Source organism: Saccharibacillus sacchari DSM 19268 (assembly GCF_000585395.1).
Taxonomy (GTDB): domain Bacteria; phylum Bacillota; class Bacilli; order Paenibacillales; family Paenibacillaceae; genus Saccharibacillus; species Saccharibacillus sacchari.
In genome coordinates, this window is record NZ_KK073875.1 from 5,304,959 (window position 1) to 5,362,629 (window position 57,671).

56 protein-coding genes and 3 pseudogenes (2 of these 59 running past the window's edge) are annotated in these 57,671 nt (G+C 50.2%); 23 read left to right on the forward strand and 36 right to left on the reverse strand.

Annotated features, from left to right (window positions below):
• Positions 1-612, reverse strand: the 5' portion of a protein-coding gene (locus tag SACSAC_RS22975; protein ID WP_037290744.1) for a hypothetical protein. 84 nt of this gene lie to the left of the window's left edge; only the first 612 of its 696 coding nucleotides appear in the window; it begins with the start codon at positions 610-612; its stop codon lies beyond the left edge, outside the window.
• Between the two features lie 229 nt (positions 613-841).
• Between SACSAC_RS22975 and SACSAC_RS22980 the strand changes: the two genes are divergently transcribed.
• From SACSAC_RS22980 to mtnN, 6 genes are all read left to right on the forward strand, one after another.
• Positions 842-1,909, forward strand: coding sequence for a methionine ABC transporter ATP-binding protein (locus SACSAC_RS22980; protein WP_037290746.1), 1,068 nt, complete (start codon positions 842-844; stop codon positions 1,907-1,909).
• On the forward strand, positions 1,906-2,586 hold the full coding sequence (locus SACSAC_RS22985; RefSeq protein WP_037290748.1) for a methionine ABC transporter permease: 681 nt from the start codon (positions 1,906-1,908) through the stop codon (positions 2,584-2,586). The genes SACSAC_RS22980 and SACSAC_RS22985 overlap by 4 nt, the downstream gene beginning before the upstream one ends.
• 101 nt (positions 2,587-2,687) lie before the next feature.
• Positions 2,688-3,149, forward strand: coding sequence for an S-ribosylhomocysteine lyase (locus SACSAC_RS22990; RefSeq protein WP_037290750.1), 462 nt, complete (start codon positions 2,688-2,690; stop codon positions 3,147-3,149).
• 3 nt (positions 3,150-3,152) lie between these two features.
• Positions 3,153-3,923, forward strand: coding sequence for an SDR family NAD(P)-dependent oxidoreductase (locus SACSAC_RS22995; protein ID WP_037290754.1), 771 nt, complete (start codon positions 3,153-3,155; stop codon positions 3,921-3,923).
• A gap of 88 nt (positions 3,924-4,011) precedes the next feature.
• The gene (locus tag SACSAC_RS23000; protein ID WP_037290757.1) at positions 4,012-4,881 is read left to right on the forward strand and encodes a MetQ/NlpA family ABC transporter substrate-binding protein; all 870 of its coding nucleotides are present in this window, start codon (positions 4,012-4,014) and stop codon (positions 4,879-4,881) included.
• Between the two features lie 46 nt (positions 4,882-4,927).
• Positions 4,928-5,641, forward strand: a complete 714-nt coding sequence (gene mtnN, locus SACSAC_RS23005; RefSeq protein ID WP_037290759.1) for a 5'-methylthioadenosine/S-adenosylhomocysteine nucleosidase — start codon at positions 4,928-4,930, stop codon at positions 5,639-5,641.
• Positions 5,642-5,853: 212 nt separating this feature from the next.
• Here mtnN and SACSAC_RS23010 read toward each other — a convergent pair whose 3' ends face one another.
• Positions 5,854-6,636, reverse strand: coding sequence for a hypothetical protein (locus tag SACSAC_RS23010; RefSeq protein WP_037290762.1), 783 nt, complete (start codon positions 6,634-6,636; stop codon positions 5,854-5,856).
• Between the two features lie 229 nt (positions 6,637-6,865).
• Positions 6,866-7,408: a HipA domain-containing protein gene (locus tag SACSAC_RS23015; RefSeq protein WP_051507345.1), complete on the reverse strand. Its 543-nt coding sequence runs from the start codon at positions 7,406-7,408 to the stop codon at positions 6,866-6,868.
• Positions 7,409-7,649: 241 nt separating this feature from the next.
• Between SACSAC_RS23015 and SACSAC_RS23020 the strand changes: the two genes are divergently transcribed.
• A complete protein-coding gene (locus SACSAC_RS23020) occupies positions 7,650-9,767 on the forward strand; it encodes a methyl-accepting chemotaxis protein (protein WP_169833798.1) in 2,118 nt (705 codons plus the stop codon).
• Between the two features lie 195 nt (positions 9,768-9,962).
• Positions 9,963-10,829: a carbonic anhydrase gene (locus SACSAC_RS23025; RefSeq protein WP_037290763.1), complete on the forward strand. Its 867-nt coding sequence runs from the start codon at positions 9,963-9,965 to the stop codon at positions 10,827-10,829.
• Positions 10,830-10,841: 12 nt separating this feature from the next.
• On the opposite strand, the gene SACSAC_RS23030 is transcribed toward SACSAC_RS23025, so the two are convergent.
• The 11 genes and pseudogenes from SACSAC_RS23030 to fdrA all read right to left on the reverse strand — a co-directional run.
• Positions 10,842-11,384, reverse strand: a complete 543-nt coding sequence (locus tag SACSAC_RS23030; protein WP_037290764.1) for a DUF1697 domain-containing protein — start codon at positions 11,382-11,384, stop codon at positions 10,842-10,844.
• Between the two features lie 222 nt (positions 11,385-11,606).
• Positions 11,607-12,539: a ribose ABC transporter substrate-binding protein RbsB gene (rbsB, locus tag SACSAC_RS23035; RefSeq protein WP_037290765.1), complete on the reverse strand. Its 933-nt coding sequence runs from the start codon at positions 12,537-12,539 to the stop codon at positions 11,607-11,609.
• A 21-nt stretch (positions 12,540-12,560) separates the two neighbouring features.
• Positions 12,561-13,532 (reverse strand): ribose ABC transporter permease RbsC, encoded by a 972-nt coding sequence (gene rbsC / locus SACSAC_RS23040; RefSeq protein WP_037290766.1) that lies wholly within the window; start codon positions 13,530-13,532, stop codon positions 12,561-12,563.
• A 1-nt stretch (position 13,533) separates the two neighbouring features.
• Positions 13,534-15,015, reverse strand: a complete 1,482-nt coding sequence (locus SACSAC_RS23045) for a sugar ABC transporter ATP-binding protein (RefSeq protein ID WP_037290767.1) — start codon at positions 15,013-15,015, stop codon at positions 13,534-13,536.
• A gap of 11 nt (positions 15,016-15,026) precedes the next feature.
• A complete protein-coding gene (rbsD, locus tag SACSAC_RS23050; protein WP_037290768.1) occupies positions 15,027-15,434 on the reverse strand; it encodes a D-ribose pyranase in 408 nt (135 codons plus the stop codon).
• Entirely contained in the window at positions 15,431-16,327 is an 897-nt protein-coding gene (rbsK, locus tag SACSAC_RS23055; protein WP_037293601.1) for a ribokinase, read from the reverse strand. Before rbsK ends, rbsD begins: the two co-directional genes overlap by 4 nt.
• Before the next feature lie 112 nt (positions 16,328-16,439).
• Positions 16,440-17,423: a LacI family DNA-binding transcriptional regulator gene (locus SACSAC_RS23060; protein WP_037290769.1), complete on the reverse strand. Its 984-nt coding sequence runs from the start codon at positions 17,421-17,423 to the stop codon at positions 16,440-16,442.
• A gap of 190 nt (positions 17,424-17,613) precedes the next feature.
• Positions 17,614-18,573, reverse strand: coding sequence for a carbamate kinase (arcC, locus tag SACSAC_RS23065; RefSeq protein ID WP_037290770.1), 960 nt, complete (start codon positions 18,571-18,573; stop codon positions 17,614-17,616).
• Positions 18,574-18,651: 78 nt separating this feature from the next.
• Complete coding sequence (locus SACSAC_RS27380; RefSeq protein WP_051507347.1) at positions 18,652-19,605, reverse strand: oxamate carbamoyltransferase subunit AllH family protein; 954 nt, start codon at positions 19,603-19,605, stop codon at positions 18,652-18,654.
• 6 nt (positions 19,606-19,611) lie between these two features.
• The gene (locus SACSAC_RS28505) at positions 19,612-20,871 is read right to left on the reverse strand and encodes a YlbE family protein (RefSeq protein WP_425414839.1); all 1,260 of its coding nucleotides are present in this window, start codon (positions 20,869-20,871) and stop codon (positions 19,612-19,614) included.
• Between the two features lie 30 nt (positions 20,872-20,901).
• Positions 20,902-22,623, reverse strand: a pseudogene (gene fdrA / locus SACSAC_RS28510) (acyl-CoA synthetase FdrA); the annotation flags it as partial.
• Positions 22,624-22,779: 156 nt separating this feature from the next.
• On the opposite strand from fdrA, the gene SACSAC_RS23080 reads away from it, so the two are divergent.
• Together SACSAC_RS23080 and SACSAC_RS23085 are read left to right on the forward strand one after the other, a co-directional pair.
• A complete protein-coding gene (locus SACSAC_RS23080) occupies positions 22,780-23,664 on the forward strand; it encodes an alpha/beta hydrolase (protein ID WP_051507348.1) in 885 nt (294 codons plus the stop codon).
• A 41-nt stretch (positions 23,665-23,705) separates the two neighbouring features.
• Positions 23,706-24,638 (forward strand): AEC family transporter, encoded by a 933-nt coding sequence (locus SACSAC_RS23085; RefSeq protein WP_037290771.1) that lies wholly within the window; start codon positions 23,706-23,708, stop codon positions 24,636-24,638.
• A 434-nt stretch (positions 24,639-25,072) separates the two neighbouring features.
• On the opposite strand, the gene allB is transcribed toward SACSAC_RS23085, so the two are convergent.
• From allB to allC, 3 genes are all read right to left on the reverse strand, one after another.
• Positions 25,073-26,440: an allantoinase AllB gene (gene allB / locus SACSAC_RS23090; RefSeq protein WP_037290773.1), complete on the reverse strand. Its 1,368-nt coding sequence runs from the start codon at positions 26,438-26,440 to the stop codon at positions 25,073-25,075.
• A 21-nt stretch (positions 26,441-26,461) separates the two neighbouring features.
• Entirely contained in the window at positions 26,462-27,910 is a 1,449-nt protein-coding gene (gene allW, locus SACSAC_RS23095) for an allantoin permease (RefSeq protein WP_245608759.1), read from the reverse strand.
• A gap of 217 nt (positions 27,911-28,127) precedes the next feature.
• The gene (gene allC, locus SACSAC_RS23100; protein ID WP_037293609.1) at positions 28,128-29,351 is read right to left on the reverse strand and encodes an allantoate deiminase; all 1,224 of its coding nucleotides are present in this window, start codon (positions 29,349-29,351) and stop codon (positions 28,128-28,130) included.
• Positions 29,352-29,628: 277 nt separating this feature from the next.
• Here allC and SACSAC_RS23105 point away from each other — a divergent pair, with 277 nt between their 5' ends.
• Positions 29,629-31,260 carry a PucR family transcriptional regulator gene (locus tag SACSAC_RS23105; protein WP_037290775.1) on the forward strand — a complete coding sequence of 544 codons (1,632 nt, stop codon included), beginning with the start codon at positions 29,629-29,631 and terminating at the stop codon, positions 31,258-31,260.
• Positions 31,261-31,491: 231 nt separating this feature from the next.
• Here SACSAC_RS23105 and allD read toward each other — a convergent pair whose 3' ends face one another.
• From allD to SACSAC_RS23120, 3 genes and pseudogenes are all read right to left on the reverse strand, one after another.
• Positions 31,492-32,550, reverse strand: a complete 1,059-nt coding sequence (allD, locus tag SACSAC_RS23110; protein ID WP_211251376.1) for an ureidoglycolate dehydrogenase — start codon at positions 32,548-32,550, stop codon at positions 31,492-31,494.
• 46 nt (positions 32,551-32,596) lie between these two features.
• Positions 32,597-33,385, reverse strand: coding sequence for a (S)-ureidoglycine aminohydrolase (gene allE / locus SACSAC_RS23115; protein WP_037290776.1), 789 nt, complete (start codon positions 33,383-33,385; stop codon positions 32,597-32,599).
• Positions 33,386-33,543: 158 nt separating this feature from the next.
• Positions 33,544-34,263: pseudogene (locus SACSAC_RS23120) on the reverse strand (SDR family NAD(P)-dependent oxidoreductase).
• 203 nt (positions 34,264-34,466) lie between these two features.
• On the opposite strand from SACSAC_RS23120, the gene SACSAC_RS23125 reads away from it, so the two are divergent.
• The 3 genes from SACSAC_RS23125 (at position 34,467) to SACSAC_RS23135 (ending at position 36,478) form a co-directional block, all read left to right on the forward strand.
• On the forward strand, positions 34,467-35,051 hold the full coding sequence (locus SACSAC_RS23125) for a TetR/AcrR family transcriptional regulator (protein ID WP_051507349.1): 585 nt from the start codon (positions 34,467-34,469) through the stop codon (positions 35,049-35,051).
• The gene (locus SACSAC_RS23130) at positions 35,048-35,791 is read left to right on the forward strand and encodes a CPBP family intramembrane glutamic endopeptidase (RefSeq protein ID WP_037290778.1); all 744 of its coding nucleotides are present in this window, start codon (positions 35,048-35,050) and stop codon (positions 35,789-35,791) included. The genes SACSAC_RS23125 and SACSAC_RS23130 overlap by 4 nt, the downstream gene beginning before the upstream one ends.
• Before the next feature lie 429 nt (positions 35,792-36,220).
• The gene (locus SACSAC_RS23135; RefSeq protein WP_037290780.1) at positions 36,221-36,478 is read left to right on the forward strand and encodes a hypothetical protein; all 258 of its coding nucleotides are present in this window, start codon (positions 36,221-36,223) and stop codon (positions 36,476-36,478) included.
• Between the two features lie 196 nt (positions 36,479-36,674).
• Here SACSAC_RS23135 and SACSAC_RS23140 read toward each other — a convergent pair whose 3' ends face one another.
• The gene (locus tag SACSAC_RS23140; protein WP_037290782.1) at positions 36,675-37,643 is read right to left on the reverse strand and encodes an SDR family NAD(P)-dependent oxidoreductase; all 969 of its coding nucleotides are present in this window, start codon (positions 37,641-37,643) and stop codon (positions 36,675-36,677) included.
• Positions 37,644-37,860: 217 nt separating this feature from the next.
• Between SACSAC_RS23140 and SACSAC_RS23145 the strand changes: the two genes are divergently transcribed.
• Both SACSAC_RS23145 and SACSAC_RS23150 read left to right on the forward strand, forming a co-directional pair.
• A complete protein-coding gene (locus SACSAC_RS23145) occupies positions 37,861-38,415 on the forward strand; it encodes a hypothetical protein (RefSeq protein WP_051507350.1) in 555 nt (184 codons plus the stop codon).
• A 346-nt stretch (positions 38,416-38,761) separates the two neighbouring features.
• A complete protein-coding gene (locus SACSAC_RS23150) occupies positions 38,762-39,295 on the forward strand; it encodes a hypothetical protein (protein WP_156951071.1) in 534 nt (177 codons plus the stop codon).
• A gap of 33 nt (positions 39,296-39,328) precedes the next feature.
• Here SACSAC_RS23150 and SACSAC_RS23155 read toward each other — a convergent pair whose 3' ends face one another.
• Both SACSAC_RS23155 and SACSAC_RS23160 read right to left on the reverse strand, forming a co-directional pair.
• Positions 39,329-40,162 carry a GNAT family N-acetyltransferase gene (locus SACSAC_RS23155; RefSeq protein ID WP_037290786.1) on the reverse strand — a complete coding sequence of 278 codons (834 nt, stop codon included), beginning with the start codon at positions 40,160-40,162 and terminating at the stop codon, positions 39,329-39,331.
• Between the two features lie 55 nt (positions 40,163-40,217).
• Positions 40,218-40,652, reverse strand: a complete 435-nt coding sequence (locus tag SACSAC_RS23160; RefSeq protein WP_037290787.1) for a DUF488 domain-containing protein — start codon at positions 40,650-40,652, stop codon at positions 40,218-40,220.
• A gap of 99 nt (positions 40,653-40,751) precedes the next feature.
• Here SACSAC_RS23160 and SACSAC_RS23165 point away from each other — a divergent pair, with 99 nt between their 5' ends.
• Positions 40,752-41,675 (forward strand): VanZ family protein, encoded by a 924-nt coding sequence (locus SACSAC_RS23165; protein ID WP_037290788.1) that lies wholly within the window; start codon positions 40,752-40,754, stop codon positions 41,673-41,675.
• A gap of 68 nt (positions 41,676-41,743) precedes the next feature.
• Here SACSAC_RS23165 and SACSAC_RS23170 read toward each other — a convergent pair whose 3' ends face one another.
• The 8 genes from SACSAC_RS23170 to SACSAC_RS28105 form a co-directional block, all read right to left on the reverse strand.
• Positions 41,744-42,178: an OsmC family protein gene (locus SACSAC_RS23170; RefSeq protein ID WP_037290789.1), complete on the reverse strand. Its 435-nt coding sequence runs from the start codon at positions 42,176-42,178 to the stop codon at positions 41,744-41,746.
• 25 nt (positions 42,179-42,203) lie between these two features.
• A complete protein-coding gene (locus SACSAC_RS23175) occupies positions 42,204-42,950 on the reverse strand; it encodes an amino acid ABC transporter ATP-binding protein (RefSeq protein WP_037290790.1) in 747 nt (248 codons plus the stop codon).
• Between the two features lie 16 nt (positions 42,951-42,966).
• The gene (locus tag SACSAC_RS23180; RefSeq protein WP_037290791.1) at positions 42,967-43,611 is read right to left on the reverse strand and encodes an amino acid ABC transporter permease; all 645 of its coding nucleotides are present in this window, start codon (positions 43,609-43,611) and stop codon (positions 42,967-42,969) included.
• Between the two features lie 42 nt (positions 43,612-43,653).
• Positions 43,654-44,475, reverse strand: a complete 822-nt coding sequence (locus SACSAC_RS23185; protein WP_037290792.1) for a substrate-binding periplasmic protein — start codon at positions 44,473-44,475, stop codon at positions 43,654-43,656.
• A gap of 28 nt (positions 44,476-44,503) precedes the next feature.
• Positions 44,504-45,160, reverse strand: a complete 657-nt coding sequence (locus SACSAC_RS23190) for a TetR/AcrR family transcriptional regulator (RefSeq protein ID WP_037290793.1) — start codon at positions 45,158-45,160, stop codon at positions 44,504-44,506.
• 154 nt (positions 45,161-45,314) lie between these two features.
• Positions 45,315-46,586, reverse strand: coding sequence for an MFS transporter (locus tag SACSAC_RS23195; protein WP_051507351.1), 1,272 nt, complete (start codon positions 46,584-46,586; stop codon positions 45,315-45,317).
• Positions 46,587-46,623: 37 nt separating this feature from the next.
• Positions 46,624-47,241: a TetR/AcrR family transcriptional regulator gene (locus SACSAC_RS23200; RefSeq protein ID WP_037290794.1), complete on the reverse strand. Its 618-nt coding sequence runs from the start codon at positions 47,239-47,241 to the stop codon at positions 46,624-46,626.
• Between the two features lie 211 nt (positions 47,242-47,452).
• Positions 47,453-47,884, reverse strand: coding sequence for a hypothetical protein (locus tag SACSAC_RS28105; protein ID WP_156951072.1), 432 nt, complete (start codon positions 47,882-47,884; stop codon positions 47,453-47,455).
• 531 nt (positions 47,885-48,415) lie between these two features.
• Here SACSAC_RS28105 and SACSAC_RS23210 point away from each other — a divergent pair.
• Positions 48,416-48,673, forward strand: a complete 258-nt coding sequence (locus SACSAC_RS23210; protein WP_037290799.1) for a hypothetical protein — start codon at positions 48,416-48,418, stop codon at positions 48,671-48,673.
• A 130-nt stretch (positions 48,674-48,803) separates the two neighbouring features.
• On the opposite strand, the pseudogene SACSAC_RS23215 reads toward SACSAC_RS23210, so the two are convergent.
• Together SACSAC_RS23215 and SACSAC_RS23220 are read right to left on the reverse strand one after the other, a co-directional pair.
• Positions 48,804-49,160: pseudogene (locus tag SACSAC_RS23215) on the reverse strand (sulfurtransferase); the annotation flags it as partial.
• Between the two features lie 79 nt (positions 49,161-49,239).
• Positions 49,240-50,694, reverse strand: coding sequence for a restriction endonuclease (locus tag SACSAC_RS23220; protein WP_037290801.1), 1,455 nt, complete (start codon positions 50,692-50,694; stop codon positions 49,240-49,242).
• A gap of 276 nt (positions 50,695-50,970) precedes the next feature.
• On the opposite strand from SACSAC_RS23220, the gene SACSAC_RS27390 reads away from it, so the two are divergent.
• Together SACSAC_RS27390 and SACSAC_RS23230 are read left to right on the forward strand one after the other, a co-directional pair.
• A complete protein-coding gene (locus SACSAC_RS27390; RefSeq protein WP_051507353.1) occupies positions 50,971-51,456 on the forward strand; it encodes an ankyrin repeat domain-containing protein in 486 nt (161 codons plus the stop codon).
• Between the two features lie 113 nt (positions 51,457-51,569).
• On the forward strand, positions 51,570-52,844 hold the full coding sequence (locus SACSAC_RS23230; RefSeq protein ID WP_051507354.1) for an S-layer homology domain-containing protein: 1,275 nt from the start codon (positions 51,570-51,572) through the stop codon (positions 52,842-52,844).
• Positions 52,845-53,410: 566 nt separating this feature from the next.
• Here SACSAC_RS23230 and SACSAC_RS27395 read toward each other — a convergent pair.
• The gene (locus SACSAC_RS27395; protein ID WP_051507355.1) at positions 53,411-54,433 is read right to left on the reverse strand and encodes an S-layer homology domain-containing protein; all 1,023 of its coding nucleotides are present in this window, start codon (positions 54,431-54,433) and stop codon (positions 53,411-53,413) included.
• A gap of 219 nt (positions 54,434-54,652) precedes the next feature.
• Here SACSAC_RS27395 and SACSAC_RS23240 point away from each other — a divergent pair, with 219 nt between their 5' ends.
• From SACSAC_RS23240 to SACSAC_RS23250, 3 genes are all read left to right on the forward strand, one after another.
• Positions 54,653-55,411, forward strand: a complete 759-nt coding sequence (locus SACSAC_RS23240; protein ID WP_037290804.1) for a Crp/Fnr family transcriptional regulator — start codon at positions 54,653-54,655, stop codon at positions 55,409-55,411.
• Positions 55,412-55,626: 215 nt separating this feature from the next.
• Complete coding sequence (locus tag SACSAC_RS23245; protein ID WP_156951074.1) at positions 55,627-55,860, forward strand: hypothetical protein; 234 nt, start codon at positions 55,627-55,629, stop codon at positions 55,858-55,860.
• A gap of 4 nt (positions 55,861-55,864) precedes the next feature.
• A complete protein-coding gene (locus SACSAC_RS23250; protein ID WP_037290806.1) occupies positions 55,865-56,290 on the forward strand; it encodes a hypothetical protein in 426 nt (141 codons plus the stop codon).
• A gap of 571 nt (positions 56,291-56,861) precedes the next feature.
• On the opposite strand, the gene SACSAC_RS23260 is transcribed toward SACSAC_RS23250, so the two are convergent.
• A complete protein-coding gene (locus tag SACSAC_RS23260; protein ID WP_037290808.1) occupies positions 56,862-57,179 on the reverse strand; it encodes a hypothetical protein in 318 nt (105 codons plus the stop codon).
• Between the two features lie 121 nt (positions 57,180-57,300).
• A protein-coding gene (locus SACSAC_RS23265) for a hypothetical protein (RefSeq protein ID WP_037290809.1) crosses the window boundary here: on the reverse strand, positions 57,301-57,671 show its 3' end. 754 nt of this gene lie beyond the right edge of the window; 371 of the gene's 1,125 nt are visible here — the last part of the coding sequence; the start codon falls outside the window, past its right edge — the gene reads right to left on this strand; the stop codon is at positions 57,301-57,303.

Sequence of the window (57,671 nt, forward strand, 5' to 3'; positions counted from 1 at the left end):
GTCGATCAAAACATGAACGACACGGCGATCCTCGCCGTCGACCGCCACCGCGGCATATCCGCCGATTTCGATATTCCGAACAGGTTCTTTGTAAGTGGATTCGGCATTTTGAATAAACGAAATCCCTTCGCCGGGCTCGACCTCCGACTGGACGACGTAGTATTGTTTGCCGTCGTTAGCAAAGTATGTCGCGGATTGCACGATACCGTGACCGTAATCTTTTATAGCCACATTCGCAGGTTTCGTCCGAGTTCCGTCCGGTTCGATCAACACGTTCGGCAGCCATTTTTTCTCGGCCGGAACTGATGCGGGATCTACGTTATATTGTGGAACGGCCGGATCAGGCTCAAGCAAAGGTTCTTTGATCGACGTCTCCAAATTCGCGGATTCGCGGAAAGCAGGCACGGTTTCGCCGGAATCTTTCGCTTGCAGCACATCTTTCTTTTCCACCTGAATCTTCGGCAACCTCTCACTTGTATCCGCAACTATCGCTTCCTGTAATTCCACACCCTGCTCTTCAACCGGTTGCTCCGCGTACGCCTGATAAGCCAGCCCGCCTCCGCTCAACACTAGCGCCCCTGCAATTCCTGTCGCAATCCATCTTTTCTTCACATTTTCCCCTCCTGAATGTTGATACGCACATCCTATAAACGAGACACATCGCATCCATGTTATGGTCAATTCCCTTTTATAAGAATATGAAAATCCTTTTCTTCTTTATTTGACCACTGGTTTACTTTTTCTAACAAATAAATTCATAAAAACAGTAGTAATTCCGACTAACTAGGTGTACAATATCGGAAATATCTAACCGAAAGCTCACATAAGGAAGTGCTTGATTATGATCTCGTTATCCCGTATAAACGTCACGTTCAACACCGGTTCGCGCACCGTGGTCGCCGCGCGGGACATCGATCTTCGTGTGGACGAAGGGGATGTGTTCGGCATCGTCGGCTACAGCGGCGCGGGCAAGAGTACGCTCGTGCGCGTGATGAACCTGCTTCAACGTCCCAGTTCCGGCGATATCGTCGTCAACGGTCAGAAGCTGCTTGAACTGAAACCGAAAGAACTCCGCAGCGCACGCAAAAAAATCGGAATGATCTTTCAGCATTTTAACCTCATGAAATCCCGTACCGTCTACGACAACGTGCTGTATCCGCTCAAAAGCTCCCGGATGCCGAAAGCCGACAAAGATCGCAAAGTCCGGGAATTGCTTGAATTGGTCGGCCTGTCCGATAAGCTGGCTTCCTACCCTTCCCAACTATCCGGCGGACAGAAGCAGCGCGTCGCCATCGCCAGAGCGCTCGCCAACGAGCCCCGCATCCTATTATGCGACGAAGCGACCAGCGCGCTCGACCCGAAGACGACGCTGTCGATCCTCGATCTGCTGCGCGACCTTAACCGGAAGCTTGGCCTGACAATCGTCATCATCACGCACGAAATGCAGGTGGTGAAAGAGATTTGCAACAAGGTGGCGGTGATGGAGGAAGGGGCGATCGTCGAGCAAGGCGATATCGTGTCGATCTTCAGCGAACCGAAGCAGCCATTGACGCGCGACTTTATTCATACGGCCACGCATTTCGGGCAGACGGTGGAAAAGATTATGTCGCACCCATCCCTCGCGCGCATGGGAGACGACGATCTACTCTGCAAGATCTCTTACGTCGGCAGCCGGACCAGCGAAGCGATCGTCTCCGATATCGCGACCCGCTTCGGCGTCTCGGCCAATATTTTGTTCGGCAACGTGGAGATTCTGCAACAAACGCCCGTCGGCAGCCTGATCGTGGTGTTGTCGGGCGGAAGTTCCGAAGTGGAAAAAGCTCTTGCTTATCTGCGCTCGCTCGACGTCACGGTTGACCGCCTGGATTCGCCGGGCAAAGTGACTTTGGGAGGTGCGCATATTCAATGAATGATTTCTTGAACCAGTATTTGCCCAATGTCATGGAAAATAAGTCGGAGATCTGGGAAAGCACCTACGAGACGCTGTACATGGTGTTCATGACCTCCCTGTTCTCCGCGATCTTCGGGATTGCGCTCGGCGTCATTTTGGTCGCGACCGACAAAGGCGGCATCCTCGCAAACCGTTGGGTGTACAGCATTTTGGAAAAGATCGTGAACTTCTTCCGCTCCGTGCCGTTCATCATCCTCATCGCGCTCGTCGTTCCGGTCACGCGCCTGATCACGGGAACGTCGATCGGGATGAACGCCGCAATCGTGCCGCTGGTAATCGGGATCGTGCCTTTTTACGCGAGACAGATCCAGAATGCCCTGCTCGAAGTCGATCCCGGCATTATCGAGGCCACGCAGGCGATGGGTTCGGGTCCTGTGGAGATCATTTTCCGTGTATACTTAAAAGAGGGCCTGACCGGCATTATCCGAGCTTCTTCGGTCACGGTCATCAACCTGATCGGCCTCACCACCATGGCGGGCGCGATCGGCTCGGGCGGTCTCGGCAGTTTGGCAATCAACAAAGGCTATAACCGTTTCCAACTCGATATCACCTTTGTCGCTACGATCTTGATTTTGCTGCTCGTATTCGTTTGTCAGTTTATCGGAGACTATTTCACGCGCAAATCCACGCACTAATGTCGAAACGTATCGCTTGACGGAAAGCTTGGGATGGTCAGTCGAACCGAACTTCAGGGCGCATCCCAATACCCAATCTAACGAAAAAGGAATGAAGAATAATGGCAAAAGTCGAAAGTTTTGAATTGGATCACACGATCGTAAAGGCTCCTTACGTACGCCCTGCCGGGGTTGAACATGACGAGAAAGGCAGCACGGTGCAAAAATACGACCTGCGCTTCCTTCAACCTAACGAAGACGCGCTGCCGACGGCGGCTGTTCATACGCTTGAGCACTTGCTGGCGACTTATCTGCGCGACGAACTGACCGGGATTATCGATATCTCTCCAATGGGCTGCCGCACGGGATTCTACATGATTCTGTGGAACGAACATTCCCCGGAAGAAGTGGCGACCGCGTTGGAAAAAACATTGCGTCTCGTGCTCGAAACGACGGAAGTTCCTGCCGTATCGGCGCTGGAATGCGGCAACTACCGCGACCACTCGCTGTTCTCCGCACAGGAGTACGCGCGTCAGGTCTTGGAAGCCGGCATCAGCCGCGATCCGTTCAACCGGGTATTTTAAGCCATGATCGCCATCGATCTCACGGGACAAAAAGTTGTCGTGACCGGGGGCGGATCGGGTATCGGTGCCGCGATCGTCGAATTGTTTCTGGAGAGCGGCGCGAGAGTGATCTCCGCCGACCTCCGTTACAACGAAGACTATGCGGAGACAGGCGAGCGTTTTGCGGAAACGCGGCTCGACCTGTCGAACACCGATGACGTGGAGCGCTGGTTCGATACTGTACTGGAACGCGAAGGCGTGCCGGACGTCCTCGTCAACTGCGCCGGGATCTCGACGATGGATTACGTAATCGACAGCCGCACGGAGGATTGGGAAAAGGTATTCGCGATCAACTCGACCGGCTTGTACGTCGCGTCCAAACGGGCGGCACGGGCATTGTCCGAAGCGGGCAAACCGGGCAGCATCATCCAAATTGCGTCCCAAGCGGGCAAAAACGGCTATCGCGCCATGGGCGGTTACTGCGCGTCCAAGCACGCCGTGCTGGGTCTAACCAAAGTCATGGCGGTTGAGCTGGCTTCGCAAAACATCCGCGTCAACGCCGTATGTCCGGGCATCGTGGAAACGGCCATGAAGCATCGCGAGCGGATCGAAGGCGGCCTGATTCGCGGCATGACGGCGGAAGAAATTTACGAAGAAGATTGCTCGCAGGTACCGCTCGGCCGAACCGCGCAGCCGCGCGACGTCGCGAATGTCGTATTGTTCCTCGCAAGTCCTCTTGCCTCCTACATGACGGGGCAAGCGATCAACGTAACCGGCGGCATGACGATGCACTGATATTTTGTCGCAACTGCTCGCTTTCATGCATTACCGATTGAACGCATTGCACTTCTATACGCAAAGACGAATTCAGGGGGAATTACAGATGAAAAGACAATGGTTCGCAGGCATGGCACTCAGCGCTTTGGTGGTTCTCGCGGCATGCGGCAGCAACTCGGCAGATAGCGGCGCAAGCGCCGTAGCCGCAGACGGCACGCAGACGATCACCGTAGGTTCGATGGGTTCCGACGCTCAGATCTGGAAACATATCGCGGATTCTCAAGCAGCCAAAGACGCCAAACTCGATATCAAGGTCAAAGAAATCGACGGCGGCGTGGAAATGAACAATGCGACAAAAGAAAAAGAAGTCGACGTGAACGCATTTCAGTCATGGGCGTATCTCGTGAGTTATAATAAAGACAGCGGCGCCAACCTGACGGCAATCGCGACGACGTACCTGGAGCCGATGGGCATCTACTCCAGCAAGATCAAAGACGTCAAAGACGTTCCGGACGGCGCGCTCGTGGCTCTGGCGGACAACCCGGCCAACACGGCACGCGGACTGTTGTTGCTGCAAGCAGCAGGTCTGGTTGAGCTTAAAGACGGATTCGATGTCGGTACAGGCAGCACCAACGATGTAACGAGCAATCCGAAAAACCTCAAGTTCGAGCTGATCGACGACACGACGGGCCCGCGCGTCATTCAAGACGTTGATCTCGTACTGATCGGCAATACGATCGCGCTCGAAGGCGGATTGAACGTGCTGGAAGATTCCCTGTTCCACGAAGAAGTGTCCGTAGACACGAAGGCCAACATCAACGTGCTGGTCACGACCGAAGACAAGAAAGACGATGCGGGTCTGCTCAAGCTGGGCGAACTGTACCACAACGAAGACACGCAGCAGTACATCAAGGACGAATTCGGCGGTACGAAAGTAGACGTTAACGAGCCGATTTCCTACTTGGAAGAGAACTAAGCTTTAAAAGTTTGAAAAGAAATCCGTCTATGAGAGAGGTCCGATCATGAAAATTGCTGTTATCTGTGCCATGGAAGAAGAACTTGCGCCTTTTCGCATTAATTCAGAGGTTACCAGCCGCGAAGTCATGGGCAAAACCGTAATCGAGCATGCCGTTCGCGAAGGCCGCGAGCTGCTGCTCGTCGAGAGCGGCATCGGCAAAGTCAATGCGGCGGTAGCCACAACGCTGGTTGCTGAACGCCATCGTCCCGATCTGATCATCAACACCGGTTCGACCGGCGCATTCGACGCTACCTTGAAAGTTGGCGACGTGGTAATCCCCACTTCGTATATTTACGGCGACGTGGATGCGACCTGCTTCGGTTATGCTTGGGGTCAGATGCCGCAAATGCCTGCTTCCTACGAGATTGACGCAGCTTGGCTGGAACGCCTGCGCGTTATCGCTCAAGAAGAGCAAGGCAATCTGCCGTATCGTCTGGACTTCGGTCTGGCGCTGACGCTGGATTCGTTCATGAGCGAAGGCGAACGCGTGCAAGGCATTCTGGAGAAACTGCCTGATACGAAAGTATCCGATATGGAAGGCTTGGCAATCGTCGAAGTCGGACAACGTTACGAAATCCCGGTCATCGCCGTGAAATCCGTATCCGACATTGCCGGACACGGCGCGGAATCGGCAGATAGCTTCGACGAGAACGTCGAGCTGGCCGGACGTCACGCGGTGCATTTTACGGAGTTCTTGCTGAAAAGCTTAAATTCCTAAGTTTCCTCGCGGTCATGCAGACCGACTTAAAACCGCCCAAATTCGCGAAAAGCGAACTTGGGCGGTTTTTTTGTCGACTGAATATGGAGTTCGTTATCGTTCATGCTTTAAGCTAACCCGATATGCAGACGTTTCCATGCTTCTTTTAACGCCTCGTCTTCATTCAATACTCCTTTTTAAAAAGATCATACTCGAATGAAGCCTGTACCGATTCAAAACAGGCTACTGGAATGAAGGGTTTCCTTACGAAATCCTAAGTGCTGGATATCAAGCATATAGTGCAAATCTTCATTTTGGATGAAAAGTGCTTGGTTCATCTTACACATCAGCAAAACAACAGGGCTTCCGTCTTTAGGGCTTTTAGCCATGATACGTACGTCGATCGAAGAGCCAGCAGCTTGCATTCGATAAAAGAATGTCTGGAATGGTTTTGGAATATATCCAAGTCGAAGCTCGCTTCTATCATCCAAAACAATCTCCATGGCTTCGGGATTATTGGGGTATGTTGCATTGTGTATAACGCTAACCTTAGACTGTTTATCATAGTTGCCAACCTGATTTTTTGCCCAAGACCAACCATTCAGTTCTACGTTTAATAGAGCAATTTCATCAGCAGGATCGTAGATAATGGGCGTAACGAAGAAGATCGAATCGGTGGCCAGTCTCCCCTTTGTAATGCGCAAATATTCCCATTCAACATTAGAAGAAACAATATTTTCTTGCTTTAAGAACCGCTTAAAGTCGTTTCTTGTTTTATTTGGAATCCGTCTTTCGAATGAAGGAAACAACTTAGAGCTTCGATAAATCAGTTCAACATCGCTCAAACCTACAAAAGGTTCAAAACCTTCTTTAACTGCTTCTTTGTAAATATGCTGATTATAATAAAATTGATAATAATCTGATTGTAGTTCCAAGGTTCCAACTGCATAACTCGTATGATGTTTCGGACTTCTCCAAGTCACTAGCAATTTATAATAATTATGCTTATCTCCCATGTCAAAGCTCCTTTAGAATCGCGTTTCTTCTTTTTTGAAGAACAGTCGAGACAAATCTCTTGCGCAATTCATCCATAACAACTTCCGGTACTTGATTAATAATGTTTTCAATCCGATCATCGGTTAACAACTCTAAATTTTTCATATAAGAGGTAATCTGTGGGTTTACCTCTCGAATTCTTTTCAATAGTTCAAAAGCATTTAGCTTTTCAAACGATTCTATATTACCCTATTTAATTAGAGAAGCGGCTTTTTTGTTGAACAAATAAGCCTCTAACATTCTAGGATCTTTGAACATCAACTCAATTTTACTCGACGGAAGTTCTCTACCTAAACTCGATGAATTATCGTATAACGGAGACATTCGCAACTCATTAGTCCACTCATTGCGAATCAAGCCGAAATTATCTTGATGCCGATCGGTATTCCCTATTAAAGTATCGAAAACGATCATCTTGTATAGATAATCCAATTCGTTATAGTTGGAGAATAGGCGCCAAAGTAAATCATAGCTGTATACTTCATGTTCACCTTTTAGTTTACTCCGGTCATAGCTCCGATCGAACTCCATAATCATATCCACGCCTTCAATTAAACTCTCTTCTCCGGTATTTTCCCCTACTACCTTCCAATTATCGTCGGTAAGCGATACAGGTAACTTAAACAGATGAAGCTGATTAGTTTGGGGATTTATATACCAGCGTTTTTCTTTGGAGCCTGAAACGTAGATGTCCGCATGTTCCCACAATGTAATATCAATAATTGGATACATGTAAAGATCTCCTGACTTCTGAATAAATTCTCCGTCTACTTTCACTTTAACAATCCCGATCACAACACACAAGATCAGACATTCTCTACTTCACCCTCTTTTCATCTAGTAAATAAGTCGCTATTTTCATCATTTTCGCAACACCTTTCTGAAATTTTCTAATTTTCAGTAATTTCTTGTCGATAATATCAATGAGAGTATGTGTTTAAAGATAAAATCGGAAATGAAAGGGTTGGATATCTTGATCAAGTGGGGAAAAAAATCGGCTGTTCCTGTAGTTCATTCGAACGAGTCCGGACAATCACCGGAGAAACAGTCCAAGAAAGAACGGCGCGCAACCCTTAAACAGGATCGCACTTACCGATGGTACACCTCATTCATGGGTAAAATGATTGTCGTGCTTCTATTGGTGCTGCTTATTCCGAGCGGGCTTATTAGCGTAATCTCGTACAATAGCGCCAAAGACGAGGTCGAGAAGCAAATTCAAGTCGGCGTAAATTCCAGTATGCGTATTGCTCAACAGTCCATGAATCAATTATTCAGTTCAGTCGTACGCGAGCTTGATCAGACGGCTTATACGCTGGCAGGCTCTAGCGCCGCGCCAACCGCTACCGTCCAAAGCAGACTGAATCATCTACTTGAAACGATCCCTTATCTCGACTCGGTCGTCTTCATTCAGCCAAGCGGCAGCGTCTTGAGCGCACCTGTGGCTGAAGGCGGTGCGTCCGCTTCATTGAGCCAAGAAGTGGGACAAAAAGCCGCCCCCGGCGCCGCAAATGTTCAGATTTCTACGCCTGCGACCAGCTCGCTGACGGGGAATCAAGTCGTTGCCTTTTCGCTTCCGATCGAAGGCGGCGGCAATCTGACTTTCAATCTCGGAACAGCAAAGCTTGCCGAACAGATCAGCACGTTTACTATCGGAGAAAGCGGCAGCCTATTGATTCTGACACCCGAACGCGAAGTCGTGGCGGGGGCGGGCAATCTGTATGTATACGGATTCGATTTGGGCTTCCCGTTCCAGGATATCCAATCGATTCCCGTCGACTTTTCACCTGCTCAACCGGGGGACTTTTACGCCTCCAAGATGCAAACCGACATCACCGGGGAAATGATCTACCTGAACGTACTGAGCGCGACCGATCCGATCACGGGCTGGGAAGTGAGCGCACTGGTCGGGGCAGAGGATTATGTGGATGCGGTTCAGCCGATCCTCACTTCCAGCTCGATCACAACGGTCGCTTCCATTTTGGCCGCACTTCTGCTGATCGTATACCTGGGTCGCACTTTTAACATTCCAATGAAAATTCTGCAATCCGGGATCAAGACCATTCGCGACGGCGATCTCACAAGTCGGGTCGTCTATAAGAAAAAAGACGAATTTGCCCAACTGGCTTCCGAGTTCAACTATATGACCGTATCGCTTCAAAATATGGTTACCGCCGTCAAAAGTTCTTCCGAAATGCTGTCCTCCTCCTCGGATCTGATCCAGCAAAGCACGCAGGAAACGACAGAATCCGTGAACCACGTATCGGGCATCGTGCAGGAAAACGCGGAATATGCAGTGAGCGGAGCCGAAGCTTCCAAACAAGCGGCGGACACGATTGACGAGATGGCTCGCGGGATCGTATCGGTTGCCGAAACGGCAGGCACAATCGTCGATGCCGCTCACTCCACTAGCGAAAAAGTGGGCATCGGCAGCGGTCATATCCAGGAAGTCAGCCAACAAATGAACCGGATTCTGTCCGCCGTCGACGATTCTTCCGATATGATGAGCGAACTATCCGCTTTGTCCGACGAAGCAGGCAAAATGACCGTGGCGATCTCCGACATTTCCAAGCAAACCAATCTGTTGTCGTTGAACGCGGCAATCGAAGCTTCCCGTGCGGGCGAGAACGGACGCGGCTTCGCGGTGGTCGCCGACGAAGTGCGCAAATTATCCGAACAATCCAATCAAGCCGCGGCGCAAATCGGGGGTACCCTGAACCGTATGGTCGAGTTGATCCAGCGCACGAACGAAGCGATGCAAGGCAACGTTCGCGAACAGCTCAATCAAGGGCTGAGCGTAACGGCCGACGCGGCCAGCGCCTTCAACGGAATCGAAGAATCGACGTCCGCGATCAACGGAATGATTCAGGATATCTCCGCTTCCGCGGAAGAACTGTCCGCCAGCACCGAAGAAGTATCCGCTACCGTCTACGAGCTGTCCAATATCTCGAAGCGTACCGCGGATAGCGCCCAAACGACGTCCGCTTCGACCCAGCAGCAAACGGCGATGATGACGGAAATCAACCACTCCGCGCATGAGTTGGCAAATATCTCCGACAGCATGCAGGAATTGATTCGCAAGTTTAAAGTGTAGGCATCGTCGTTCTTCTCTTTATAAAAAGACAGTTTTCAGGGTTATCCTGATCGCTGTCTTTTTTGCTTTTGCATTTTTGAAAATAAACAAAAGTTCATTTTACGTTTATGTCCATGCAATCTTTCACAGCTATCCTTACTTTCGAACTGTCATGATGGATGTACAAAAACTTTTCGAAAGAAAGAAGGAATTCGCATGAAACGCAGCACTTTTGCTTATACGGCAGCTTTGGTAGCCCTGTTCGCCCTGACGGCTTGCGGGCAAAGTACGGCATCATCGACTGCTTCCGACCCCACCGTCGAGTCCTCGGCAGCGGCAGACGCACCGTCCGACGCCGCTTCTGCTACTCCCGCAAAAGCCGACCACGCGCCTGTCCACTGGTCCTATGAAACAGAAACCGGCCCCGAACACTGGGGAGAATTGGAAAGCGAATTCGAGAGCTGTAAGATCGGTCAATCGCAATCCCCGATCAATATCGATCATACGAAAATCGTGCAATCCGGACAGATCAAACCGATCGAAGCCCATTACGGAACGATAACCGATGCCGCTCTGGTCGATAACGGACACACCATTCAGGTCAATGTCCCGAATAAACAGGCGTATATGCTGCTGGATGGCGAGAAGTATTCGCTGTTACAGTTTCATTTCCACCATCCGAGTGAACATCAGATCGATGGACAAAATGCCGAGATGGAATTGCATTTCGTCCATGAAAATGAACAAGGCGAAAAAGCCGTCGTCGGCGTGCTGATTCATCCGGGAAAAGCAAATCCCGCGATCAAACAGCTCTGGTCTCAATTACCGGAGTCGGGCAATGAAGAAAGCGTCATTCTGAATACCCCCATAGACCTCGACGATCTGCTTCCGGAAAACCTGCACGCTGTGCATTACGATGGTTCGCTCACGACTCCCCCTTGCACGGAACAAGTCAATTGGAGTGTGTTGGAAGATCCGATCGAATTGTCGCAGGCACAGATCGATCTTTTCGCGGAGCGTTTTCCAGATAATCACCGTCCGGTTCAAGAAGTGGGGAACCGGGTGTTGAACGGAGACGATTGAACGCCGACCGCTTTATTCCAGCTCTCGCATCAGCTTCATGATCTGCCGCGTCGTATTCACGTTGCGAACGGTCATCTGGGCGTATAGCTTCGAGCCGACCAGCTTGTTCATCCCGCTGCGTCCGGCGTCTTCGCGGCTCACCGAATAGAGCAGCGCACGCGGAGCGACCAGAAGCGTCCCGACGCCGGGCGTCAGCGGAAGAGCTGCCGGAGCGTTCGCTTCGTCGACCTCGTCCCATAAGAAAAACACATCGCTTTTCATCTCGCTTCCGTTGCTCCAAGACTCCGGCATCACGTCGAAAACGGCCTGCATTTCATCCAGGCTGCGAATCAGCACCCGGATGCGCAGATCGAATTGCGCTTCGATCGCCGCTTCCAATACCGGTGCCAGCTCGGCTTGGGAAAAGGCATCGTTCGCAAAAACGATATTGCCCGAGTTGATATACGTTTTGACGCGCTCCATCCCTGCCGATTCGAACACGGTCTTGAGCGTTTTCATATCGATCTTGTTGTTGCCGCCTACGTTGATGCCTCGCAATAAAGCGATGTAGATCATCACGTTTTCCCCTTTTCGACCTATTTGAATTTCGAACTTTAGATATTAGTATAGCCCGATCGGCTTCGAAAGCGAAGATCGTTTTTTAACCGGACAACTTCGAATGCGCGCAAAAATAGGATAAGCGTGCGTACGCACGACTAACGCAAAAGGACTGCCCAAGCGCCGGGATTCGGTGCCGAGACAGTCCTTTTTAATCGTTCCGAACACTAGGGATGGGGCTTAAGGCTGCGCATCTTCCTTCGTCACGAGCTTAAGCGGTGCCGGAATGGAAGCCTCCACTTCTTTGCCTTCCAGCACGTCGCGCGCGGCGTCTACGGCCAACTGGCCGATCAGCTCCGGCTGCTGGGCCACCGTTGCGGTCAGTTTGCCGTTTTGGATCGAAGTCAGCGCGTCGTCGTTGCCGTCGAAGCCGACGACCGGGATGTCTTTGCCGGAGCTTTCGATCGCTTCGATCGCGCCGAGCGCCATTTCGTCGTTATGGGCGAACACGGCCTGCACGTCCGGATTGCCTTGCAGCAGGTTTTCCATAACGGTCAAGCCTTTGGTCCGGTCGAAGTCGGCCGCTTGGCTGGCGATCACGTCAAGCTGGACGTCGGCAACTTCATGGAAACCGCGCCCCCGTTCACGGGTAGCGGAAGCGCCTGGCACGCCTTGCAGTTCGATCACTTTGGCGCCTTCGCCGAGCTGCTTAACCAGATATTCGGCTGCCATCTGGCCGCCTTTTGCGTTGTCGGACGCGACCAGCGCTTTGACTTCGCCCTGATCCGCGGAGCGGTCCAGCGCGATGACCGGAATGTCCAATCCGTTGGCCGCTTGCACGGCGGAAGAAATCGCGGCCGAGTCGGTCGGATTCACCAGCAGCGCATTCACGCCCTGTTGAAGCAGATCGTCCACGTCGTTGCTTTGTTTCGCCGAATCGTTTTGCGCGTCGACGACGATCACTTCGATGCCCAGCTTTTGCGCTTCCGCGGTCACGCCGTCTTTGAGCGATACGAAGAACGGATTGTTCAAAGTCGAGATCGACAAGCCGATTTTGATTTCGCCGGAGTTACCGGACCGATCCGTTCTGGCCCAGGCCGGCGGCTGCATGGAGCAGCCCGCGAGCATGAAGACCACCAGCAAAGCGGCTAATGTAGTCGTTAATTTTTTCATGGGGGTCACCTTCTTTCTGTTTTAAGCCGACCGCTTGCGGTCGATCAGCACGGCAATAAGGATCACGACGCCTTTAACCACCATCTGGAAGAACGAAGACACGCCCAGCAGGTTCAAGCCGTTGTTCAGCGTCGCGATGATGAGGGCGCCGATCAGCGTACCCACGATCCATCCGCGTCCGCCCGTCAGGCTGGTTCCGCCCAAAACGACGGCCGCGATCGCGTCCAGCTCGTACGATTGTCCGGCCGTAGGCTGCGCGGAATTCAGACGGGACATCAGAATGGCGCCCGCCAACGCGGACAGCATGCCGGCCAAGCTGTAGATCATGATTTTGACGCGATGCACTTTGATGCCCGATACGATCGCCGCTTTTTCGTTGCCGCCGATCGCGTATGTTTTCCGTCCGAAAGCCGTTTTATGCAAAATAACCCACAGTACCGCAAACACGATCATCGTGGTGATGGCCGGAACCGGGATGCCTAGGAAATAACCGCGGCCGAACAATTGAAAAGACATATCGTCGCCCAGACCCGTGATCGGATTGCCGTTGGTGTACACGAGCGTCAATCCCCTGAAAATCGTCATCGTGGCGAGCGTGGCGATGAACGGCGCCATTTTGCCTTTCGTGATCAACAGGCCGTTAATCGCGCCCATGATCGCGCCGGCGATACAGCCGATCAGGATCGCGAGGATCGGATCGAAGCCGGCCAGCATCAGGTTCGCGACGAACGCGCTGGATAACGCCAAGATCGAGCCGACTGACAAATCGATGCCGCCGGTCAAAATCACGAATGTCATGCCGAACGCGATCAGCGCGTTAATGGCCACCTGACGCAGCAGATTCAAAATATTAAGCGGTTCCATAAATGCCGGATTCAGGATCGACACGATCATGACCAGGATGATGAAGCCCAATAAAGGACCGAGTTTTTGCGTGACCTCCGATAATTTGAAGCGCTTGCCCGTATCGGCTGCGGAAGCTGATTTTTGCATCTTATTGTCCTCCTGTCGCTAAAGTCATAATATTTTCTTGCGTCGCTTCGCTGCCTGTAAGTTCCCCGCCGATATGGCCTTCATGCACGACGATGATCCGGTCGCTCATGCCGAGCACCTCGGGAAGTTCGGAAGACACCATGATGATTGCGACGCCGCGATCGGTCAGCTCGTTAATCAACTGGTAGATTTCCCGCTTGGCGCCCACGTCCACCCCGCGCGTCGGTTCGTCGAGAATAAGCAGGCTCGGTCCGATGCCGATCCATTTGGCGATAACGACTTTTTGCTGGTTGCCGCCCGACAAACTTCCGGCAGGCGTTTCGGCAGATTGCGTTTTGACCTGAAGGCGTTTGACCAGCGTGTCCACGAATTCTTTTTCTTTGCGGGAAGAGATGAAGCCTTTGGACGTGAAGCTGAACAGATTCGGCAGCGCCATGTTTTCGCGGATCGAAAAGTCGAGTACGAGACCTTCGTCTTTGCGGTCTTCGGTAATAAAGCCGATCCCGTGCCGCACCGCGTCTTCCGGGCGACGGATATTGATCTTTTTGCCCTTCAGCACGATCTCTCCGCCGTCGAGCTTGTCCAAGCCGAAGATCGCCCGCATGATTTCGGTGCGTCCCGCGCCCATCAGTCCCGAAAAACCGACCACTTCGCCTGCCCGCACGTTGAAGCTGACATTTTCGAACAGCCCGCGACGGGTCGCGTTTTTCACTTCCAGCACAACTTCGCCCGGCTTCGGACTCCGCTTCGGGTAACGCTCGGTCAATTCGCGTCCCACCATCTTGCGCACCACTTCGTCGAAATTCGTCTCCGGGATGTCTTTCGTATCGACCGTGATCCCGTCGCGCATCACCGTGATCCGGTCGCAAATCGCGAAGATTTCTTCCATCCGGTGCGAAATATACACGATGGAAACGCCTTCTGATTTGAGCGAACGAATAACCTCGAACAGCTTAACGATCTCGCGTTCGGTCAAAGCAGCGGTCGGCTCGTCCATGATGATCACTTTGGCTTTCGTCATAAGCGCTTTGGCGATTTCGATCATCTGTTGCTGCCCGACCGAGCAGGCGCCGGCTTCCCGGTTCAGCGGCAGGTCGACGGACAAACGTTGAAGCTGCTCGCGGGCCAACCGTTTCATTTTCCGCGTATCGAGCAGTCCGTACGGCAGGTTCAGTTCCCGGCCGATAAACAGATTTTCAAGCACGGTCATTTCCGGCCAAATATTCAGCTCTTGATGGATAAAGGTAATGCCCTGCTTCTCGGCTTCCCCGGGATTCGCGAAAACCGTTTCTTTGCCGTCGACCGCGATTGTGCCCTGGTCCAGCGCGTGAAGACCCACCAGGATGTTCATCAAGGTGGACTTGCCTGCGCCGTTCTCCCCCATCAGCGCGTGGACTTCGCCTGGTCTCAGTTCGAAATCGACGCCCTTAAGCACCTGGTTCGTGCCGAACGCTTTATGAATGCCCTGCATTTCGATATGCATGCCGCTTCCTCCTATTCTTGAGTTCCGAACCAAACGCCCGCGTGCAGGATGCAGTTGGCATAAGGCTTCGCTTCGCCGGTTCGGATAATCGCTTTGGCTCCCGCGGTCAATTTTTTAAACTCTTCATGGCTGCATCGTTGAATCTCCGCTTTGTTAAAGAGGTCGACCGTAAAAGCGTAAGCGGCTTCATTTTGCGCGACCATTTCTTCCGCGATCGTCACCTTCTCGACCTCCATATCGGCGGCCACGAGCTCGACGACCTGCTCGAAACCGGGAACGCCGTAGGTCAACGCCAGATCGATCTTGGGCACGCCCGCGGGAATCGGAAGCCCCAAGTCGGCGACCACGATGTAATCGGTATGTCCCAGATCGGCCAGCACTTTGGAAATATGGCTGTTCAGGATGCCGTTCTTTTTCATGCCAGCGCCTCCTCGACTTCCTGCCGGGTCGGCATGCCGCCCTGCGCGCCGAAGCGGGTGACGGACAACGACGCGGCCCGGTTGGCAAAACGCAAACTGTTCGAGATCCCTTGTCCTTCGGCCAGCGCGACCGCAAACGCCGCATTGAACGTATCCCCGGCCCCCGTCGTATCGACTGCTTCGACCGGATAAGAAGACACGACCACTTCTTCGCTGCCGTCGAAATAACGCACGCCGCGACTTCCTTCGGTCACGATCAGGCGATTCGGATACTTCCGCAGGCTTTCGCCCAGATCCGCTCCGTCGAACAACAGGCTTGCTTCATGTTCGTTCGGAGTCAAATACGCGCTGTTTTCGATCACTTCTGCTTCGACCGGACGGGCAGGCGCGGGATTCAGCAGCAGCGGCACGCCGGCCTGCTTGCAGATGCGGCTGACCAGCAGCACCGTCTCGGCCGGAATCTCTTGCTGGATCAGCACGATATCGGCCTGTTCGATCGTGGCGCGAGCCTTTTCCACATACTCGGGCGTTACTTCGCGATTGGCCGCTTCGACTACGATGATGCTGTTGTCGCCTTCGGCCAAAATGATATGCGCGGTTCCGCTTTCGCAATGTGTAACCGGTTCCACATTATTTACAAGAACACCGTTCTGTTTCAGGTTATCCAAAATCGTTTGACCCAACGCATCGTCGCCGACCCGCCCGATCATGGATACTTCCGCGCCGAGTCTGGCCGCGGCTACCGCCTGATTGGCTCCTTTGCCGCCAGGGACGGTTTTGAAGCTTTCTCCAAGTACCGTTTCTCCCGCGCCCGGCCGTCTGGAAGACGTGACGACCAAGTCCATCGAACAACTCCCGACCACGACGACGCGTGCTCGTTTTTCGTTAGCCATGCTCATATATATTCCCGCCTTTTCTATAAAATCGTTTATCGCATTCGAAAAACCGGCTTGTTGGCTTGCCTCGGCCCAATGTACGCATAGCTTTTTCCGAGACAAGCCGCTATTACTCCTTCTTCGCGCGCGTGCTGCCCCGTTCGATAAACTCGACGGGCATCTGGATGTTGCGCAGTTCTACCGTTTGTTCCTCGATTAATTGAATCATCAATTCCGCCGCCTTGTAGCCCATATCGTAAGCGGGCTGACGGATCGTCGACAGCGGCGGGAATAGCAGTCCGCTCAGCGGAATATCGTCGAAGCCGATGATCTGCACGTCCTCCGGCACCTTTTTGCCTAACCGAAGCGCTTCGTGCAGCACGGCGATCGCCGCCATGTCGTTGCTGGCAATGACGCCGTCGACATCCGGAACCGTCTCGAACAGCTCTTTCGCTTTTTGCTCCGCTTCATGCAGCGCGAACGAATCGGTAGAGATCACTTCGTGCGAAACGCCGTGATCCTGAAGCACCTCGACGGCGCCCTGAAAGCGGTCCTGCGCCGGACGGATATGCGCCGGGCCTTGCAGCACCGCGACGCGGCGACTGCCGCGTTCGATAATCTGCTGCGCCGCGATTCGCCCGCCTTCGCGTCCGTCCGCGTAGACCGCGGGGCGGTCGCTGGAGATCCGATCCAAAAACACGACCGGTATTTTCAGGCGGCGATAGAAATCCATGCCCGGAAAATTGGTGGACGAGATAATGCCGACCACGTTGTTTTGCACGAACGTCTGGATATAATGCCGTTCTTTCTGTTCGCTTTCGTCGCTGTTGCCGAAGATCAGTCGAAATCCGCTTTCCTGCATGCGGTCTTCCACGCCTCGGGCAAGCTGCGGGAAATACGGGTTCGTGATATCCGGCAGCAGCAATCCGATCAATCTCGACTTGCGCTTGTACAGGGAGCGGGCCACCTCGTTGGGCGTGTAATTCAGTTCCTGAATCGCTTTTTCCACCATACGGCGCGTATCTTCATGCACATAACCGGTTTCGTTAAGTACCCGCGATACGGTAGCTACCGATACGCCGGCGTGTTTTGCGACATCTTTTATCGTGACCATGCTTTTCACCTCAAATAGGTAACCGGTTACACATAAGGTATCACAAATTTTAACCGCTTTCAAGATATGTTTATAAAAAAAGAAACCCGTTCGCATCCGGTTTGAGCCGAATGCGAACGGGTTCTTCAATCGTGTTTCTTCTATTATATATGATAACGCGGGAAAGGCGCAGGCGATCCTTATGGGGTGGTCAGACCGCCTGCACCGGGTTTCCCGCCAGTACCACCGTAGCGGAGCCGCCGTTGAAAATCGCGCCGATGTTTTCGAGCGACGTAATGACGGCTTTGCTGCCCGGACGGCTTTCCGCGAAGGAAATGGCCGCTTGGACTTTCGGCAGCATGCTGCCCGGCGCGAATTGATCTTCGGCGATCCAAGCTTGCAGTTGGTCGATCGTGACGTCTTCCAGCTTCTCCTGGTTCGGCTTGTTGTAATTCACGTAGACATTATCCACGCCAGTCAACAGGAACAGATAATCCGCTTCGACCAGATTCGCCAGATTTGCCGATGCGAAGTCTTTGTCGATTACGGCTTCCACGCCTTCATAACCGTGCGCGACTTTTTTGACCGGAATCCCGCCGCCGCCTGCCGATACGGTCACGTAGCCGTTTTCGATCAGCGTTTTGATAATCGGATATTCGACGATCGTTTGCGGTTTCGGGGACGGTACGACTTTGCGGTAACCGCGGCCGGAATCCTCGACGTAGATTTCGCCTGTTTCTGCCGACAGCTTTTCCGCCTCTTCTTGCGTGAAGAACGGGCCGATTGGCTTCGTCGGGTTGCTGAACGCCGGATCATTTTCATCCACAACGACTTGCGTCACGATCGAAGCGACTTGTTGGCTCAGGCCCGCTTCGGAGATCGCTTCGTTCATCGTGTTTTGCAGCCAGTAGCCGATACTGCCTTGCGTCATCGCTACACAGGTATCGAGCGGCAGCGCCGGGTTCTTCTCGGACTGCGCGATCGACTGCTGAAGCAGCAGGTTGCCGACTTGAGGTCCGTTACCGTGGCTGATGATCAGCTGATGCCCTTGTTTGATCAATTCAATCAGCTGCTTACTGGTGTGACGCAAAGCTTCGATCTGTCCCTGCGTCGAAGGATCTTCATTCAAAATGGCGTTACCGCCCAATGCGACTACGATTCGTTTTCCCATAATTGCCTCCATTTTAGGCCGTATTTGAAAACTCAACGACATGCATCTTTTACCGCCTTTTCGCTCTCTACTGCGTCGCTATTTCTTGACGTGCCCCGGCACGACTGCGAAACAGCTCCTTGTCGATAACGAAAATTCGGCAAAATCTGCTTCCTTCGGAGTTTTCAAATCCGCCCTAGCTTTTCTTAAAAAAGTAAGCACACCCATTAGACTGTCGTTTCCCGAGGTTGCTCCGTATGCTTGATTCTTTTTGATCGCTGCGGCAATCTGCTGTTCGTCTTCGCTTTCGATCGCTTTGCAAAGGTTGATCCACTGCATGTTGGCGTATCCGTCGAACAGTGCTTGATAATAGGCCAGGCTGACATCCGTCGTAGACCGATTTTGCAGTTGTTGCCGGGTCAGGTCGGTGACTGTCGCCGGGCCGCCCGCAATTCGCTCAAACAATATGATCCCCTGCAAAAAGTCGTCACCCGAAGGCGTCAAGCCGACTCCCGCACCGATCAAAGGCTGAAGAGAAGCAACAGAAAAGGGATCGGGCCCGTCAACGAAGTCGGTATAAACCTTTTCCAGCAACGCCGAGGTAAAACCTGACTGTTCCCGGACTTTTGCTTTTTCAAGTTGATGCAGCAAAGTGCTGCGATTCAACGTATCGAGCGTGATCTGCGGAATAGACAAATCGACAACACGAATGGAATATACGGTTACTGTGATCGGCATCGGCCTGATATAACAGGTAAATGTCAGATCAAGTTGTTCGTCGGATCGGGAAAAAAGAGGAACCAGTTTGACTTGCGCGCCTACGAATAATCCTGACGTAATACGCTCGAAGTCCGCGGCACCGAGCGCAAGGCCGATTGCCGAAAGATTGTCCTCTCCTTTTCCGACGAACCATAACCGATCTCGAACCTTCAGGTTGAATCCATTCGAGAAGATCGAATGGACCCGAGCCTGAATGATGGGTTGTTGCTTGATAAACTGCCACAGATAAGAACTGACCGAAGACTGTGCCGAGGTCAAGCTCCGATTAGTCATCTTGGGTTACTCTTCGACGTTGATGCCCAGCGACTTCGCGTAGGCGATCAGCGCATTTTCGAAGCAGACCAGCGGTGCACGTACCGTACCCGCGCCGATCTGACCCACACCGGCTTCTTTGTGCGCGATACCCGTGTTGATGATCGGCGTAATGCCCGTTTCTACCACTTTGCGGATGTCGATCCCCAGCGTCGCGCCTTTGAAGTTCCAGTTCGGAATCGTCCAGGTCGGGTTGTTGGTGATCGAGATGCGCTGCATTTCTTCGGAAATGTTTTGCGCGTCGTCCAGACCGTTCAGGCCGACGAAGCGGGTGACGCCCGGAGCCGCGATCATTGCCATGCCGCCGACGCCGACCGTTTCCGTGATGGCGCTGTCGCCGATATCCGGATTGGCCTGCTCGGCCGAGTAGCCCGTGAAGTACAAGCCGTCAGGCGTGTTGACCGGACCCGTGAACCATTCGTCGCCCAATGCGCTGATGCGAACGCCGAAGTTCTCGCCGTTACGCGCCATGGTTGTAACCACGCAGCCTTCTTGAACTTTGCGCGCGTAATCGACCATCGCTTTGCTTGTCGCCATCATGATGTTCAGGAAGAACTGATCGGTGTTGGCCAGGAACTGGATCACATCCGCTTTGTCCTTCTGATCGATATCAAGCAGCGTGATTGCAGGCGTGATTTCTTTCAAGAATACCAGCGATGCCGCGATATTGCGTTGGTGGAACTCGTCGCCCATCGCGATCGCACGAGCGATCATGACGTTCAGGTTCAGTCCTTCTTCGAGAGTACGCAACGCTTGGCCGAGAACCGGACCGAGCACGTCGCGCATCCATTTCAGACGGGTGATGACGTTCTCGTTGTTCGCGCCGAAACGCAATACTTCGCCGATGCCTTCGTTCATGATGCAGTATCCCGTCGTTCCGTCCGTTTTATTTTCAACGACGAAGACCGGGAAGTTGGCCGACGTGATTCCGCCCATCGGACCTACGGCGCCGACATGGTGACACGGAATAAACTTCACTTCGTTGTTGTCGAGCTGACGGAGCGCCTCTTCTTGGTCGGCTGCCCAGCCTTCGAACAGCATCGCGCCAATGACGGAACCTTTCATCGGACCGGTCATATTTTCGTACTTGATCGGCGGTCCGGCATGCAGAATGACTTTCTCGCCCGTGTTCAGTTCCGCGATCACTTCTTTAGCCGGACGCGCGTCCACGAGGAACGGTTGCGATTCGATCAAGCGGGCTACGATTTTATCGTTGGACGCGTTGATTTCTTCTTCGCGTTTTTCCAGCTCGTTCAGGATGCGGATCAGTTTCTGATTGCCGCCTGCTTTCGGACGCCATGTGAATTGCAGCGCCTTGCCCTGGAATGCGGTGATCGATTCCGTGAAGCTTTGGATACCGATATTGATCACGCGCGGTACGCTGTTCAGCAGCTCAAGCACTTTTTCGCCCGGAGCCGGAACTTCGATCTTGGCATCGGTGTATTCCACGCGGCCTTTGTCGGCGACTTGCAGTTCGCGTCCCATCAGCTTGAGTGCCAGACGGATCGCACGCGCATTGCTGCTTTCGACGATAACGCCGGCGTCTTTGAGCGTTTGGACGGCTTGCGCGTAGTTTTGCGGATCGTTGTCCGTGCCGACGACGCTGCCGATCACGTACAGTTGGCGACCGGAAGCTTGAGCTTCGTCCAGAGCGCTCTTGATGCTTGGAGCCAGAGCCGCTGCCATATCGGCATGCGCGCCGTAGCCGAGCACGACGTCCACAAGGATGATGCCCGTGCTTTCGTCTTTCAGCACTTCTTTGAGCTTGTTCACGCGAACTTCCGGATCGATCATCGGGTGAGGCTTGCCTTGCGTATAGACGTCGTCGCCGAGGTCCATGACCTGGAAGCCTTGCGTGTTCAAGATATAGCCTTCTTCGCCTTTCACGTTGTCCAGGCCAAGCGCGTCGGAGATCAGCGTCGCTGCTTCGCTTGCCAGCGTGCCGCCGGAGTAAAGGCCTTTCACTGTTTTGCCTGCCGCAAGCGGCTGGTCGACCGCGAAGTCGATCGGCTCGTTGTAGTTGGCTTTTACGTCATCGCCGTTCGAGATATCGACCGCGATCTTCGCCGCTTCTTCCAGGGTGTAAGCCAGCGATACGTTGCCGATATGCGCTTCCGGTTTTTCACCGAGGAATAGCGCCACGACCGGTTTGGACAACGATTGCAGCAGCTGCATCACGTTGTCGCGTACTTTTTTCGCAGGCGGTTTGGAAATGACCAGGATCACGTCGGTCGGCGCATGTTGCTCAAGGGCAACCACGGCGTCGATCATCGTTTGCGCGTTCACGCCTTCTTTGAGGTCGCGTCCGCCGGTTCCGATTGCGTGAACCACGCCGCCGCCCAGACGGTCGATGATGGTCGTCGCTTCCTGAATGCCCGTGCCGGACGCGGCTACGATGCCGATGTTGCCCGGATTAGTCACGTTGGTAAAGGCAAGCGGAACGCTGGACAGTACTCCCGTACCGCAGTCCGGACCCATCAACAGCAGACCTTTTTCATGCGCTTTTTGCTTCAGGCGAATTTCGTCTTCCAGGCTCACGTTGTCGCTGAAGGAGAATACATGCAGTCCCGAATCCAAAGCTTTTTCGATCTCGCCCGCCGCGTAGATGCCCGGAATGGACAGCAGCGCCAAGTTCGCGTCCGGCATGGCTTCCAAAGCGTCTTTCCAGTTATCCACGCTTTCGATGCCGTCGCCTTTTTTGCTGCCCGACAGATTGCTCAAGAAGCGCTTCACTTCTTCGACAACCGATTCGAGGATATTCGCGTCATCGGATTCCACGACAATCGCCATATCGTTGGCGCCCGCGCCTTGAACTTCGTCGGTGAACAATCCCGCAGCTTTCAAGATATCTTTATTGGCGTCCGTAGCCATCATGACCTGGCCTTGCGTGACACCTTCTAATCCGTTAATGGAGTTGGTTAACAGCATTAAGTTGATCGAATCTTGGTAATTGTTTTTTTGGATCACAGAGTGTAACATGTAAACCCTCCTTTTGAATTTAGTATAACCGCTTTCATATCGATGAAAAATGAACAATTCGTCCAAAAACGCGCATTCTTTTGTGCACTATGAATAAAAAAGTCGATGATACTTTATGATATGTTAATACAAAACCGATCGAGGATCAGATGAAAGGTGCTGGTTATACTGAGTGAAGAAACGATTGACGACCGCTTGGAAGTCCCGATTGCCACGGTCGACGGGTTGCAATTGAACGGTACCTTTTATCGAGGGCAAAAAAGTGCCGCCTCTAAAGGAACGATTCTTTATTTTCACGGCGGCGGCTTGATCTTCGGACATCGGGACGATCTGCCTGACGTTTATGTCTCCATGCTGACGGAAAACGGCTACGGGCTGCTTGCTCTCGATTATCCGCTCGCACCCGAGACTCCGCTTCCGGCAATCATGGAGGCAATCGGCCGATCCATTGAATGGTTCACGGATCAGGGCTTTCGAACACTGGGCCTTGAAAACGCCGATCATTATCTGATGGGACGCTCGGCAGGCGGGTATTTGGCTTTGTACCATGCTGTTCACGCTTCCGCTGCGGTCAAACCGCTCGGTGTAATCGCTTTTTACGGGTACCACACCTTGAGCGAAGCCAGCTTCCATGTGCCGAGCCGACACTTTCTCGCTTTTACTCCGGTGGCCGATTCGACTATGCAGAGCTTGATTGAAAAGCAACCGATCGCCTCCTCACCTTCGGAACAGCGATATCTGCTTTACCTGGCTGCCCGTCAGCGAGGCAATTGGATTCGTCTTCTGTTCGGAGATTCGCCGCCGGATCGGAGCTTCGACCTGACGAAAGAACAACTTTCCACGTTACCTCCAACCTTCCTCACTGCTGCGGATCAAGATCCCGATGTGCCCGTTAAACAGTCGAAAATGCTGCACAAATGGATTCCGGAGAATGAGCTTCACCTGGTTGAATCGACGCACCATGATTTCGACCGAACGCAAACAGAAGAATGGGGACTTGACGTTTATTCGAAATTGATCAAATGGCTGGATCGCATCTAAGTTTGTCGCAGAACATACTACACGGAAGAAGGATTTTATTCATGCAAATCGATTTTTTTCTGACGCTACAAAAAGTAGTCGTGCTATTTTTATTGATCGTGATCGGATTTATCGCGGGAAGAAGCAAGCTGATTTCGGAAAAAGGGCAAAAAGACATTACGCAGTTGGTGCTGTACATTACGATGCCCGCCACGATCTTTTCGGCCATGCAGCTCGAAATGAGTCAGGAGCGCCTGCATACCTCCTTCCTGATTCTCGGGATTATGATCTTCTGCTACGTCGTCATGTTCACGGTCGGCATGGTGCTCTCCAGACGTCTGGCGCTGCCCGATAACCGAAGAGACATTTTCCAGACGGCTTTGCTGCTTTCCAACACCTCGTTCATGGGATATCCGATTATTCAAAGCTTGCTCGGTCCGGAGGCGCTCTTTTACGCGGTCGTCGGAGCCGGATTCATCTTCGAGATCGTATCTTGGTCGCTCGGCATTTACCTGATTTCGCGCAATGGGACGGAAAAAGCTTCGTTCGATTGGAAAAAGGTGATTTTGAGCCCCGGCATTCTGTCGATCCTGTTCGGCCTCGTGTTCTTCGCGTTCCAACTTCCGGTTCCTGAACCGATCGACAGCGTAATTCATATCATGAGCCCGGCTACTTCGCCGTTGGCCATGATCGTGATCGGCCTGATGTTGTCGCGCAGCAATATTGTAGAAGCCTTCAAAAATAAGTATCTGTATTTGGCAGCCTCGTTCAAACTGTTGATCGTGCCGATAACGCTGCTGTTTATTTTAAAAGCTTTCGGATTGTCGGGACCGGCGCTGGTGATTCCGATCATGATGATCGCCATGCCGACTGCGTCTTACGTCGCGATGTTCAGCGGCAATTACGGGAATGACGCCAAGTTCGCCAGCCAGATCGTATTTTTGTCGTCGCTGTTGTCGATGATTTCGATTCCGATCATCACACTTTTATTCTGAACGAAGCTAGGGCAGGGCTGCGGGATAAATTCGTTCAAGACGCTGTCTCACTCGGAAAAGTTGAATTGAATTTGAATAAGGAATTTTCCGAGTTCAAAGGCGTCTTTCACTGAATTTCTCCCTCCGCCTTGTCGCTTCGCTTCGATTTTTTTATGGGTAAGAAAAAACCTCAACGACAGCTGTTGAGGTTTAAGGTGTCGAGAAAGCCCAACGTAGCTGGAAGCGAGAAGACGGAGAGAGAAATTCAGTGTAGGAGCGATAGCGTTCGCCTTTGAAATCGGGAAAATACAAATAAAAGTTCAATCCTTTTTCCCGATTTCAACACGCGACCGGAACGAATTTCTCTCGCAGTCTTCTCGCTTCCCCCCACCCACGTAACTTTCTCGACAACGTAAAAAACCCTCAACAATTACTGTTGAGGGTTTTTGCGGCTTTTAGCACTTTACGAATTGACCCGGGAACTCGGAAGTTACGCCGGTTTCCTGCGAGTAGATGACTTGACCGCGCAGGATAGTCGTCGCGATTTGGGCGCCGATCTCGCGGCCGATGTACGGGCTGATTTTGTTGCGGTATTCCAGTTGGTCGGCTTGCAGCGTGTACGGCGCGTTCGGCTTGATCAGGATGATGTCCGCGTCTTTGCCTACGCTGATGCGTCCTTTGTTGGCGATGTCGAAGCGGTCGGCGACGTTCGTCGCGATGGCGTCGGCGAAAGCTTTCAGGGACATTCCGCGTTTTTGCACGCCTTCGTCGAAAATGACGTCCACGTTGTTTTGCAGGCCGGAAATGCCGCCCCATGCGTCGAACGCGTTTTCTTTGTCTTTCAGGTCAGGCGTACAAGGGGAGTGGTCGGACGTGACGAACAGGATTTCTCCACTCATGACTTTTTCCCACAGTCCGTCTTGCGCTTTCTTGTCGCGGATCGGAGGCGAGCATTTGACGACCGGGCCGATCGAGTCCAGCTCGTCCGTTTGGAAATACAGATAGTGCGTGCAAGTTTCGCACGTCACGTCTACGCCTTCTTGACGGGCGCGAGTCACGGCTTCCACGCCTTCCGGACAAGCGACGTGACAGATGTGAATGCGGCATCCCGTTTCTTTTGCAAACAGGATCGCGCGTTGGATCGGCTCCACTTCGGTGAATACCGGACGCGTCGCTACATAGGCTTTCAACGTCGTTTCGCCGTTTGCGTAAGCAATCTCGCCCAGGCGGTCGGTGATCGGGCTGTTTTCCGCGTGGATGGCGAGAATTTTGCCCGTCTTCGCGATCTGTCTCATGCCTTCGTACAGCGAGTAATCGTCGACGTTCATGAAGTCGCCGTCGATCGAACGGTCGCCGCAAGTCGCCATGAAGCATTTATAAGCAATAACGCCGCCCGCATCCAGCTCTTGAATGCCGCCTTTTTTCAACGTGTAAGGAACAAGTCCGCCGTACGAATAGACGTCCGATCTCAGCTTGCCTTGACCCGCATCATATTTGATTTGCAGCGATTCGCCGTCCGTCGTCGCGGGAACTTGGTTCAACGGCATTTCGAGGAACGAAGTGACCCCGCCTTTTGCGGCAGAAGCCGTTCCGGTCGTGTACCCTTCCCAATCTTTGCGGTGTTCGCCGCCCGGTTCCGAAATATGCACGTGGGCGTCGATCATGCCGGGACTTACGATCAAGCCTGCGGCGTCAATGACTTTCGAACCTTCCAGATCGGAGCCGATCGCGGCGATAACGCCGTTTTGAATGGCAACATCCGTCTTCACTTCACCGCTATCCAAAATAACCAGTCCGTTCTTGATTACCAAATCGTATGCCATTCTTTATTCCTCCCGTTGATTTCAATTGTCGGCAAAAGCTTTTTTTGATGAGGCTTTAACCAGGATGCAGTATAGCGCGAACGCGGAAACGAAACCGGCCACCCAGGCGATATCGGACATGAAAGACAAGGCCGGGATGAACTGACCGCTCAAGGCTAACAACAACCCGGCAAGGGTCGCCGCGTAGGCTTTGTAGTTGATTCCGTTATACGTACTCTTCTGTTTGCCCTGATCGTGGACGTCGTAATATAGCTGGTCCAAATCAATTACTTGTTTTTGAACAAAGTAATAATGAGCAATCATAACACCCGCAATCGGACCAAGCAATGCCCCGATCGCATTTAAAAATACGATGATGCCGCTGCCGCCGGACATGAAACGCCACGGCATAATGAGCACGCTGATGATTCCGGCGATCATCACCCCCTTACGGTAATTAACGAATTTCGGGAACAATGCCGTCAACTGATAGGCGGCCGGAATGATATTCCCTGTAGCATTCGTGGAAATCGTAGTCATCAGAAATACGAGCGTCGCCAGCAGAATAGCGGGAAGGCTATCCCATTGGTTAATAAAATCGAGCACCCCGTTACCGGATGTCGGCTCCCCGTAACGGATCGTTCCGCCGATCACGATGACGACCGCCATAATCGCGAACACGAAGTAGCCGAAGACCAAGCTTCCGATCTGTCCGACCGCCTGCGCTTTTTGCGATTTGGCATTTTGCGTGAAGTCGCCGACGCTGACACCCGGAGCCGCCCATACGGCAAGCACGGAAGCGATCACGATCAGATAACCGAAGACCGGATTGACGGAAGGAGCTTGCGTCATCTCGTAAGAAAAGATCGCTCCAAGTCCACCGCCTGCGTTAATCGCCCAGATTGTCATTCCGCCAAAAACGATGTAAATAATCGGACTTAGTACCGCAGTAAACTTGTTAAGAATGCCTCCCCCGCCCAGACCGATCGCCATGTTCGCCGCCCAGAAGAGGACGAAGCTGATCAACTCGGGAACAGAGATTCCGAGAATATCATTCCCGGCTCCGATTTGTAAATATGCGGGCCAGATTTTGCCGATCAGGATGGTCAGCGCTGCCGCACCTACATAGGTCTGAACGCCGAACCAGGCAATCGCCGCCACGCCGCCGCGCAGAAAGCCCGGCAGTTTGGCGCCTTTGCTTCCGTAGGTCGAACGAAGCTGCATCGAGAACGGAATGCCGTACTTCGTTCCCGGACGGCCGTTGAAGTATAGGAAGAAGGCAACGACTGTCCCTCCCAGAAGGACGGCGAGCATTGTATTGAGCGGCGAAAGCCCCAGCAGCAAATAGCCGACAACCGCCGCGTAATTGGGAATATTGTGAATGGAGCCCATCCAAAGCGTAAAGAAATTCATTGGGCCCATGTTTCTTTTGTCTTGAGTTTTCGGTAGTACGTCTTCGTTCTCATACCCGCGTTTCCGGTAGGTATCCACGTCATTTTCCGGTATTTCATTCTCTATATTTAGCAAACCGCAACTCTCCTAAACCTTATTTCCGAGCATTTTTCCCGCGCCAAATAAAATGTAAGCGCTTTAATAAATGGTGGTGTCTTTTAATCAAGCAGAGACGAGACGGTCTGCTTGATTAAAAATGTAGACATGTGCCGATTGTCGAATAGCTTATCAAAGAGCTGGGTACAATTACGGTCGATCAGTAGGCCAGGCGCTTCAACGATTCGGCTAGAGCCTGCACGCCCTGTTGGATATCTTCCGCTTCGGTGTGCTCCGCGGGGTTATGACTGATTCCGCCAACAGAAGGAACAAAAATCATGCCTGTCGGTACGCGAGGCGCGAAAATCTGCGAGTCGTGTCCGGCACCGGAGTGCATGACTTGGTAACTTAAGCCGCTGTCTTGGCATACGTTCTCGATCGTCTCGATAATTCGAGCATCCATCGGAACCGGAGCTTCGTCCATCCACTTGTCGATCTCGATCTCGATGCCCATTTTCGCGGCGATCGTCCGCATGTCTTCTTCGATCTCCAGCGTGAAACGATCCAACGTCCGAGCATCCGTATGGCGACAGTCGATCGAGAACAGTGTCTCCCCGGGAACGACATTCACGGTATTCGGCTTAGGCTCGACCCGACCGAATGTCAAGACAAGCGGACTGCCTTCGGCCTTGGCTTTGTCGATGCTTTGCGTGATAATCCGAGCCATACATTCGACGGTATCTTTGCGATATTCCATCAATGTGGTGCCTGCATGGTTGGCCTCGCCTTTGAGGATGACCGTGTATCTTTTCTGACCCACGATCGCGTTGACCACGCCCACTTTTTTGCCCGTGTTTTCCAAGAAATTGCCTTGCTCGATATGCAGTTCCAGGAAAGCGGCGATACGGCTGTACTTCGGTGCGCCTTCCAAAAAGTCGAATCCGGCAGCGCGCATCGCGTCGGTGAAACGGATTCCCTGCGCATCGGAAATGTCTTCGACGTCCTTACGCTCGGCGATGCCGAAAATATTTTTCGAACCCCAGAACGCATACGGGAAACGGGAACCTTCTTCTTCGGCCATCGAAATGACTTGAAGCGATTTTTTCGGTTTCCCCTCTTTCTCCAGCAGTTCTTTTACCGCCAAATATCCGGCCATGATCCCCAATTGTCCGTCCAAACGTCCGCCTTTGGCAACCGTGTCCACGTGCGAACCCGTTGCAATGACTTCATCCGGCTGCTCGGTTCCCGCAACGGTGGCGAACAAATTCCCTACCGCGTCGAATTCGACAATCATGCCGAGTTCTTCGAATTTTTCTTTTAATGCATGCTGCGCTTTTATCCAAGATGGGCTATAAAGCAATCGAGTCGTCCCCGGACCTTCGGCATCGGAGATCCCCGAAATCCAGTCCATCAAGTCATCGATCGTTTGCGGCGCTGATTGGATCACAAGCTCACCCCTGTTTTCGATATTTTTGACCTTAGAATAAGCTTTCTGAGTTAAGTATAAATATAACCGCTTTCAATATCATTGGTCATTTATACAAAACGTTCGAGTTCTTTTGTTCATTCTGCACATTTTTCCGCTAAAACCATGTACGAAAATCTCAAAAATAGACAGTTGTTCAAAATCGACCGCTTTCATTCCGTCTTTGTAACTGACATACTATACGGGAGACAGATTTATTTTCATCAGCAGTCGGTTTTGCAGAAAGGAACTCGATATGACAACAATAGCTGACATCCTGAAGCTTCCCCGCTACTCGGATATCAAACTTTTAACCAGCCCCGAACGGGTCGATGCGAACAAAACGATACAAAGCGTGGAAATCTCCGAAACGCCCGATATCGAGCATTATATTCCCGCCGATGTGCTGCTTTTAACAACGGCGATGAGTTATACCGACGACCAGCAAGGGTTGATCTCGTTGATCGACTCGTTGATTCGCGCCAAAGCGGTAGGTCTGGGGATCAAGACCGGACGCTTTATCGGCGAAGTTGATCCAGCGGTCATCGCGTACGCCGAAAAGGTCGGATTTCCGCTGATCGATATTCCCAACACGTATTCGCTCGGCTCCTTACTTCACCAGCTGCTCAATAAAATCTGGGGCACGCGTTACGAAGAAATTTCGTTCGCCCTGGATATTCAAAAAAAGTTCTTCAGCCTGCTGGTGCAAAACGCGAATAACCAAGTGGTCATCAACAAACTGAGCGAAATCGTCAAAACGCCGATCATTTTGCTGAACCCTTTTAAAGAAATCATGGATTCATCCAAGCAGTTCAATCAGTCGGGCAATCCTGCGCAGCATTACGTCAACCAGATCGCGCAAAATATACAGGAGATGCCCAAAGAAAACGATTCGTTCATCGTCAATGGTCCCAAAGGACATGAAGTTCAAATCTCGATCATTCCGATTCGGGTCCATACGTATTTCCCGCACTATCTGGTCATCGTCAATCCGGAGCAAATTCCGTATCCCATCTCCAGCTTCGCGATCGATCAGGCGGCGATGGTGTTATCGTTCGTCCTGTTTAAAAACGAAAAAGTGTCCGAATCCCAACAATCGATCGCGACGGAACATTTCAAAGAATTGATCGATTACCATTCCGGCCCTACGCCTTCCGCCCGGTCTTTCGAATTGAACATGAAACACGGTTACTTGTTATCCGATCATTATCAGGTGGTGCATGTATTCGACGAAGCGGCGCTGGAAGACGCGATACCCCACCTTCAGCAAGAGGAACGCTTGGTTTTGGCTTCGCAATGGTTGCAAAAGCATGTTCCCGATTATTTTACGAACGGCTTAGTGCTCTTTTTCGGAGTCAGCAAAGAAACGGTCATTCTGGTTCAGCGCGAAACGGCCGATCTCGACGAACAGCTGATGGCGATGCGCAATCAGCTGCATGAAAATCTGGATATTCAATTGATTTTCAGCGTCGGCAATCCGTATACGGACTGGAAAAGAATCAATCAATCGTATACGGAAGCCAAGCTGGTATTCGAAGAACGTAAAAGCAATCTGCAAACGCAGCCGATTCTCCACTACAAAGACAAAGGCATGGTGCAGTTATTCCATCATCTCGAGAAAAACGAAGTTCGGTTTTTCTGTGAAAACGTGTTGAAGGATTTCGCTTATCCGAAAGAACCGGCGCTGGTGGAACTTCGCAAAACATTAACGGTCTATCTAGGCTCACAATGCGAAATCGCAAGTGCGGCTTCGGCTCTGTTCGTTCACCGCAATACGGTCAAATACCGCATTCTGCGCTGCGAAGAAATTCTCGGTCATGCCGTCAACTCGCCCAGCCATTCGCTGAATTTGCGGTTGGCACTCGCTTTGAGCGAGGAGACCAACTGAGGCATGTCTAACATCAATACGTATACAAAAAAGCATTGAAGACGATTCGGAGCACGCTTGGACAGGCGCTCACCGTTCGTCGTTCAATGCTTTTTTGTTACATTTCTTTGATAGCGCCCGAGTACCTTGACCGCTTAAGATGTTAGGTTACGTCCCTCAAAAACCCGCTTGAACCGTGCGTGTTTCTGATGAACGTAAACCTTGAATGGAATGCGATTAAGCTACTACTAGTTAATCGGAGGATTTTGCGAACGCGTCGAGCCCTTCGTAACGGTCGTAGTGGATCACGTCGGATTCGAAATAACGGATGATCGATTCCGGAATATCGACGCCTTCTTCGAGGTTTTTGAGATAGCGCTCGTGGCTGCCTTGTCCCGGATATTGAACGTGATCGAAACCGGCTGCCGGCTTGATCGCGTTCAGTTCTTTCATCGTTCGGGTGATGGACTCCTGGAACGGCTTCAATCCGACAAAACGTTCCGGGTCGATCAGGATATAAATTTGTCCGAGGTTACGCCCTTCATGCAGGTTATGATACATAGAGCTGACATCTTTGCCGAACGGCAGTCCCAACAGCACGCCGGACAGAATATCGACCATCATCATCAAGCCGTAGCCTTTTGGTCCCGCGATTGGAAGCAAGCCGTTGACTTCGTTCGGATCCGTTGTCGGCGCGCCGTCTTTGTCGACTGCCCAGGTGTCTGGGATCAGTTTGCCTTTCGAACGCGCGTCGAGGATTTTACCCCAGGCTTGTACCGTCGTCGCCATATCGAAGATCAACGGATCTTCGCCAGCGCTCGGTAGGCCGAACGCGATCGGGTTCGTGCCGTAGTAACGCTCCGCGCCGCCGTAAGGCACGACCATCGGATCGGACTGGCACATCGAGATGCCGATCAGATTGGCTTCGGCAATTTTGCGTACATAGTACGAAAGCGTTCCGGTGTGGCCGACTTTGGAGACGCCGACCACGGCTACGCCGCTTTCTTTTGCCATTTGGATCGCGGGCTCCAACGCTTCATTGGCCGCGTAGTGGCCTTGCGTGTTATCTCCGTGGAAGATCGCCGTGCTCGGTCCCGTTGCTTCGAAGTTCAGCTCCGGCTCTACGTTGATGCCGCCTTTGTTGATCCGCTCCGCATAATACTCGACGCGTACCGCGCCGTGGGAGTGGATGCCGCAAAGGTCCGCATAGACGAGGTGATGAGCGGTTTCTTCCGCTTGTTCGTCTTTCAATCCGGCAGCGACAAGCTTGTTTTTGATCAAACCGTGCAGTTGTTCGCCGCTGACGCGGATCATGTTCTCTTCAGTAGACATGGTTCAAGACCCCCTTCTTGGATGATTATACGCCCGGGTTGCGGTTGGCGTCTTTGGAATAGACATAAGCCAATTTTTCTTTGCGATCTGTCGAGTACGCGGCTTGCGGCACGTAAGAAGCCATGAAGATATAGTCGCCTTTTTCAACCGGATACCAGTTATTGTCGAGGTTGTACATGCCTTTGCCGGACAGGATGTAAGCGCCGTGCTCTTGGTAGTGCGTTTCCACGTAGCCGTGGCTGGCAGCCGGAGAGAACTCCAGAATGTGCATGTTCATATCGAAGCCCAGGTTGTCGGTCGGCAGCAGGTTCCAGAACAGAACGTCCGTCATGCCTTCGTATTCGATCGGTTCGATGTCCGCGCGGTTGCCCACGACTTTATGCGCCTCGTAGCCCGCGAGCGGATCATATTTGCGTTGGTACAGGAAAGCTTCGGTCATCTCGGACTGCGCGTTTTCGAAGTACATTTTCTCGCCTACCGGGAAGAATGCGTAACCGCCGTCCGTCAGTTCGTGCTTCTCGCTGCTGTCGCTGACGTTCAATTTGCCGGAAATGACGTAAACGAAAGTCTCGATGCCTTCGCCGCCGAAGCCGAGCGTGTTTTTGCCGCCTTCTTGGAACTCGGCGATAAAGTCGGAGAAGCTGGCTCCGAGCCGCGGCGAACCGAGAATGCTGATGCGTGTATGTTCAAAGCCGGGTACGACGTTGTTAACCAATCCATCGTGCGGCAAAATCGCGTAATTGTTCTTTTTGACGACTGCGCGTGAAGTGAGAATTCCATCCAGATAGCCGACGTTATTATTTTTATATCCCATGTCTGATCGTTCCCTTTCCATGAGTAGGATTACAGCCGAATTCACTGTTCCTGTTCATTGTAAACGCTTAGCTGGGAGTTCTACTAGTTTCAAAACATACAATTCTGAGGCTACGATTGTTGATGATGAACAAAGAAAGTGCTTTTTTTACACAAAAATCAGGCGTTAGTGTCAGTCATGGCCGGTAAATGAATCTCCTTGACGCAAGCTGCCGGGGATAAACCGATCAGACAGTTTGCCAGATCGACCACGTCCTGCAAAGGAATACGGGTTCCGTGATACGCTTCCAGCGCCCGTTCGCGTCCTTCCGCATAAGGAATCTCTGCTGCCAACTCGCCCGGATTGATGCAGGTGACGGCGATTCGATCCTGACGCAGATGTTCGCGCAGCGCTTCGCCGATGCCGCGGATTGCGAATTTGGACGCGACGAAGGAGACTTGGGAGTTGTTCGCGTTGCTGAGCCCCGCCGTGGAACCGATCAGGATGACTTTGCCGGAGTTCGATTGACGCAGATTCGGCAGAAGGCCTTGCAGACAAAGAATAGCCGAAGTGATATTGGTCTGAATCATGCGCGCGATATGCTCGGGCTCGTCTTGATCGAACGTGTAGTGATCCTCGAAGCCTTCCTTTTCCCAGATGCCCACATTGTATACGGCGACGTCCAGCTTTTCGCTTTGGACTTGATCGAAGATGGTTCTGGCGGCTCCGGGTTCGGACAAATCTGCCGGAATCCAGATTCGCTCGGCGCCGTCTTGCAGCTCCAGGCTGGACGGGCGACTCCGCGACACGAGCCACATGCGATCACCGGAATTGGGCAGACCTCTTGAGAAAGCGTCGCCGAGTCCTTAGCTTGCTCCGAAGATGAGGTAGTTTTTCATGTATATTTCTCCTTTTATGTTTTTACTTCGCTTTAGAATTTAATTTTCATTCACTTACTTTAATAAGCATATCGTATCCACTCAGAGTTGTTATGAAGATTTAATTAAGGTCAGCGCGCGCTTAAATTAAAATCTATTGACAACGTTCAAGTAATAAAATAACATTCGTAATATAACATAAGTTATTTAAAGGAGGAACTACATTGCCGCCAAAACCAAAGCTCACCAAAGAAGCCATCCTAAGCGCCGCTTTGGACTTGGTTCGAGAAGAAGGTGCGGATGCCGTGAACGCCCGCAACGTCGCCAAAAAGCTCAACTGCTCTACCCAACCGATCTTCAGCCACTTCGCTTCCATGGAAGAACTCAAAGCCGCCGTCCAAGCCCAAGCCGAGCAGCTCTACAACACGGCCATGATGGAAGGCTTACAGGGTGGAGAAGGATTCCTCGGCATGGGTCTGGCTTATATCCGCTTCGCCCGCACCGAGAAAAGGCTGTTCCAATTGCTCTTCATGTCCGGTGCGTTCCAACAGGAAAAAGCCGCCGAGATCGCCGGAACGACCGAGGGCGACGAGGAAATCATTCGCATGATCGCCCAGATGGCCGGGTTGAGCCGGGATCAGGCACAGCGTTTATACTCCGGCATCTGGTTCACCACGCACGGCATCGCTTCCCTGCTCGCAACAAACGGAAGCACGATGGATGACGCCGAGGCCAACCGAATCCTCCGCGACGTCTACAAAGGAATACTTATCAGTCTAAAACAAGAAAGCGAGGACACTTCACCATGATCAAATCCTTTATCCACAAACATCCTTACGGAGCGGCGATTCTGGCTGCTCTGATCTGTACTTTCCTGACTTCTGTCGGTGCCGCTATCACGCAAATCGCCGTACTCGATGACATACCCGGTTATCTGGTCATGTCTGCCGCTGTAGCTGGTTCCATATTAATCGGCTTTCTGCTCATGGCCCGTTCGGGTCACTCTCTGGCGTTTTACGGATTCCGCAAACCTGCTTCGGGCAGTGTAAAAAAAGTTTGGTTGTTTGCCCCGCTGCTGCTCCTCGAAATCGTGCCGCTTGTCATGTTCGCTCCCAAGTTCCAAGAAGCCGGCGCGTTTTACCTGGTTCTTATCTTGTTCACCATTCTGGTCGGGATCAACGAAGAAGTGTATTTCCGTGGGTTAGTATTCGGCTTTATCCGTCAAAAAGGTCCTAAAGCGGCCGTGATCGGTTCTTCAATCATCTTCGGCGTGCTGCACTCCGTCAACGCGCTCAGCGGAACTAACCCGTGGGCCGTTCTGCTGCAAATCGCGTTCGCTTTCTTAGCGGGTCTGGTGTTGGCCTTGATCGTGAGCATCACCAAAAGCTTGTGGATCGGCATCTTGTGGCACACGGTACATAATTTTATTTCCTTCGTAACGGAAACGTCGCTGAACCGGACTGCGCTGATTGTGGTCGGCGTGCAGGTGTTGGTGATGTTGGTATATGCGATCGGGTTGTGGAGAGCGGGGACGCGGGAGCAAATGTAACACTTAAAAACATCCGAATTTTCTATGAAGAAGACTTAATTTTATGCACAAGCACATACAGGATTCCGCCGAAAAGAAAACCTGCGAATATTAAACTCAGCACAATACAGGAAAGTACCGTCAAGATCAGTTGATCATTTGAGTTGGAGATATTAAGAACAATGAAAAACACGCACAAATATTGCTCTCTTGTTTAAACGGGATGGAGGACGCTGCTGCGGCAGTTCAATCGCGCCGGAGCCGGAGAGCGAAATGAGCATCCACCGAGCGGACGGGCGGAGTTCTTGCAGGGTGGAACTGTGTTCGAGCGTGAGTTGGGTGATGGAGCGGAAGATGTAGATTGCATTTAACGAATTTTGACTCTACTACAACATATATGGTATTGTTCGAATTTCACCTACCCATGATGAACAAGTAAGGAGGACATCTATGCTTACTATGTTAATGACCGTCGGGGCAGTTGCTTACATGTCTCAAGTTCCGTTTTTCCCCAAACATCAAAAAGGATATGAATATGGATACCTCGCGCTCCATTTAATTTTCATTTGGTTAATCGTGTCTGCCTATACCGGAAAAACAACGATCACGGAGAATATCCTTTTGCTGTTAGGAATTTTCTTATATCTTCCTGTATGTATCAGGATTTTCAAAAAAATCGATAAGCGTCGCCCAAGTTCTCTCAAGTGAATTTTTAAGTCTTTTATAGAAAGTCAGGTTTTTTTCAAGAAAACATCAAAAAACACACAAAAACGAAATGTTTTGTGCGCTTTTTAATGTTTGAATTGCCTATTTTATAGCCATATTCGCCAGACTTACGGGTACACGCGAAGCGACATGCAACCGTCAACCGACTTCTTTTTTTGAGTCTTAAACAAATCCCTTTTTACGCCCCGCTCACTCCGGTCAACTCCACCGACAAATCCCACAGTCGCTTTGCTTCTTCCGGATCGACCGCATAATCTTTCACGCCGACGCGCGGACCGTCTTCTTGCGCAGGTTCGGCAATATCGCAATCTTCGCAATACACGCCGCCTTTGCCTTCAAGCTGCGGCGAGGTCGCGGCCCAGACTTGCGTCGCGGCGCCTTGTTCCGGCGTTTTGAAGCCCGGGTTGCCTTTGCCGTCTTCGTCGATCCATTTCAGCGCGATCATTTCTTCCCGGCCCATATGCCGTTGAAGCGGGGTCAAAATGCCGCCCGGATGCACCGCGAAAGCGCGAACGCCCTGCTCCGCTCCGCGTCGATCCAATTCTACCGCAAACAGCGAATTCGCCGTTTTGGATTGGCCGTAAGCTTCGAATTTATGATAGTTTCCTTCAAAGTTCAGGTTATCCCAACGAATCGGAGAAAAGTGATGACCCGTCGACGATGTCGCTACAACCCGTGCGCCTTCTCCCGCGATCAACAGCGACCACAGCCGGTTGATCAGCGCGAAATGTCCCAGATGATTCGTCGCGAATTGCAACTCCCACCCCGGGCCGACGCGCGTCTCCGGACTTGCCATCACGCCGGCGTTCAAGATCGCCAAGTCGATGCTGCGTCCGCTTGCCAGCACCCGATCCGCAAAAGCTTTGACGCTGTTCAAATCGGACAAATCAAGCTCGCCGACTTCCACGTTCTCAATGCCCGACAATGCTTCTTGAGCGGCTTCCGGGCGACGCGCGGGCACGATGACGCGCGCTCCGGCTTTGACCAGCGCTTTGGTCGTTTCCAGTCCCAGACCGGAATATCCGCCTGTTACAAGAGCCAGCTTGCCGGACAAATCGATGCCTTTCAACACCTCGTCCGCCGTGCTTCTGAGACCGAAGCCCGATTCAATTTTTTGCTGAGGGGTTCGGGTATACGCTTGTGCCATGTTGATTCGCTCCTTTGAATTCGGATAGATTTGAAAGACTTTCGATGTTCTTTCTCCACTTTACTCCTTAGAGCGTACTATAAGTCAAGTTTGACGTATGGACCCGTTAGCGAATTTATTTACATCTTGGATACAATTCAGTTTTAAGTCGGATACATTCCTTGGGTAAGATAACCTCAGAACAAGAAAACAAGACTTCGAAGGAGATGGATGAACAATGCGTTACACAAAATGGATGGCCGCTTCACTCGCCGCAGGCGTGCTTTTGACAGGAACCGTATCCGCGCAGACCGCTTCGGCGGCAAACAGCACGACTCACTCGTCAGCCGCCGCTTCGACGACCGCCGCGAAAGCTCAAAAAGCGAACTTTACGGTAAGCGATGTGAATTACTCCGCCGCTCAATATAAAAGCATCGTCAAAGCTTTTGCGGCGTTCGACGGATTCGAGACCCCATACGTGCCGTCGCGCATGATCACGGGCGACGCGTTCAAGAACGTAGCCGTATCCGGCGACAGCGTTACGTTCTCGTTCAAATACATGAAAGTATCGGTATCCCCGCGCGACGATTCCTACGGCTACAAAGGAACGACCGTGACGCTGCCGAACTCCAATAACGTCAAAGGCAAATGGTACAAAATCGGCAAAACGGACATGCTCACCTTCCCGCTGAATGATCGGTTCGTGACGATTTACGCGCCTTACCATTCGCTGAGCAAAACAAAGCTGGAGCATGTGGCGGTGGACGTAACGCGGTACCAGCCGACCAAATAACCATACCTTTCAATAGATCGACAGGGAACTTGTTCCTGCTTGAAAGCCCGCGTCTAACGCGGGTTTTTCTTTTGCAAACCGCTTATTGAGATTTATGCGAAACATGAGGCCCAAGCCATGCTTCTTTGGTTCTATTGTTCGTTTCTATTTATCTTTTTATAATAAAAGGGATTATATTGAATATATGATAATTACATAACAACACCCTAATACATTTTGAAAGGAGATTATCCCTATCGCTATCGTTGATTTTTTTCTAAGAGTCGGCATTTGCGGGACTTTGATTTTCGGTTTATTGAGTTTCACGCAATTTTTGGGAAGAAATGCTTTTGCGGCAAAAATCAATATGAAATTCACGTTCATCTCGATCGGCTTGATTTTATTCTCGGTTCCGATCTTCGTTTTTTCTTCCGCTTCCGCCCGACCGTTTCATATCGATTCTTTTTTATCGAGTCTGTTCCTGCCCGTTTTATTCGCGATCATAATCAACAGTAAACGCGGAGCCACCGATCCTTTAAACTCCCGGCATCTAAAAGCCGTACTGGCCGAGTGGAAAACGGGAAAAGAAAACCGCCATCCTTACGAACTCCGAAGAGATCGCACAGAGTCTTTGATCACTGCCGGCGTTTATGCGTTTATTCTGATCCTTCTAAGCCGAATCGACTTCTACGGCCATACCGCATTGATGTGGAACCTTGCGTTGATGGGAGTTGCTCACGTTGTATATTTCGGAAAGTATCAAGGCGTTTGCCCTTACTGCGACTATTCGCTGCAAAACGTTCCGGTTCACCGATCGGCATTCCAATGCCCCGTATGCGGGCAGCGCATCATTCAAAACGGAAACCGGCTCGATCGGCCCAGAGGCAGAAAAGCAGTTTAATTTATCGGATGATCGCAGACGGCATCGGGTTGTTTACTTCATGTTTGCCCGAGGCATCCGACTCATTTTCGCAAAAGACGGCCCTCCTTGAAATCCGGCTTTCCGATACAGATTCTCCGCCAGGTTGCCCACCGTTACGCACAACTTGACCACGTCCGTATACGGTCGCGCTTGGTGTTTGACATGATGCAGCATGAATTCCGCGATTCCTCGGCCGCGGTGCGACGGTTCGACGCCGATTTCCGCAATCTCGGCAAAGCCGAGCGGCATCTTCTCCCCGACTCCTGCTATGCAGACGCCGATCGGCTTTCCGGAATGTTTGTCCGCGACGTATACGGACAAATTCCGCTGACGGTATACGTCCAGCAAATATTGAATATCGCCGCGCAGTTCTTCATCGCTCGGCGTACCGAACATTTCGTAATCGAGACTGCCCGTATAAGCGCTTCGGATCAACTCCTGAATTTCGTTCAAATCGCTTGCGCCGTCAAAAGGATGCAGCGAGTATCTTTCCGCAAGCGCGAGCGTTTCCCGGGAACTTACGGGACTGCACATGACGCGGCGAACAACCCGCGATTCAAAACCGCGAGCCAGCAAAATGTCCGCATCCTGCTGCATGACTCCGTTGATATGCGCGTCCTTTTCTCCGAGGCTGTCAAGCAGTCCCGTCCAAAACTTCTCCCGATCCGAAAAAGGCGGAATCAGAAACGGATACATCAGCGTATTGCCCAGTTTCAGAATTCCGCCTACTCTTCGTTCTTCTTCTACGATCCAAAAGCAATCTTCCGTCAATTTCGTATCGTTCAATCGAGCGGCCCAGTCGTACCACATCTCGATATCGGCATTCGAATAAATGACTTGGTTCACGGCAAACTCTTCTTGGTCTGCCCGTTCCCTCTAATAAACGGTTCTTGCTCGAATCTCAAAACAAATCGATCTGTTCCACCGTCACCGGATTCAACTCTACGGCCTGCACGCCGTAGTCTTCGAAAAATTCGCCGACCAGTCTGCGATGGCAGTAACGATGGTCTTTGCAGAAGCAGATCATTGCCACGTCCTGTCCCCGAAGCAGTCTTTTGTACACGTCCCGCAAAGCCGTAAGCTTCTCCTCGCTTTCTAATTCCCGACGAAAACGGCGCTCGTACTCGGGCCACCAGCTTTTGTCCGGGCGGTCTCTCCATTCGTCGAGATAGGTATGGAACAGATCGGGCGAAGGCGACAGCGCGCGGACGGTTTCGACGTTCGTAATCTCTGCTCCCGCCCTCGTGATCAGCAGGCGATCCGCCTCAGTCTTCAGTTTTTTCAATCCCGGCAGGTTAGAGGTGTACAGTCTGCCGGAAGGCTTGCTCGAAAGCATCAACGAATTCCCTCCTTTTTTTGCGGATTGGGTACAAAACAAATCTGAACGCCGTCTTAGGCATAGAAGCTCAAGTGATTCTTTTTAAAGGAGACCGCTATGCCCAACCGACGCAAACTTTTATTCGCCGCAACATCGCTTTACACGTTATTGGTGTTGTACTTCATGTTTTTCGCCTTCGGCAGAAACGATTCCGCGGCGGAAAGTTATACCTTTATCTTTATACCCGATAATTTTTTGAAATTGCCGACTCCTGCCGATCTGCTCCCTCCTACGCTGATGGATCTGGTCAGTTTGGGAAATATCGCGGCTTTTATTCCTTTCGGGATTTTGATCCCTTTGCTGCATCCGATAAAATTCGTGCGGTTTATCATCGGATTTGCCTTATCGATTACCGTGCTTGAAGTCGTGCAGGCGTTAACCATGCTCGGCAGTTTCGACGTCGACGACATTTTGAGAAACTCGTTAGGTGCGGCGATCGGATTCGGGGCGTATAAGCTCGGCATGCGTGCGAAAAGCGCTTGGCGGAGTTTGGTCGTTATGGGGGTTTCCATCGCGGTGCTGTTGATCGCAACGGGGACGGTCGGCGCGGGCGTGGATCAGGCGTTGGCCAAAAATCCGGGGCCGTTCGTAGCGCTGAACGAACCGGACGGCAGTAGCGGATCGGCAGCGCAAACGTCCGAACCGCATTCTTTTGTAGTCGGCGGTGAAGAAATCGTGCCTGAATTCAAGTTGTACGATGCCGAAAGCGGCAAGAAGGCAACGTACCGTTACAAGCTGGATAACGAAGAATTTTATTTTCAATTGGCATACGGAATCCCGGATCAAGACGACTTTAAAGGAAGCATAAGCATGTCCGTAGACGGGCAAGAGATTTTTTCCAATTCCGAAGAGTATCAAGAAAAAGCCCCGCAACTATTCGAGTGGTATTTCGAGCAAGCCGGCGAGATTACGATCACGGTAGAGGGTAACGAAAAAGCCTGGGATGCCGGGTACCGGGAAATGAAGCATTGGTGGGAATAAACGACGCAAAAAATGCCGTCGGCGTTATCGAACGCCGACGGCATTTCTTTTTGAATGAAGCAGGCTTGTTAGATGGACTTTTCCGGCTTCGGCACTTCAGTCCCGTTCAGGATCAAACGCAGGTTAATGTCCGCTTTGAGCGAGTCGGAGACCGCGCAGTACTTCTCTTCGGCCATCAACAGCGCTTTCCAGATCCGATAATCGGGAACGCTGCCGTCGATACGGAAAAACAGATCGATCGACGTAAAGCCCGACGGGTTGGTTTCTTTGCGCGTTCCGTCGGCTTCGATCTCGATGCGGGTAATGTCGGACAAAAACCGGTCCAAAATCATGGTGATGTCGATGCCCATGCAGCCTCCGAGTCCGGCCAGAAGCAGTTCCATCGGCGTCATGCCTTCGCCGTTACCGCCGTATTTCGGCGTCGCGTCCATGCCTACGGAATAACCGGACGGCCCGGTCGAATCGAACTTGCGGCCGCCTTTCCAGATTGTGGATACGTTCATGATGAATAACCTTCTTTCTCAACTCTTAAATTTCATTGATCTGACGCAAAAACTTCCGGGTCCGCTCTTGCTGCGGATCTTCGAAAAAGCGCTGCGGAGCCGCTTCTTCGACAATGTTTCCGTCGGCCATCAGCACGACTTTGGTCGCCACTTCGCGGGCGAACTTCATCTCGTGCGACACGACCAGCATCGTCATCCCTTCTTGAGCCAGCTCGCGCATTACGCTCAGCACTTCGCCGACCAGTTCGGGATCCAGCGCGGAAGTCGGCTCGTCGAACAGCATGACGGCCGGTTCCATCGCCAGTGAACGGGCAATCGCGACCCGCTGCTGCTGTCCGCCCGAGAGCCGAGACGGATAGTAGTCTTCGCGGTCCGCAAGCCCGACGCGGTGCAGCAGCTTGCGGCCGATCGCTACGGCCTGCTCTTTGGGAAGCTTTTTCACGGTGACCAAGCCTTCAGTCACGTTGCCGAGCGCGGTCATGTGCGGATACAGGTTGAACTGCTGAAACACCATGCCGCTTTGCTTCCGAATCTCCCGCGTCGCCTGCTGGCGCGCGCGCTTGGAAGCCGCCGACTCCACCCGAATGCCGTTCACTTCGAAGCTGCCGCCCGAAATGTCTTCCAGACCGTTCAGGCAGCGCAGCAGCGTGCTTTTGCCCGATCCGCTCGGTCCCAGGACGACCACGATATCCTTCGCCGCCACCTGGAGATCGATATTTTTCAGCACTTCGAGATCCTGAAAATCCTTGGATAAACCTGTCGTCGCGATCATCGCGTCACCTCCATGTTCAGTAAGCCTTGGCCAGTCTGCGCTCGAAACGTTCCAAGATGAAGGACAGCCCCGTGCTCATGATCCAATACATCACGCCGATCGCAAGATAAAAAGGCATGTATTGGTAGTATTGGGCAATCAGCAATTGCGCTTGGCGAAGCAGTTCGCTGACCGTAATGACCGAAACGAGCGACGTTTCTTTGAGCATGCCGATAAACGTGTTGCCCATGGGCGGTATGGCGATGCGCATCGCTTGAGGCAGCACGACCCGGCGCATCGCCTGCCAAGGCGTCATTCCGGTCGAATAAGCGGCTTCCAGCTGACCTTTGGGAACCGACAAAATCGCTCCGCGAAACGTCTCCGACAAATAAGCGCCGGCGTTCACGCTGAGCGCGATATAAGCCGCCGTGAGAGAACCCAACGTGATTCCGTAATCCACGACCCCGTAATAAATAATGACGATCTGTACCAAAAGCGGCGTGCCGCGAATAATGGATACATAAACGCGGGCCAACCAGCGAATCGGCCGATTGCCTTTGAGACGGGCGATCGCCACGACCAGTCCGATCATCAGACCGAAGAACATGGACACGATCGTTAGCAATAACGTAAACCCTGCGCCCTTCAGCAAGAAGGGCAGATTGTCGAACACGAGCTGCATGGATTCTACCGCCTTTCTGCCGGAGGGCGAATGTTCCCGTATTTATTTGGCCGGCGCTTCGCCGAACCATTTTTTGAAAATCGTATCGTAAGTGCCGTCTTCCTTCATATCCGCCAACGCTTTGTTCATGGCTTCCTGCAGCTCCGCGTTGTCTTTGCGAAGAGCGATGCCGGCTTCGTCCGATTTGATCGGTTCGCCTACCGCTTTGATCTTGAACCCGTTCTCGTCCACGATCGGTTTCAAGGCATACAGGTTGTTGATCGTGGCGTCGATGCGGCCCGCGTCCAAATCTTTCAGCGACGTAATGACGTCATCGTAAGTCTTGATTTCGAAATCGCCGACTTGCGGCAAAACTTCGGTGCGCAGATACGTTTCGTCGTTGGTGCCGAGTCCGACCCCTACTTTTTTGCCTTTGAAATCTTCCAGCTTCGTGATATCGCCGTTACCCTCGTTCACGATGATTTTGACCTGGTTCGTGATGTACGGATCGGTGAAATCGATCTGCGTTTTGCGTTCGTCCGTGATCGTGACCTGGCTGACCACAACGTCGAACTTTTTCGCCTGCAGGCTCGGGATCAATCCGGAAAATTCCTGCGTCGTGAATTCCGCTTTCACTCCGATGCGCTTGGCGACTTCTTTGGCGATGTCCGGATCGAAACCGTCTACTTCTTTTTGTTCATTCAAAAAGGTGTACGGCGGATAAGTGCCCATCGTGCCGACCTTGATCACGCCGGCTTTTTTGATCTGCTCCAATTCGTTCGCGGATGCCGCTCCCGAATCCGAATTTCCTCCGCACGCGCTCAAAAGAAGGCTCAAAGCGGTCAATGTCGCGAGGGTCATGCCTGCCAATTTACGTTTCGTCATCTTTTTTTATCCCCTTATCGTGATCTTGTTATCGTAATCTTGATTTTCCCAACAATCCGTAGAACTCGAAATTCGCCAATTCGCTCGCCAACTGCTCGGCGCTCGACTCCGCGATCTTGGCATGCATATCGCCCGGGCCGAACAGCCAGCGCGAAAGCAGGCCTTCGCACATGCTCATCAGCAAAGCGGCTCGAAGCTCGACATCGATCTCCTCGGGCAGCATACCCAGCTCTTTTGCCCTTTGAATATTGCGCCGAAAACCTTGTTCCATCGCGTTTCGCGCAACGGAAATGCTTTGCCTGATCGTCAGATCGGCTCCGTTGCCCATCAACAAGATTTCCATCAGATGGCGGTTAGCCGCCGCGAAGTCGAACAATCGCAGGAATAAGGCTTCCGAAGCTTTGACCATATCGTCGAGATCTCCGGTGTCCTGCCGATAGCCTTGGTCGATCACCTGCAGCAGACGTTCTTTACCCTGCTCGATAATCTCCAGCCCGATCGCTTCCTTGCTTTTGAAATGCCAATAGAAAGTGCCCTGTGCGACGCCCGCTTCGGATACGATGTCGGATATCTTCGTTTGGTGATAGCCCAGCCTTGCAAACTTCTCCAACGCGATCTCTATCAATTGAGCTTTTCGATCGACAAGCTCTTTGCTTTTTTCCTCATTCGATTCATCGTTAGGCAATCTGTATCCCCTTCCCGATTGACGAGTCAGTCAGTTCTTATTTTTAAATCCTATGGGATAACTCAGGTATTGTCAAGCAGATTTCTGAAACGCGAAAAAAGCCCATATGGTTCCGGGCTTTCCCGCTCTTTGCTTTCTTGCTTTGTTTCACTTTTCAACCCGCTTGATGATTACGTTCGTCACCGGACGGCATAGCGAGCTTGCGCGCAAGCGGCGGCAGCGAAAAACAGTACCAAAAACCCAGAATCGTGATGCAAACGGCCAACATGTAATGCAGCCCGGAAACGGCAATCCAAGCAGGAAAAGCGACCGCTACCAGACCCAACGCGGCAGAATGGCCGAGCATCATTATCGGTTCGATCAGAGCGTTGACGCGGCCGATGTTTTGCGGAGAAACGAGTTCGGGCATCCAGCTTCCCAAAGAAATGTTGACGGGCGCCAGAACGATTCCCGCCGACAATACGATCGCCAAATAAACCGGCACCGTATCGGTTGATCCCAACACGACAAGCAGCATGCCGACCGCAAACAAACCTGAAATCAAGACCGGAGTTCTCGTGAAACGCTTAATCAAGCGAGGAGCGATCAAGCTGCCGATCAAAAAACCGATGCCGAGAAATACGGTAACCATCGAGGAGTAGACGACATAATGATCCGGGCTCAGCTTGTACTTCATCGCGAAAATCGGAAGTACCGCGAACACGCCGTTCATCACTCCGAAGAACATGAACCCGCTGATCAGGACAAGCAGCAGTTTATGTCGAACAATATAACGAAGACCGTGAAGGAAGTCCGCGAAAAAAACCGGAAAGCGAAGATCGCGAATCCGGTTTTTTCCGTTGGGTATACGGGCATGTTCGGGAAAATCGCCCTTGACGAACAACAAACCCGACACTATGAAACTAATACCGTCCAAAACGAGAGCGCCTGCAATTCCGACAAAATGATAAGCCGCCGCTCCCAGGCTCATTCCGAACAGCATGAACACCGACATCACGATTTGATTCAAACCGGCAGCTTGAACATATTGATCGTGCCCGATGCTTCCCTGTAACAATCCCATCTCGGCCGGACCGAAAAACTTGGAGATCGCGCTGCGCAAAAAAAGGATGACGAAGCACAAAAAAATAAGATCGTAGTGCACGAACAGCAGAAGCAGTACCGTCAAGCCCGCCCGAATCCAATCGCTGTATATAGCAATACTTCTGCGATCAAAACGGTCGGCAACTACTCCCACGATCCAAAACACGGCCAATGCCGGCAGCGAATACATCAGTTCCGCGGTAGCCGCGAGGGAAGGTCGCTCGCTGAAACGATCGACTAAGTAATAAGCGAATGCCATGTTTCCGACGACGGTACCCAACTGAGAAGCGATCGTGGCAAAAAACAGCTTGCGGAAAGTCGGATTGCGAAAAAGCAGCTTCATCGTTTTCCCTCCTTCAAATCGATCGACACCCTATGCATCATTTTTCGGCGTGGAGCAGGTCGTATAAATACCGAAGCAAAGCTTCGAATTGCAGCTGCGTATTGGCTTTGTGCAATCCGATCGTGACCGAATGCGTCACGATGCCTTCTTGGAACGAAGAAGCCAGTTTCGCTATATCCGCCGTATTCATGGACGGAGCAAATTCGCCGCTGTCCGCTCCGGCTTGAAGCAGCTTTCCGAAACGTTCGATCCCTTTTTGGTAGCGCTCTTGCAGCAGCTCGCTCCGGGAAGAGTCCCGCCATCCTACCAAAAAGTATTCGTAAAAAGCCGGAACGATCCCTCCGCCGTAAGTCTCGAGATCATGAAGCTGCCGGGCATAAAGTTCGCGGACGATTTCCCAAACCGACGAGGATTCTGCTTTTAACCGTTCAAGCTCCTTTTCGTATTCCGCGTCCTGATGATCCAGCAGCGCTTCGAAAATCTCTTCCTTGGTTTGGTAGTAGAGATAAATCCATCCCCGGCTCATTCCTGCTTCTTCGATGATGTCCTTGAGCGAAGCTTCTCCATAGCCTTTTCGAATAAACACGTTTTTCGCAGCCTGCAAAATTTGCCGATTCCGTTCTTCTTTTCGTTGATCGGTCAATCGCGGAGACATGTGTTTCACCATCCTTTTCATAAAATGAACCATGTGTCATTTTAATAATAATGACACATGGTTCATTTTGCAATATAAATATTTTTCCGCGCTAAAAAAGCCCGCGACCTCCGCGGGCTTCCTTATTTCAAACTAAACTGGACCTCTTCTACCATCCAAGTCGGATTATACCTGTACGAGTTCCTATGAATCTTAATAAGATTTGTATATTTTAATATCTCGTATACACATAGAATCCAGCAGGCAATTTGAATTCAAGACGCACGCCTTTGCCTTTATTATATTGCTCTACGCGTTTTCCCGCCGCTACTCCGCCGCCACCAATTACTCCTGCAATCGTTGACACCAACAACGTGGGAGGAGTCGGAATGAATCTTGAAATTACCGAAGCTCCTACAACCGTTCCACCGCTATTGATAAGCGTTTGTGCAAATTCAACAGCCGCATTGTTATCCATAAATACGGTAACGCCCCAAATACTAATCGAGTAAGAAGTACCCGAAGACGCTGCCGCTGCGGACTTAATACCGAACTCGGATAATACTCCAGAAGGATTCCCCACGATCTCTACAGATAAATCGTCATGAACAACCGGATTTCCATTTCTTACGGATTCATTAATCAGATTGGGGCGTGTACGCAAACTCCGACGGAAGCAGATTTTGCTGAATTTTCGTTCTCGGCAAGGAACTTTTCTGAAGGCGTGCCGGGGCACGTCGAGGGAAAGTGACGCGGTTGAGAGCGAAAAGGCAGCAAAAGATGCACGTCGCCCGAGTTTGCGTACACGCTCTAATATGACGTTCTATCTTCTGAGCATTTTCTTCGCTAATATCGACTTCTTTTTTATAATCGCTATTGAAATCTACTTCTCCATCAGGCAGCATTTCGACGCACTTGGATAATTCCTGATGAAATCGAAGAATCATGAGTTTCGATCTCTGCGGCAGAAGCTCCGTAAAATGGTAGAGTTGTCGTAAATAAAACTGCCGCAAGTCCGGTTGCCATCATCCTTTTAGTTTTTGAGTTAATCTCAAATTTCATAAGTAAAATAAATTAATTTATTCTATATTTTTCACTATTAGCAATTATATATGTTACGCTTTATTATGTATTTTCATATTATTTAATTGTTCAAATCTTAACTATAAATGCTGAACAAGTCAGGAGGACATCTATGGTTACTATGCTGATGACAATTGGAGCGGTTGCTTACATGTCTCAGGTTCCCTTTTTTCCCAAAGATCAAAAGATAAAAGAGTACGGCTACTTGGCTCTTCATTTAGCTTTCATTTGGTTAATCGTCTCTGCTTATACCGGAAAACTGATGATCGCTGATTCTACTCTTTTGGTTTTAGGGATTTTGCTGTATCTTCCCGTGTTCACTAGAATCTTCAAAAAAATAGACAAGCGTCGCCAAACTTCTCTCAAATAACTTTTTAATTCGTACTATAAAAAACGCGTACAGGTCTTTGCGGTCAGTGTACATGATCGAGCCTGTCGCGTTTTTTTATTAGTCTCAATACCTGTATAAGCGTTCTAAAAAGAAGAAAGTTAGATGGATTTTATTTCTCACTTTTTAAAAACGCAAACTTTATCTTATACTTCTTCCCCGTCCCTATCGCATTATCGTCATACGAGATCCAATCGCTCCAGCTTCCGGCATACAGCCGCACGCTTGTGAAGCCGGCCTGTTCCAGCGCCAGCACGTTCGGGGTCGCGCTCACGCCGGAACCGCAGTAGACGACGATCTCGGCGTCTTTGTCGATGCCTTTGAAGTGCTGCTCCAATTGTTCGACGCTCTTGTACGTGCCGTCTTCATTAAATAGATCCTTCCAGAAGAAATTGATCGCGCCCGGAATATGGCCGCCGACCTGGTCCATCGTCTCGTTCTGGCCCAAATATCTCAGTGGTTTTCTATTAAACACATATCTAGAGTCTAAATGGAGAAATAAAGATAGAAATGCTTTGGATAAGTGGTTAGACCAATAGTCAGAATTACTATAAAAGAGTCCTTACGATTCTCGCTTGTTTTAACTTTTCTTGTTCGTCAAATTGAAAAATTTCTGCGTAATATTCAGCATGTTTTATGCCTAAATCAAAGTCGAAGCTGTTGAAATCATACAGGTTAAAAAAAATCTCGTCATGCAAGTTTTCTTCGTCCGCAAACTCTTTAAAATACTCGCCGATTTCTTCATCATGAAAATATCGACGATAAATTAGTTTTGAATTTTTAACGAATTCTTGATTGTATTTCACCTTTAATATTTGATGGCCGTGACTCATTTTATTTACGTAAACTTCTTTCAACCTTGATGAAATTAAATACTCGTCTAAATATTCTAATAAGTGAATGGCACTAATTATGTTTGCTAAAAAAAATAGATCTAAGTCTACATCTTCTTTCGTTATTTGATTATAATTATCTAAACTCTTATATTCGTTCGCTTTTAAATAGTGTTTAATGCTTTCTGCTATTTCACCTTGATGAGCCTTAAGCGCTCCTAGCTGGGCATAGGAAAGGTGTCTTAAAAAGTCTCCTCTTTTTTTGTTAGGGAAGTTTTTGATTTTTATTATGAAATTCAAATGTTCTTCACACTCTTTAACATATTTAAGTAAGTCTGTAGAAGAATTAGATAAAACTGGGGAACAAATTTCCGAGATCAGTTTTGAGATTAACTTTACTCTTAGTTTAAGATTAGACGTATTCTTACGAAGTTCATTTCTGATAATGGAAAGTTCTGCTAAACTTTCATTCTCGGAATCTCCATATTGTGAGAAATTCATTATACTGAGTTGCTCAATCAGTCCATACTGTGTTAAAAGTTCGTTAAGCTTATTTCCATCTATTAATTCAAGTGGCTTTCCGTCCGCAAAGTTTGTCGCGTTAGAAGTGAAAGTACTATTCGTTATCAATATCCCTTTATTCGCTCTTTCTGACATAACGACCCCAAATAAATCTCTAAGCGGAGGCTCTCCTACTGTTCCGCTATAACGTTTACATTGCACAATATATTTCCCTTGAAAGAACGCTTGATTGCTAAAAGCAATCAAATCAATTCCTCCATCTGCTGTAGCTTTTGTTATGCTTACCTCTAGTCCCATAGCAGATAGTAGTTTATGAACTAGATGTTCAAATTCTATCCCAGTCATTGAATCGATTGAATCCAAAATATCTTCGTCTGATTCCACCAACTCTTGGCTATACATCAATTTATATGTTTCAAAAACTAGTTTTACAATTTCATCCAATTGATCTTTTTGGTCTAAATCTAGATTATAGTTTTCTGATAGTATTATTAAAAAAGTTGTAATTTCATCTTGTTCATTAGCTCTACTTCCTATAATTGTACAATAAGCTTCTACAATTCTTCTCAAAGTTAAATCGGTAATATTATTCACTTCAATATATTCATCAATCTTATAGTCGAGTTCTTGTGCCTTTTTGTTTATCATTTAATCGCCTCCATTTTACACAATTTTATCACATTCGTTCTTTAATTGACTATCTCAACTAACTGGAATTTTTATTCCACACAATGTTAAGGAGAAATTATTGCAAAAGCAAAGGACTATTTTAGAATGTAACTTTATATATCCATTTAACATTAACTAAATTCACTCCACACCATAAATTTTTTCTTAATTTGAGGGATTATTTTAAGAGAAGTGAATTTTATTGATCTCTCACCTGTCCGAATGCTTCTTTTTAAGAAAAGGAGCGAGCTTACGATGTCTATTCAAGAAACAGAGCAGTTCTTATATCTCGCACAAAAACAAGACTATTTAGCTTGTGCACTTTTTCTACATGATCATACAGAAGTTATCTCCACAGTACCTGTTCTTTTATATAAGTATGCAGAGATGGCGGACAAAGGATTGCTTCACATATTGTTTAAGCATGGTCTTGATGTGAATGTGCAGGACTTTGGCGGTAGAACTCTGCTTAGCTTTGCTTGTAAGCTTGGTGATTCTTCGCTTGTTACTTTTCTGTTGGGGCAAGGTGCTGATGTTGCCATCGTGCAAGATTCCGGAGAAACCCCTCTGATGGTGGCTGCAGCTAGAGGAAACTTGTCCTGTATAAAGCTCCTTCTTGAACATGGTGCTGATCCTAATTACAGATCCGGGGACGGCCGTACAGCACTTTCTGAAGCCATTGACAACTTTCAAACGGAGGCTGTACATTTTTTGCTGGGCAACGGGGTTTTACGGGCATAACTCAGTAAAACGAGGTTATGTGACGTGCGGCACATTTTTATTATCTGGTTACGCACAGAACCTTAGACACGTGTCCGGTATGCTGTAAGTAGTCTATAACAGGGGGTCCACATATGAAAAAACTTAAAAAGCTTCTTCTAGGTGCTATAGCCACTACTCTGATTCTTGGCACTACACCGCTTACAAAGTCAGATACAGCGCATGCAGCCACTACGTCATTCACTGACATTTCCGGCCACTGGGCTGAAGCTGCCATTAAACAAGCAGCGAATCTTGGACTCGTTAAAGGATATGCAGATGGTAGCTTTAAACCGGGAAGTAACGTTACACGCGGGGAATTTGCGGTGATGCTAGCTAGAGCTACAAAGCAAACGCCAAGTATGACTGGTGTGGCATTCGGTGATGTAGCGAAAGATAACTATGCCTACTCCAGCGTAAACAAAATTACAGCGCTTGGCTTTGTAAAGAAAACGGACTACAGTGCAGGTCTTAAGCCAAACACCGCGATGAGCAGAGAAGAAATTGCAAAGTGGCTGGCTACAGGGCTTGCGGCATCAAGTGCAGAGTTCAATAAGGCACTGAGTGATGTAGCTGGACCTTACGCGCTTGTACCGGTTACGGAGTTCTACAAGGGCGGACTTAATAAGTCTAATATTCCAAATATTTCAGTCATGATGGGTACGGGCATCATGATGGGAGATACGAAAGGCAGCTTTAATCCAAAAAATAATGTTACACGGGCAGAAGTTGCAAGTATTCTTATTCGCTACATGGGGGTTGAAGGAAGTAAAGCCTCCGGGTACACAGGTCTTAACGAACTCCGGGAAGTTGCGACTACAGGCACAAACGTAACGTCGTTCACACCACTTGAGTACGTGAAAACAAATAACACATCAACGTTTAAAGAAATGATTGGGAAAGACATCAAAATGAAGAGCGCTGTGGCTGATGTAAAAGTACACCGGATGATCGTCCTTGATCTTGATGTACAAACGAAGGTAAAGCACAGCATTTACACAGGCATGTTCAGTAAAGACAGCTACAACAGACGCACAGGCTACATCATCATGACCGAAATGACGGCAAAAGCAAACATGGATCCAAAGAAGCTTACAAGTTCCGTTTTCCAGAATGCATCACTTTCTGCGGCTCTAGGCATTAATAACCTGGGCTACGAAACAGAGAATTATGGTGTAACATTCGGCGGATTCCACTTTGTAAGATATGACGCAAATAATGGCGAAAGTTTGCCCTATATGAGCCAGAGTACAGCAAAAAGATTCTGGGCAGGTGGAGCGGGTGTAGGTAAAAAATACGAAAACAACACGGACAACATTGAGCTTTACGCGAAAGACGGATCGTACATGAAACTTGTAAATAGTAAATAACCTTTGGCCCCAGAGTACATGCTCTGGGGTCTGTTCATATTATTGGATGCCCACTGTGTATATTTCGTTTGAATCAACGACCATCAGCATCGAATAATAGTATTTTGACGATTGCACATTTATATGAAAAAACCCCCACCAATTCAGTGAGGGTCTTGCTTATTTTCGCAGTATTGAATTATTTCACAGTGTATGCTACATATGATTTGTGGATAAATACTCTGGGCATCCCATTACAAAGGACTGATGCCTCTATGCTAAAAACCCTACTCATGATCCATATGTTGTACCACTGTTTAAGAAGAAAGCTAGCACCTTTCTTCACTAAGCATCTGTTAAAGATGCAAGTTATTAACGCCCTACTAGGCATTGGGTACACAGTATACAAAGTGCTATCAGACATTTTGTAACAGATATTCATGTATGGAGAATGTAGCAATAAGGTCCTAATAATGTGTGCGGCCCAGAGTATATCCACAAAAGAATTAAAACACACCCTGTACTGTGTAAACAATATAATCCAGACATAAAGAGACCCCCACCATATTAGTGAGGGTCTTAGTTTGTTACTTAAACCAGATTGTAAGCGTATTGTACGCCGTAGGGTGTGGTCGTACAGTGATTGTGTACCCACTGTAGTTGGCCGTGAATTCCTTACCGGATTCTACAGCGCTTTGCAACTTGCTGTAGAAGCTGTCTGGAACGGCTACACCGACTGCTTGCAGTACGTCAACAGTAAGCTTCAAGCTGGCTGTATCCCCTGCACGGAAGGAAGATACGATGTTGCTTTGAGACTTACTAGCAGCGGGACTATACGATACGCTGGTACGACCAGATGTATCATACGCAGCTACATTTGTGCCGGATGCCCGTACGGTATACCCCTTAAAGGTAGAACTACTTGCTACGATTTTCTCCATGCTTGCCTGCACACCTTTAAGTCCGCTTGGAACTTGCGGCGTTGGTGTAGGCGTTGCAGGTGTGCTCGGGAATCTTGGGCGCTCTTTAAGCGTTTCAAGACCACGAGTTTTTACACGCTGGATGAAAGCCACGGCTTCAGCCCGCGTGAGATAATCATCTGCCTTGTAACCGGCTACCGTGTTGCCTGTTTTACCAGCGGCAAGATTGTTAGTAAGCAGGTACTGTACCGCAGCGTCGTCGATGAAGTTTACACCGTTTGCGCCGGCTATAATGTTTGCGACTTCGCCACGCGTAATCGCTTGCTCTCTCGTAGCTCGTCCAACGGCGTCGTTGCTTACACCGTTAACAGGCCAGTTGAGGTTCTTTGCGATGACGTAGACCGGATCTGCCCAGTGCTTCTGGCCCTTAGTCGGTGTAACCTTCTGGTAGGCCGAGATGAACATCATGAGGAATTCGGATTCAGAAACTTGTTTCTCCGGCCGGAATGTACCATCCGGGTATCCTTTTACGACGTTGTTTGCGATTGCCCACTGGACGGTGGAATAAGCCCAGTTGGACTTCTTGACGTCATCGAATTGGTTCGCTGCACTTACACTTCCCGCTACAAGAGTTATGGAAAGCGTAACCCCTCCAATCACCCCCAGCAGTTTCTTTCCAAAAGCCTTCATTCTTTTAACCCTCCGTCATGTTCAAAGTAAACTACCCGTTCATCAAAAAATTCATATCGTTTATTTGTCAAGAACCGTGTCGATGAGATATGGCTATTTTTGTTTCTTATACTCGTATGCGTGCAAACCTTAAAAAGGGGCTTATGCAAACGGAGCAACAAGTTTTATAATAAAGATTGGAAAATAAAAGATTTACAAGAGAATAGAGGGGATACACCGTTGTACCATTCCGTAACCGACACTCCGTTTTTTAAAGATATCGTCAAAGACGAAGATGTTGAATGGGTAAGCTCAAAGTTCCGGGAAAAGACGTTCAACAAAGGCCAGGTGCTGTACATGCACGGCGACGAAGGACACGAGATGTACATTATCAAATCCGGTGCGCTCAAGATCTATCGTCAGGACGAAAACCGGGAAATCATTTTTGGACACCAATTCCCTGGAGAAGCGATCGGTGAACTTGAGATCTTCCACCACGATAACCATCGTACAGCTTCTGTAGCCACGATAGAAAAAACAACACTTTGGGTTGCTCATCGTTCGGCTATGGAAGAACTTGTTGTTCGTTACCCGGCTATTTTACGAAAAACCATCTACATACTCAGCGAACGTCTTAGCCAAGCGGATCGGAAGCTCGAATATCTGGCGTTTCTTGACGTTAGAATTCGAGTAGCTAATCTTCTGCTGGACCTTCACTCCAATTTCGGCAAAGAAACGGAAAGTGGACTGTTGATCGACTGGAAGATCACACAGCAGCATTTCGCCAACATGATCGGCGTAGGTCGGGAAAGTGCCGCAAGAATCCTGAAAGAGTTTCATGATCAAGGTGTCATTGAGCTAAAGAATCGCCGGACCTACATCTTGAAACTGGACGTGCTAAAAAGGTTGGCTGGAGGAGAAACCCAACCGGGTAGCGAACGTCTTTGGCATTCCACACACAAATACGATCTCAACACTTCGCACTTTAGGCACTCGTAATACCGTTTAACTAACTTCTATTATAGTGGATTTACGACAGCGTTTTCTGTGCGTACTTCCGCTATTTTTTTGTGTTCTTCCGCACAAATTAACCTTTCGGATACAGGGGTACATTAGATATTATTGTCACACTACAACGGACAATGCTTTGATCGTTTTAGATTTTAGTAAAGGAGGAAGCGCCAATAGGAAAATTTCTTCTGGGAAAAATTCTAGTGACGGAGGGTGTACTAAAAGCCATAGGTGAAACTGACCAAATGGTTGCGTTAAACCGCCATGCGCAGGGAGACTGGGGAAACGTTTCTGAGAATGAAGCGTTAACCAACAATGATGGAATGCTTAAAGGTGGTCGACTGTTTTCCAGTTATCAGAGCGAGTTCGGCGTTGCTTTCCATGTTGTGACGGAAGCGAACCGGTCATTGACTTGGCTCAAACTTCGAGAGGAATGATGATTTGAGTTACACAGCCTTTTATGAAGCGGCCTTTTTGCGATTTCTGGACCGCTTGAGCGAAGAAGCCCAACCCGAGATGGGGCTGGTATACGTGGACAATGATGAACACTGCGAATTCTTTCTTCAAGTTTCTCCGGTTCTGCTCCAAAATCGTTTACGTGTCATCCTTGACGCAATGATTAGCGAATTTAGCATGGAGCATGCCGAAGACGTTGCCATCGAAGCCTATGTTGATCCGCATCGAATCCGAATACAGGTTACGGAATCGTGGATCGAAATTCTGGTTGTACAGGAGAACGACCAAATGATCTTTGCTGGCGCGAGGTACAGCAAGGAATCGAAAAAATTGGTGTATCATCTACGACTCGAAGCGCTAAGAAAAAGCTTGCAAAATTTAATTTTGCTTGACCACATGAATGTGTTATGAACCCTAATCTTGTACTGCTTGAAGTGTTTGAGAACAAGACCATTCGTTATCAAGGGCAACCTTGCTTGGTGTTACATGGCATCGTGGCCGAAGTTGGATCAGCAGCAGCTCTTTTTTTGCTTATCATCAATCTGAAGGGAAAGAACGTTGTCAAAGTGGCTTTGGAAAATCACCGTCTATTTCCGACGTTAGCCAGAAACCTAAGCGTAATTTTTGAAAATCTTGACCGCTGGACTCAAAAGAAGTAGCAAGATCCGTCCGCGACTTCTACCTCCTACTTGGTTGTCGAAGTTGTTGAAGCCATGAAAAAGATACGTTACAAAACCACGAGCGTTATTTCAAACCAAATTTCACCTCAGAAAGGACAACAATCATGCCAAGACCTTTACCACGTGCCGATTGGGTAAAGAAATGTCTAAATCCCGAATGCGAAAGTACGGATCTCTTACTTAATCCAAATGGAAAAAAGCATACGAATGCTGTAGTAAAATGCAACAGTTGCAAGATGAAATTTGAGGTAATGGCTTTATGAAATAGAGAAGGAGGCCACTGTAGGCCTCCATTCTTTGTATCAGGGTGCTTTTTGAATAGTGTTCCAAGCTTGCTCCAGAAATTCGCGAACATCATCATGTCCTGACTCTACATAGGTTGGGCCAATTTGTATATCTTGCGGATCTGCATCATTTGTTCGCATCTTCACTATAATGTCCCGATCCGTTTGAACAATTGTTACGGCAGTTCTTCCCTCTGTTACACGTACCACAGTTTCTTGGTTTGGTTGAATTCCAGAAAAGACTTCTGCCCTACCTACAGAAAACACATCGTTTTGTCCGATGCTTGCTTGGATTAGCCCTGCCGTAACATCACTTGCGAATTGTTTATGGTCCATAGGAACCTCCATAATGTTAGAATATCTGTGCCGATTTTCAGCAAACCACACAGGCATTTTTATCGTCAATATATTGGAGATGTCCATAGAAAAGAAGGGGGGGGTCCCCCTGCATGTCTACTCAAAAGTCGTCAAAATCTCCTGCGTCTGGTGAAATGATCCTGACGCCACGAAGCTGTTGGCTTCGATTTGCAAGGTTTTGCTGTCTCGCAGCTTCAATCTGATGCCGGAGATACCGATCACCATCTTTCCCTTTTTCCCGGTAACGATCTCCACAAGACGATTCTTGGAATATTTTCCGGATTTCTTCTGCGGAAACTCCGCCTTCGTCTAGCCTTGCACAGATGTGAAAATCACGCTCGCTTCGACTTCTCACCTTTGAATCTTTCACGAAGCTCCGGTATGTGTCTAAGTCCGGGGCGTTGATCTTATTTGCCAGATTTTTATCAAATTTTTGTAGGCGCTTCAGAATCTGCGCTACGCTCTTACTCA

Bases quoted from the DNA above. Each gene is read 5' to 3' on its own strand.
- SACSAC_RS23185 (WP_037290792.1), bottom strand. From the start codon at position 44,475: ATGACGAAACGTAAATTGGCAGGCATGACCCTCGCGACATTGACCGCT.
- SACSAC_RS23085 (WP_037290771.1), top strand. From the start codon at position 23,706: ATGCAAATCGATTTTTTTCTGACGCTACAAAAAGTAGTCGTGCTATTT.
- SACSAC_RS23165 (WP_037290788.1), top strand. From the start codon at position 40,752: ATGCCCAACCGACGCAAACTTTTATTCGCCGCAACATCGCTTTACACG.
- mtnN (WP_037290759.1), top strand. From the start codon at position 4,928: ATGAAAATTGCTGTTATCTGTGCCATGGAAGAAGAACTTGCGCCTTTT.
- SACSAC_RS23130 (WP_037290778.1), top strand. From the start codon at position 35,048: ATGATCAAATCCTTTATCCACAAACATCCTTACGGAGCGGCGATTCTG.
- SACSAC_RS23030 (WP_037290764.1), bottom strand. From the start codon at position 11,384: ATGATCTACATCGCTTTATTGCGAGGCATCAACGTAGGCGGCAACAAC.
- rbsB (WP_037290765.1), bottom strand. From the start codon at position 12,539: ATGAAAAAATTAACGACTACATTAGCCGCTTTGCTGGTGGTCTTCATG.
- SACSAC_RS22990 (WP_037290750.1), top strand. From the start codon at position 2,688: ATGGCAAAAGTCGAAAGTTTTGAATTGGATCACACGATCGTAAAGGCT.
- SACSAC_RS23260 (WP_037290808.1), bottom strand. From the start codon at position 57,179: ATGGACCATAAACAATTCGCAAGTGATGTTACGGCAGGGCTAATCCAA.
- SACSAC_RS23015 (WP_051507345.1), bottom strand. From the start codon at position 7,408: ATGTATCCAATTATTGATATTACATTGTGGGAACATGCGGACATCTAC.
- SACSAC_RS23045 (WP_037290767.1), bottom strand. From the start codon at position 15,015: ATGCATATCGAAATGCAGGGCATTCATAAAGCGTTCGGCACGAACCAG.
- SACSAC_RS22995 (WP_037290754.1), top strand. From the start codon at position 3,153: ATGATCGCCATCGATCTCACGGGACAAAAAGTTGTCGTGACCGGGGGC.
- rbsC (WP_037290766.1), bottom strand. From the start codon at position 13,532: ATGCAAAAATCAGCTTCCGCAGCCGATACGGGCAAGCGCTTCAAATTA.
- SACSAC_RS23025 (WP_037290763.1), top strand. From the start codon at position 9,963: ATGAAACGCAGCACTTTTGCTTATACGGCAGCTTTGGTAGCCCTGTTC.
- SACSAC_RS23210 (WP_037290799.1), top strand. From the start codon at position 48,416: ATGGTTACTATGCTGATGACAATTGGAGCGGTTGCTTACATGTCTCAG.
- rbsK (WP_037293601.1), bottom strand. From the start codon at position 16,327: ATGGCTAACGAAAAACGAGCACGCGTCGTCGTGGTCGGGAGTTGTTCG.
- SACSAC_RS23220 (WP_037290801.1), bottom strand. From the start codon at position 50,694: ATGATAAACAAAAAGGCACAAGAACTCGACTATAAGATTGATGAATAT.
- SACSAC_RS23230 (WP_051507354.1), top strand. From the start codon at position 51,570: ATGAAAAAACTTAAAAAGCTTCTTCTAGGTGCTATAGCCACTACTCTG.
- SACSAC_RS23010 (WP_037290762.1), bottom strand. From the start codon at position 6,636: ATGGGAGATAAGCATAATTATTATAAATTGCTAGTGACTTGGAGAAGT.
- SACSAC_RS23060 (WP_037290769.1), bottom strand. From the start codon at position 17,423: ATGGTCACGATAAAAGATGTCGCAAAACACGCCGGCGTATCGGTAGCT.
- SACSAC_RS27395 (WP_051507355.1), bottom strand. From the start codon at position 54,433: ATGAAGGCTTTTGGAAAGAAACTGCTGGGGGTGATTGGAGGGGTTACG.
- SACSAC_RS23175 (WP_037290790.1), bottom strand. From the start codon at position 42,950: ATGATCGCGACGACAGGTTTATCCAAGGATTTTCAGGATCTCGAAGTG.
- allE (WP_037290776.1), bottom strand. From the start codon at position 33,385: ATGGGATATAAAAATAATAACGTCGGCTATCTGGATGGAATTCTCACT.
- SACSAC_RS23135 (WP_037290780.1), top strand. From the start codon at position 36,221: ATGCTTACTATGTTAATGACCGTCGGGGCAGTTGCTTACATGTCTCAA.
- SACSAC_RS22980 (WP_037290746.1), top strand. From the start codon at position 842: ATGATCTCGTTATCCCGTATAAACGTCACGTTCAACACCGGTTCGCGC.
- SACSAC_RS23160 (WP_037290787.1), bottom strand. From the start codon at position 40,652: ATGCTTTCGAGCAAGCCTTCCGGCAGACTGTACACCTCTAACCTGCCG.
- SACSAC_RS22985 (WP_037290748.1), top strand. From the start codon at position 1,906: ATGAATGATTTCTTGAACCAGTATTTGCCCAATGTCATGGAAAATAAG.
- rbsD (WP_037290768.1), bottom strand. From the start codon at position 15,434: ATGAAAAAGAACGGCATCCTGAACAGCCATATTTCCAAAGTGCTGGCC.
- SACSAC_RS27390 (WP_051507353.1), top strand. From the start codon at position 50,971: ATGTCTATTCAAGAAACAGAGCAGTTCTTATATCTCGCACAAAAACAA.
- SACSAC_RS23180 (WP_037290791.1), bottom strand. From the start codon at position 43,611: ATGCAGCTCGTGTTCGACAATCTGCCCTTCTTGCTGAAGGGCGCAGGG.
- arcC (WP_037290770.1), bottom strand. From the start codon at position 18,573: ATGGGAAAACGAATCGTAGTCGCATTGGGCGGTAACGCCATTTTGAAT.
- SACSAC_RS27380 (WP_051507347.1), bottom strand. From the start codon at position 19,605: ATGACTAATCGGAGCTTGACCTCGGCACAGTCTTCGGTCAGTTCTTAT.
- SACSAC_RS23000 (WP_037290757.1), top strand. From the start codon at position 4,012: ATGAAAAGACAATGGTTCGCAGGCATGGCACTCAGCGCTTTGGTGGTT.
- SACSAC_RS23140 (WP_037290782.1), bottom strand. From the start codon at position 37,643: ATGGCACAAGCGTATACCCGAACCCCTCAGCAAAAAATTGAATCGGGC.
- SACSAC_RS23195 (WP_051507351.1), bottom strand. From the start codon at position 46,586: ATGAAGCTGCTTTTTCGCAATCCGACTTTCCGCAAGCTGTTTTTTGCC.
- allB (WP_037290773.1), bottom strand. From the start codon at position 26,440: ATGGCATACGATTTGGTAATCAAGAACGGACTGGTTATTTTGGATAGC.
- SACSAC_RS23105 (WP_037290775.1), top strand. From the start codon at position 29,629: ATGACAACAATAGCTGACATCCTGAAGCTTCCCCGCTACTCGGATATC.
- SACSAC_RS23150 (WP_156951071.1), top strand. From the start codon at position 38,762: ATGAAATTCACGTTCATCTCGATCGGCTTGATTTTATTCTCGGTTCCG.
- SACSAC_RS23145 (WP_051507350.1), top strand. From the start codon at position 37,861: ATGCGTTACACAAAATGGATGGCCGCTTCACTCGCCGCAGGCGTGCTT.
- SACSAC_RS23200 (WP_037290794.1), bottom strand. From the start codon at position 47,241: ATGTCTCCGCGATTGACCGATCAACGAAAAGAAGAACGGAATCGGCAA.
- SACSAC_RS23170 (WP_037290789.1), bottom strand. From the start codon at position 42,178: ATGAACGTATCCACAATCTGGAAAGGCGGCCGCAAGTTCGATTCGACC.